The 57,671-nt window shown below is 67.4% G+C and carries 47 protein-coding genes (1 of these 47 running past the window's edge); 22 read left to right on the plus strand and 25 right to left on the minus strand.

The window, feature by feature from the left end; genetic code table 11:
• Positions 1-9: 9 nt before the first annotated feature.
• From thpR to MVF76_RS03455, 3 genes are read right to left on the minus strand one after another with little or no spacing between them, the layout of a single operon-like run.
• Positions 10-555 carry an RNA 2',3'-cyclic phosphodiesterase gene (gene thpR, locus MVF76_RS03445; protein ID WP_297527393.1) on the minus strand — a complete coding sequence of 182 codons (546 nt, stop codon included), beginning with the start codon at positions 553-555 and terminating at the stop codon, positions 10-12.
• Complete coding sequence (locus tag MVF76_RS03450) at positions 539-1,042, minus strand: CinA family protein (protein ID WP_297527394.1); 504 nt, start codon at positions 1,040-1,042, stop codon at positions 539-541. The genes thpR and MVF76_RS03450 overlap by 17 nt, the downstream gene beginning before the upstream one ends.
• A 30-nt stretch (positions 1,043-1,072) precedes the next feature.
• Positions 1,073-1,372, minus strand: a complete 300-nt coding sequence (locus MVF76_RS03455) for a PilZ domain-containing protein (protein WP_297527395.1) — start codon at positions 1,370-1,372, stop codon at positions 1,073-1,075.
• 117 nt (positions 1,373-1,489) lie between these two features.
• Here MVF76_RS03455 and mutS point away from each other — a divergent pair, with 117 nt between their 5' ends.
• The 13 genes from mutS to trxA (MVF76_RS03520) all read left to right on the plus strand — a co-directional run bounded on the left by mutS (position 1,490) and on the right by trxA (MVF76_RS03520) (position 21,526).
• Positions 1,490-4,066 carry a DNA mismatch repair protein MutS gene (gene mutS / locus MVF76_RS03460; RefSeq protein WP_297527396.1) on the plus strand — a complete coding sequence of 859 codons (2,577 nt, stop codon included), beginning with the start codon at positions 1,490-1,492 and terminating at the stop codon, positions 4,064-4,066.
• A 216-nt stretch (positions 4,067-4,282) separates the two neighbouring features.
• Complete coding sequence (locus tag MVF76_RS03465) at positions 4,283-6,331, plus strand: methyl-accepting chemotaxis protein (RefSeq protein WP_297527397.1); 2,049 nt, start codon at positions 4,283-4,285, stop codon at positions 6,329-6,331.
• Between the two features lie 5 nt (positions 6,332-6,336).
• The gene (locus tag MVF76_RS03470; protein ID WP_297527398.1) at positions 6,337-6,795 is read left to right on the plus strand and encodes a chemotaxis protein CheW; all 459 of its coding nucleotides are present in this window, start codon (positions 6,337-6,339) and stop codon (positions 6,793-6,795) included.
• Positions 6,792-8,045, plus strand: a complete 1,254-nt coding sequence (locus tag MVF76_RS03475) for a CheR family methyltransferase (protein WP_297527399.1) — start codon at positions 6,792-6,794, stop codon at positions 8,043-8,045. The genes MVF76_RS03470 and MVF76_RS03475 overlap by 4 nt, the downstream gene beginning before the upstream one ends.
• Positions 8,042-8,731, plus strand: coding sequence for a chemotaxis protein CheW (locus tag MVF76_RS03480; protein ID WP_297527400.1), 690 nt, complete (start codon positions 8,042-8,044; stop codon positions 8,729-8,731). The genes MVF76_RS03475 and MVF76_RS03480 overlap by 4 nt, the downstream gene beginning before the upstream one ends.
• On the plus strand, positions 8,728-11,469 hold the full coding sequence (locus MVF76_RS03485) for a hybrid sensor histidine kinase/response regulator (RefSeq protein WP_297527401.1): 2,742 nt from the start codon (positions 8,728-8,730) through the stop codon (positions 11,467-11,469). The genes MVF76_RS03480 and MVF76_RS03485 overlap by 4 nt, the downstream gene beginning before the upstream one ends.
• Before the next feature lies 1 nt (position 11,470).
• Positions 11,471-12,550: a chemotaxis response regulator protein-glutamate methylesterase gene (locus MVF76_RS03490; RefSeq protein WP_297527402.1), complete on the plus strand. Its 1,080-nt coding sequence runs from the start codon at positions 11,471-11,473 to the stop codon at positions 12,548-12,550.
• Positions 12,547-13,614, plus strand: a complete 1,068-nt coding sequence (locus MVF76_RS03495; RefSeq protein WP_297527403.1) for a GGDEF domain-containing response regulator — start codon at positions 12,547-12,549, stop codon at positions 13,612-13,614. The genes MVF76_RS03490 and MVF76_RS03495 overlap by 4 nt, the downstream gene beginning before the upstream one ends.
• A 91-nt stretch (positions 13,615-13,705) precedes the next feature.
• On the plus strand, positions 13,706-14,029 hold the full coding sequence (gene fdxA / locus MVF76_RS03500; protein WP_297527404.1) for a ferredoxin FdxA: 324 nt from the start codon (positions 13,706-13,708) through the stop codon (positions 14,027-14,029).
• A 13-nt stretch (positions 14,030-14,042) separates the two neighbouring features.
• Positions 14,043-16,937: a PD-(D/E)XK nuclease family protein gene (locus MVF76_RS03505; protein WP_297527405.1), complete on the plus strand. Its 2,895-nt coding sequence runs from the start codon at positions 14,043-14,045 to the stop codon at positions 16,935-16,937.
• Complete coding sequence (locus MVF76_RS03510; protein WP_297527406.1) at positions 16,924-17,193, plus strand: hypothetical protein; 270 nt, start codon at positions 16,924-16,926, stop codon at positions 17,191-17,193. The genes MVF76_RS03505 and MVF76_RS03510 overlap by 14 nt, the downstream gene beginning before the upstream one ends.
• Complete coding sequence (locus MVF76_RS03515; protein ID WP_297527407.1) at positions 17,190-20,555, plus strand: UvrD-helicase domain-containing protein; 3,366 nt, start codon at positions 17,190-17,192, stop codon at positions 20,553-20,555. Before MVF76_RS03510 ends, MVF76_RS03515 begins: the two co-directional genes overlap by 4 nt.
• A 107-nt stretch (positions 20,556-20,662) precedes the next feature.
• A complete protein-coding gene (gene trxA / locus MVF76_RS03520) occupies positions 20,663-21,526 on the plus strand; it encodes a thioredoxin (RefSeq protein WP_297527408.1) in 864 nt (287 codons plus the stop codon).
• On the opposite strand, the gene MVF76_RS03525 is transcribed toward trxA (MVF76_RS03520), so the two are convergent.
• On the minus strand, positions 21,520-22,242 hold the full coding sequence (locus tag MVF76_RS03525) for a DsbC family protein (protein WP_297527409.1): 723 nt from the start codon (positions 22,240-22,242) through the stop codon (positions 21,520-21,522). The genes trxA (MVF76_RS03520) and MVF76_RS03525 overlap by 7 nt on opposite strands.
• A 118-nt stretch (positions 22,243-22,360) precedes the next feature.
• Positions 22,361-23,257 carry a site-specific tyrosine recombinase XerD gene (xerD, locus tag MVF76_RS03530; RefSeq protein ID WP_297527440.1) on the minus strand — a complete coding sequence of 299 codons (897 nt, stop codon included), beginning with the start codon at positions 23,255-23,257 and terminating at the stop codon, positions 22,361-22,363.
• A 147-nt stretch (positions 23,258-23,404) separates the two neighbouring features.
• Between xerD and MVF76_RS03535 the strand changes: the two genes are divergently transcribed.
• Entirely contained in the window at positions 23,405-26,227 is a 2,823-nt protein-coding gene (locus tag MVF76_RS03535) for an AMP-binding protein (protein WP_297527410.1), read from the plus strand.
• 193 nt (positions 26,228-26,420) lie between these two features.
• Here MVF76_RS03535 and MVF76_RS03540 read toward each other — a convergent pair whose 3' ends face one another.
• Positions 26,421-27,098, minus strand: a complete 678-nt coding sequence (locus MVF76_RS03540; RefSeq protein ID WP_297527411.1) for an SIMPL domain-containing protein — start codon at positions 27,096-27,098, stop codon at positions 26,421-26,423.
• A gap of 152 nt (positions 27,099-27,250) precedes the next feature.
• Here MVF76_RS03540 and mobA point away from each other — a divergent pair, with 152 nt between their 5' ends.
• From mobA to lon, 4 genes are all read left to right on the plus strand, one after another.
• Positions 27,251-27,856, plus strand: coding sequence for a molybdenum cofactor guanylyltransferase MobA (gene mobA / locus MVF76_RS03545; protein ID WP_297527412.1), 606 nt, complete (start codon positions 27,251-27,253; stop codon positions 27,854-27,856).
• A gap of 2 nt (positions 27,857-27,858) precedes the next feature.
• A complete protein-coding gene (gene mobB, locus MVF76_RS03550; RefSeq protein ID WP_297527413.1) occupies positions 27,859-28,389 on the plus strand; it encodes a molybdopterin-guanine dinucleotide biosynthesis protein B in 531 nt (176 codons plus the stop codon).
• Positions 28,386-29,642, plus strand: a complete 1,257-nt coding sequence (gene moeA, locus MVF76_RS03555; protein ID WP_297527414.1) for a molybdopterin molybdotransferase MoeA — start codon at positions 28,386-28,388, stop codon at positions 29,640-29,642. The genes mobB and moeA overlap by 4 nt, the downstream gene beginning before the upstream one ends.
• A 91-nt stretch (positions 29,643-29,733) precedes the next feature.
• The gene (gene lon / locus MVF76_RS03560; RefSeq protein ID WP_297527415.1) at positions 29,734-32,145 is read left to right on the plus strand and encodes an endopeptidase La; all 2,412 of its coding nucleotides are present in this window, start codon (positions 29,734-29,736) and stop codon (positions 32,143-32,145) included.
• A gap of 214 nt (positions 32,146-32,359) precedes the next feature.
• Here the strand turns inward: lon and trxA (MVF76_RS03565) are convergent, their stop codons facing one another.
• The 5 genes from trxA (MVF76_RS03565) to MVF76_RS03585 form a co-directional block, all read right to left on the minus strand.
• Complete coding sequence (trxA, locus tag MVF76_RS03565; protein WP_297527441.1) at positions 32,360-32,809, minus strand: thioredoxin; 450 nt, start codon at positions 32,807-32,809, stop codon at positions 32,360-32,362.
• Positions 32,810-34,333 carry a GGDEF domain-containing protein gene (locus MVF76_RS03570; RefSeq protein WP_297527416.1) on the minus strand — a complete coding sequence of 508 codons (1,524 nt, stop codon included), beginning with the start codon at positions 34,331-34,333 and terminating at the stop codon, positions 32,810-32,812.
• A gap of 584 nt (positions 34,334-34,917) precedes the next feature.
• Complete coding sequence (locus MVF76_RS03575) at positions 34,918-35,835, minus strand: HDOD domain-containing protein (protein ID WP_297527417.1); 918 nt, start codon at positions 35,833-35,835, stop codon at positions 34,918-34,920.
• Between the two features lie 233 nt (positions 35,836-36,068).
• Complete coding sequence (locus MVF76_RS03580; protein WP_297527418.1) at positions 36,069-37,286, minus strand: vWA domain-containing protein; 1,218 nt, start codon at positions 37,284-37,286, stop codon at positions 36,069-36,071.
• 18 nt (positions 37,287-37,304) lie between these two features.
• The gene (locus MVF76_RS03585) at positions 37,305-38,351 is read right to left on the minus strand and encodes an AAA family ATPase (RefSeq protein WP_297527419.1); all 1,047 of its coding nucleotides are present in this window, start codon (positions 38,349-38,351) and stop codon (positions 37,305-37,307) included.
• Positions 38,352-38,653: 302 nt separating this feature from the next.
• Between MVF76_RS03585 and MVF76_RS03590 the strand changes: the two genes are divergently transcribed.
• Positions 38,654-39,454, plus strand: coding sequence for a response regulator (locus MVF76_RS03590; protein WP_297527420.1), 801 nt, complete (start codon positions 38,654-38,656; stop codon positions 39,452-39,454).
• Between the two features lie 280 nt (positions 39,455-39,734).
• Here the strand turns inward: MVF76_RS03590 and MVF76_RS03595 are convergent, their stop codons facing one another.
• The 13 genes from MVF76_RS03595 to MVF76_RS03655 form a co-directional block, all read right to left on the minus strand.
• A complete protein-coding gene (locus tag MVF76_RS03595; RefSeq protein ID WP_297527421.1) occupies positions 39,735-41,318 on the minus strand; it encodes a hypothetical protein in 1,584 nt (527 codons plus the stop codon).
• Between the two features lie 556 nt (positions 41,319-41,874).
• Positions 41,875-42,312 carry an NUDIX hydrolase gene (locus MVF76_RS03600; RefSeq protein ID WP_297527422.1) on the minus strand — a complete coding sequence of 146 codons (438 nt, stop codon included), beginning with the start codon at positions 42,310-42,312 and terminating at the stop codon, positions 41,875-41,877.
• 3 nt (positions 42,313-42,315) lie between these two features.
• On the minus strand, positions 42,316-42,705 hold the full coding sequence (locus tag MVF76_RS03605) for an RNA-binding S4 domain-containing protein (protein WP_297527423.1): 390 nt from the start codon (positions 42,703-42,705) through the stop codon (positions 42,316-42,318).
• Positions 42,698-43,333, minus strand: coding sequence for a DsbA family oxidoreductase (locus MVF76_RS03610; RefSeq protein WP_297527424.1), 636 nt, complete (start codon positions 43,331-43,333; stop codon positions 42,698-42,700). Before MVF76_RS03610 ends, MVF76_RS03605 begins: the two co-directional genes overlap by 8 nt.
• On the minus strand, positions 43,326-45,224 hold the full coding sequence (gene htpG, locus MVF76_RS03615) for a molecular chaperone HtpG (RefSeq protein ID WP_297527425.1): 1,899 nt from the start codon (positions 45,222-45,224) through the stop codon (positions 43,326-43,328). The genes MVF76_RS03610 and htpG overlap by 8 nt, the downstream gene beginning before the upstream one ends.
• A gap of 67 nt (positions 45,225-45,291) precedes the next feature.
• On the minus strand, positions 45,292-45,762 hold the full coding sequence (locus tag MVF76_RS03620; RefSeq protein ID WP_297527426.1) for a methylated-DNA--[protein]-cysteine S-methyltransferase: 471 nt from the start codon (positions 45,760-45,762) through the stop codon (positions 45,292-45,294).
• The gene (locus tag MVF76_RS03625; RefSeq protein ID WP_297527427.1) at positions 45,759-47,636 is read right to left on the minus strand and encodes a tetratricopeptide repeat protein; all 1,878 of its coding nucleotides are present in this window, start codon (positions 47,634-47,636) and stop codon (positions 45,759-45,761) included. The genes MVF76_RS03620 and MVF76_RS03625 overlap by 4 nt, the downstream gene beginning before the upstream one ends.
• Positions 47,637-47,659: 23 nt before the next feature.
• Positions 47,660-48,004 carry a 50S ribosomal protein L19 gene (gene rplS, locus MVF76_RS03630; protein WP_297527428.1) on the minus strand — a complete coding sequence of 115 codons (345 nt, stop codon included), beginning with the start codon at positions 48,002-48,004 and terminating at the stop codon, positions 47,660-47,662.
• A gap of 16 nt (positions 48,005-48,020) precedes the next feature.
• Positions 48,021-48,782 (minus strand): tRNA (guanosine(37)-N1)-methyltransferase TrmD, encoded by a 762-nt coding sequence (trmD, locus tag MVF76_RS03635; protein ID WP_297527429.1) that lies wholly within the window; start codon positions 48,780-48,782, stop codon positions 48,021-48,023.
• Between the two features lie 46 nt (positions 48,783-48,828).
• Positions 48,829-49,371: a ribosome maturation factor RimM gene (gene rimM / locus MVF76_RS03640; protein ID WP_297527430.1), complete on the minus strand. Its 543-nt coding sequence runs from the start codon at positions 49,369-49,371 to the stop codon at positions 48,829-48,831.
• A gap of 7 nt (positions 49,372-49,378) precedes the next feature.
• Positions 49,379-49,630, minus strand: a complete 252-nt coding sequence (gene rpsP / locus MVF76_RS03645; RefSeq protein ID WP_297527431.1) for a 30S ribosomal protein S16 — start codon at positions 49,628-49,630, stop codon at positions 49,379-49,381.
• A 629-nt stretch (positions 49,631-50,259) separates the two neighbouring features.
• On the minus strand, positions 50,260-51,618 hold the full coding sequence (gene ffh / locus MVF76_RS03650) for a signal recognition particle protein (RefSeq protein WP_297527432.1): 1,359 nt from the start codon (positions 51,616-51,618) through the stop codon (positions 50,260-50,262).
• A gap of 77 nt (positions 51,619-51,695) precedes the next feature.
• Positions 51,696-52,460: an MBL fold metallo-hydrolase gene (locus MVF76_RS03655; protein ID WP_297527433.1), complete on the minus strand. Its 765-nt coding sequence runs from the start codon at positions 52,458-52,460 to the stop codon at positions 51,696-51,698.
• Between the two features lie 215 nt (positions 52,461-52,675).
• Between MVF76_RS03655 and MVF76_RS03660 the strand changes: the two genes are divergently transcribed.
• The 3 genes from MVF76_RS03660 (at position 52,676) to MVF76_RS03670 (ending at position 56,133) form a co-directional block, all read left to right on the plus strand.
• Positions 52,676-53,494, plus strand: coding sequence for a cytochrome C assembly family protein (locus MVF76_RS03660; protein WP_297527434.1), 819 nt, complete (start codon positions 52,676-52,678; stop codon positions 53,492-53,494).
• A gap of 48 nt (positions 53,495-53,542) precedes the next feature.
• Positions 53,543-54,829, plus strand: a complete 1,287-nt coding sequence (locus MVF76_RS03665) for an HlyC/CorC family transporter (RefSeq protein WP_297527435.1) — start codon at positions 53,543-53,545, stop codon at positions 54,827-54,829.
• Positions 54,830-55,146: 317 nt separating this feature from the next.
• Positions 55,147-56,133: a PilZ domain-containing protein gene (locus MVF76_RS03670; RefSeq protein ID WP_297527436.1), complete on the plus strand. Its 987-nt coding sequence runs from the start codon at positions 55,147-55,149 to the stop codon at positions 56,131-56,133.
• A gap of 217 nt (positions 56,134-56,350) precedes the next feature.
• Here the strand turns inward: MVF76_RS03670 and radA are convergent, their stop codons facing one another.
• Positions 56,351-57,671, minus strand: partial view of a DNA repair protein RadA gene (gene radA, locus MVF76_RS03675; protein WP_297527437.1) — the 3' portion only. It continues 35 nt past the right edge of the window; the window shows 1,321 of its 1,356 coding nt (coding positions 36-1,356); its start codon lies beyond the right edge, outside the window; it ends in the stop codon at positions 56,351-56,353.

The following is a 57,671-nucleotide window of genomic DNA, read 5'->3' on the forward strand; positions in this document are numbered from 1 at the left end:
GCCCCTGCCTCACGCCTCACGCCTTACGCCCCAACCCCACCGCTCCAGCACCCGATACTGCACGCCATCGGGCATCGACACCGACTCGCACAGGCAGAAGTCGCGCACCGGCCAGACCACCGGCCTGACCGGCTGCAGGGCGGGCAGCCGCCGGGCCTTGCGGCGCAGCGTGACGTGGGGTGCGAAGGGACGCGAGTCGGGGGTGAAGCCGCAGGGCAGCAGGGCCGCGCCCAGCGCCTCGACCAGCCGCCCGAGCGCTGCCGGCGGCCGGCTGCTGCCCAGCCAGAGCACGCGCGGGCGCGGAAAGAAGCCGAAGCGGTCCAGCACCAGCTCGAAGGGCTCGCCCTGCACCCCGGCCGCGGCCCGGGTGAAACAGGCCTGGCGGTCGGCCGGCGTGGCCCCGAGGAAGACCAGGGTCAGGTGCAGGTTGTCCGCGGCCACCCGCCGGCCCTCGCGGCCCAGCCGGCGGTCCGCCGCCACCAGGGCACGGCGGACGTCCTCGTCGGGCCAGAGGGCGAAGAACAGGCGTCGGGCCGGTTCAGGGGTCGAAGGCATCCAGCAGCCCACGCAGGGCATGGCCGACCGCCTGCAGCCGGACGGCATTGCGGTCGCCGATGAAGTACTCGGTTTCGCTGTGCAGCCAGCCGCCCTCGCGGGCCCAGCCGAAGCAGACCATGCCCACCGGCTTGCCCGGCGTCGCTCCGCCCGGCCCGGCGATGCCGGTCACCGCCGCCGCCAGCCGGGCACGGCTGTGCGCCAGGGCCCCGGCCGCCATCTCCCGGGCCGTGGCCTCGCTCACCGCACCCGCGGCCAGCAGGGTGTCCCCGGACACGCCCAGCAGTTCCTGCTTGGACTCGTTGCTGTAGGTGACGAAGCCGCGGTCGAACCAGCGCGAGCTGCCGGGGATGTCGGTGATGACCTTGGCGATCCAGCCCCCGGTGCAGGACTCGGCCACCGCCACCCGCAAGCCGGCGGCCTCGGCTGCCTCGCCCAGCCTGCGGCTGAGCGCCTCGATGTCGCGTTCACGTGCCGAGAGATCCATGTCTGTTGCCCTCGCACCGTCGATCCGCTGCTAGAGGTATTCGAGAATGCGCGCGCCGATGCGGAAGCTGCGTCCGCTGACGTCGGGCTCGACCCGCACCACCTCGACCCGGGCATGCAGCGGCGGCACGACCGATTTCTCGGGCCGGATGCGGACCTCGAGCCTCTTGCCGGGCTCGTAGGCCCGGTCCAGCACGAAGGCCACGCCCTTGCTGCTGAGATCATGAGCCTGACCGGTGAGGGTCTCGCCCGTGCCCGGATCCTTGCAGTGCAGCGGCACGTCCAGCAGCATGCGGATGAAGTCGCGCTTTTCGTCGAAGTCCCGGCTCATCGAATCCCGTCCCCCTCGGTCTGTTGTGCCCGGCTGCGGCCCTTGCCCGTGGTACCAGAGCCCTGCCGCCGGCGCAAGTGCTCGCGCCCGCTGCCGCCCATCAGTAGACTTGCGCCGATGTCCACCCGGCGCAGCCAGACAGAACACACGCCCATGATGCAGCAGTACCTGCGCATCAAGGCAGAGCACCCGGACATCCTGGTGTTCTATCGCATGGGCGACTTCTACGAGCTCTTCTACGAAGATGCGCGGAAGGCTGCGCGCCTGCTCGAAATCACCCTCACCACCCGTGGCCAGTCGGCCGGCGAACCCATCCCCATGGCCGGGGTGCCGGTCCATGCCGTGGACCAGTATCTGGCCCGGCTGGTGCGGCTCGGGGAGCCGGTCGCCATCGCCGAGCAGATCGGCGACCCGGCAAAGTCGAAAGGGCCGGTGGAACGGCAGGTGGTGCGCATCGTCACCCCCGGCACCGTCACCGAGGACAGCCTGCTCGAGGCGCGCCGTGACACCCTGCTCGCAGCCGTGATCGGCGACGGCCAGGGCCATTTCGGTCTGGCCGCACTGGACCTGGCCGGCGGCCGCTTCGCGGTGCAGGAACTCGAGGGCAACGAGGCGCTGGCCGGCGAGCTGGAGCGCCTGGACCCCGCCGAGCTGCTGCTGCCCGAGGACCGGCCGCTGCCGGCCGCCATCCCCGAGCGCCCCGGCCAGCGCCGGCGACCGCCCTGGCATTTCGAGACCGACACCGCGCGCCGCCTGCTCTGCGAGCAGTTCGGTACCCGCGACCTGGCCGGCTTCGGCTGCGAAGAGCTGACGCTCGGCATCGCCGCCGCCGGGGCGCTGCTGCAGTACGTGCAGGAGACACAGCGCGCCGCCCTGCCCCACCTGCGCGGGCTCGCCCACGAGCGTCGCGACGATGCCCTCATTCTCGACGCCGCCAGCCGCCGCAACCTGGAGATCGACCGCGCGGTCTCCGGGCGCAGCGAGCACACCCTGGCCGGGGTTCTGGACAGCACCGTCTCCGCCATGGGCAGCCGGCTGCTGCGGCGCTGGCTGAACCGCCCCCTGCGCAATCATGACCTGCTTCGGGCGCGCCACCAGGCCGTCGAGACCCTGCTGGAGAACCTGAATTTCGAGCCCCTGCGCGAGCAGCTCGCCGGTATCTGCGACCTGGAACGGGTACTGGCCCGGGTCGCCCTGCGCTCGGCCCGTCCGCGCGACCTGGCCGGCCTGCGCGAGACCCTGGGGCGGCTGCCCGCGCTGCGACAGGCGCTTGCGGCCCTCGACGATCCGCTGTTGGGCCGGCTGGCGAGCGATCTGGGGGAACACCCGGCCCTGCATCAGCGCCTGCTGGCGGCGCTGGAAGACAACCCGCCGCAGCTGATCCGCGACGGCGGAGTGATCCGCAGCGGCTACGACGCCGAGCTGGATGAACTTCGGCGGCTGTCGCAGGACGCCGACCAGTACCTCGCCGACCTGGAGACCCGGGAACGCGAGCGCACCGGCATCACCACCCTCAAGGTGCGCTACAACCGGGTGCACGGCTACTACATCGAGGTCAGCAAGGCACAGTCGGCGCAGGTGCCCGAGGACTACCAGCGCCGGCAGACCCTGAAGGCGGCCGAGCGCTACGTGACGCCGGAGCTGAAGGACTTCGAAGACCGGGTGCTGAGCGCGCGGGAACGCGCCCTGGCGCGGGAGAAGCTGCTCTACGAGGGGCTGATCGATGCCGTGCTGGCGGAGCTGGCGCCGCTGCAGGCCTGTGCCGCGGCCCTGGCCGAGGCCGACGTCCTGGCCGCCTTCGCCGAGCGCGCCGACCGGCTCGACCTGCGCCGCCCGGAACTGGATGACATCCCCGGCATCGACATCCGCGGCGGCCGCCATCCGGTGGTGGAACAGGTCAGCGACGCCCCCTTCGTGCCCAACGACGTGCGCCTCGACGAGCTGCACCGGATGCTGATGATCACCGGCCCCAACATGGGCGGCAAGTCCACCTACATGCGCCAGGCCGCGCTCATCGTGCTGATGGCCCATGCCGGCTGCTTCGTCCCTGCCGAGTCGGCGCGGATCGGGCCGGTGGACCGCATCTTCACCCGCATCGGCGCCTCCGACGATCTCGCCTCCGGCCGCTCGACCTTCATGGTGGAAATGACCGAGACCGCCAACATCCTCCACAACGCCACCGACCGCAGCCTGGTGCTCATGGACGAGATCGGACGAGGCACCAGCACCTACGACGGCCTGGCGCTGGCCTGGGCGGTGGCGGTGGACCTGGCCACCCGCATCCGCGCCTTCACCCTGTTCGCCACCCACTACTTCGAGCTGACCCGGCTGCCCGAGCAACACCCGGACATCGGCAACGTCCATCTCGATGCCATCGAGCACGGCGACCGCATCGTGTTCCTGCATGCCGTACGCGAAGGCCCGGCCGACCGCAGCTACGGCCTGCAGGTGGCGGCGCTCGCCGGCATCCCCGGCGAGGTGCTGGCCCGCGCCCGGGCCCGGCTGGCTGAGCTGGAAAGCCAGGCCCTGACCGCGCCCGCGCCGCCGCCGGAAGACGGCCAGCTCGCCCTGTTCGGCCGCGACGAGCACCCGGTTCTGGAGGCCCTGGAAGGCATCGACCCGGATGCCCTCTCCCCCCGCCAGGCCCTGGACATCCTGTTCAAGCTCAAGGACCTGCTGAACGACGCGGGCTGACGACGGAAAACCGTCGGCGTAACCCCCTGGCGGCAGCCCCATCTCTGCCGCCTCTTTACGAACATCCCATAACACACTGATCCAAAAGAACGATCCCGAATCTCCAGTGGACCCTCCACGACTGGCACCCTTCTTGCCTCACCCCTCGGGCAATGCGTCCGTCGTCCGGAAGGCGACGCCGGCGGTCCTGTGCCAACCGAGAAAGCGGAATCGTCCATGAAATCGGAAAAGCTCTCCCTCAAGTCGCTGACCCTCGGCATCCTGCTGCTGCTCAGCCTGTCGGCCATCGGCCTGTCACTGTTCTCCAGCCAGCGTTACCAGCAGGCCGCGCTCAGCGGCCAGAGCCGGACGCTGGAACGGCTGCTGGAGGTGGGCGCCCGCCAGGCCGAGGCCCGCATGCACGAGGCCACGGTGGAACTCGGCCAGCGGCTGGAAAAGGAAGCGGTACGGCCGCATGTCACCGCGGCGCTGGCCGGTGATCCCGATGCCGGCCACCGGCTGGTGGCGGCCCTGGACCGGCCCTTTCACGGCAGCTTCGTGACCTCGGGCCTGCTGGAACCGGTCAAGCTGCGCCTGTTCGACACCGACCTGCAGCCGCTGGCGGCCAGCAGCGAGGGCACCGCCCTGCCGCCGGCACTGGAAATCAGCCTGCAGGAGCGCGCCCGCGCACGCCAGGGCGCGGACCGGGCCAAGCCACTGAACGCCTGGTGGGTGCATGACGACCGCCCCCTGTACTCTGTGCTGGTGCCGGTCGGCGGCCTCCGGCCCATGGCCTATCTGGAGGTGATCGTCGATCCGGTGAACAACCTGCGCCGCATCGAGACCAGCCTCGACCTGCCCCTGCGCCTGGGCAGCCCCGGTGGCAGACCCCTGTACCGCAGCGAAGGCTGGCAGGACGACAATCCCGAACTGCTGGCCGTCAGCCACGGTATCGCCAATGCCGCCGGCCAGCCGGTGATGTCTCTGTCCATTCTCGAATCGGTCGGCGGGCTGCTGGCCGACATCAACCAGGTCCGCACCTGGACGGCGCTGGCCTTCCTGCTGCTGGCCGTTGCGGCCCTGCTCGCGGCCCTGTGGCTGTTCAACCGCCTGGTATTCCGGCCCGTGGACCGGCTGGCCTCGGACATGGCGCGCGCCGCCGAAGGGGATCTGGACGTGCACGCCGAGCCTGGCGGCGTGCGCGAACTGGGGGTGCTGGCGCAGGGCTTCAACGTCATGGCCGAGCGGGTCAAGGAAATGGTCGAGCGCGAGCGCCAGCAGGCCGAAGACGTGACCGGCAAGGTGGAGTTGATCGAGGAGGTGGTGGAAATGGCCGCCCGCGGCGACCTCACCGGCCAGCTCATGATCTACCGCGACAATGACATCATCTCCGAACTGGCCAACGGCATCCAGGGCATGCTGGACAGCCTCAACGCTCTGGTCGCGCGCATCCAGCAGTCCGGCATCCAGGTCACCTCCAGCGCTACCGAGATCGCTGCCACTGCCAAGCAGCAGGAGGCCACCGTCTCCGAGCAGGCCGCCACCACCAACCAGATCCGTGCGACCGTGACCGAGATCTCGGCCACCGCCAAGGAGCTGGTGAACACCATGCACGAGGTCACCGATGTCGCCCTGCGCACCTCCGAACAGGCCAACGCGGGGCGCAGCTCGCTGTCGCGCATGGAACAGACCATGCAGAACATGCAGGAGGCGACCGCCAACATCAATTCCAAGCTGGCGGTGCTGAGCGAAAAGGCGGCCAACATCAACAGCGTGGTCACCACCATCAACAAGGTCTCCGACCAGACCAACCTGCTGTCGCTGAATGCCGCCATCGAGGCCGAGAAGGCCGGCGAGTACGGTGTCGGCTTTGCCGTGGTCGCCACCGAGATCCGCCGTCTGGCCGACCAGACCGCAGTCGCTACCTGGGACATCGAGCAGATGGTCAAGGAAATGCAGTCGGCGGTATCGGCCGGCGTCATGGGCATGGAGAAGTTCTCCACCGAGGTACGCCAGGGCGTCGAGGACGTGCGCCAGGTCGGTCAGCAACTGGCCCAGATCATCGAGCAGGTGCAGGCGCTGATTCCGCGCTTCGAGGAGGTGCACGAGGGCATGCAATCGCAGGCCCAGGGCGCGCACCAGATCTCGGATGCCATGGTGCAGCTGGCCGAGTCCGCCCAGCAGACCGCGGAGTCGTTGCGCCAGTCCAATGGTGCCATCGCCCAGCTCAACGACGCCGCCCGGCAGCTGCAGGAAGGCGTCTCCCACTTCAAGGTCAATACCTGACCCCGATGCTGTTCCTGGTGCTCCAGTTGGGTGAAGAGCGCTACGCGATCGAGGCGGGGGACATCGTGGAAATCGTCCCTTTCCTGCGCCTGCGCGCCCTGCCCCAGGCGCCACCCTATGTCGCCGGCGTGTTCGACTACCGCGGCGAACTGGTGCCAGTGATCGACATGCAGGCGCTGGTACGCGGCGAACCAAGCCGGCCACTGATGACCACCCGCATCGTGGTGGTCCGGTATGTCGACGAACAGGTCGGGGAACGCCGCCTGGGCCTGCTCACCGAGGAGGTGGTCGAAACCCTGCGCCGCGACCCCGGTGAATTCCAGCCAGCCGGCATCGAGGTCGGCGAGGCACCCTACCTGGGCCCCATGACCCGCGATGCACAGGGTCTGGTGCAGCAGATCCGCATCGAGCAGCTGCTGCCGGCGCCGGTGCGGCGCCAGCTGTTCCCGGAGGCCGCTTCATGAGCCTGGAACGCATCACCCGGCTGCTGCAACGCACCATGGGCCTGAATGCCGCCTCGGTGGGCCGGCTGGCGATCGCCCGCCCTGCCGAAACGCGCATGCAGGCGCTGGGACTGCCGAACCTGAGCGCCTATGCCGACCGGCTCGAAAGCGACGGCGCGGAACTGGAGCGGCTGATCGAGGCGGTGGTGATCCCGGAGACCTGGTTCTTTCGCGACAGTGCCCCGTTCGAGGCGCTGGCCAGGCTGCTGCAAGAGCGCATTGCCGCCCACCCCGGACGCGCGCAGCGCATTCTCAGCCTGCCCTGTTCCACCGGCGAGGAACCCTACAGCATCGCCATGCTGGCCACGGACCTCGGCCTGCCTGCCAGCAAGGTGACCATCGACGCCGTGGACATCAGCGAACAGAATCTCTGCAACGCGCGTCGCGGCCGTTACCGGGACAATGCCTTCCGCGTCGATGACCTGTCGTTTCGCGACCGCCATTTCCGCGCGGTCGAAGACGGTTACGAACTCGACGCCGCAGTGCGCGCCCGGGTGCGGTTCCGGTGCGCCAACCTGTTCGACCCGGACTTTGCGCGCGACCGGGAGCGCTATGACATCATCTTCTGCCGCAACCTGCTCATCTATTTCGACCGTGAAACCCAGGCGCGCGCCATCACCATCCTGGAGTCGCTGCTACTCGAAGACGGGCTGCTGTTCATCGGCCATGCCGAATCGGGGGCGCTGGCGCGCCGGGCCTTCGTGCCCCTGAAACATCCCCGTTCCTTCGCCTTCCGGCGCGGCACGGCACCGACGAGGGACAGCTCGCCGCCGGTGCCGGCAAGGCCTCGTCCCTGGAAGCCCTGGAAACCACGACGGCAGCCGACACCGCCCGCGACCCTCGCACAGGCGGCACACCCTCAGGCGACACGAGCGGCCGCCCCGCCCGCGCCCGACGAGCGCCTGGCCGATGCGCGGGCACTGGCCGACGAAGGCCACCTGGCCGAGGCAGCGCAACTGTGCGAAGAAGTGTTGGCGGAACGGCATGACGCCGTGGACGCCTATCTGCTGCTGGCCGTGATCCGCAACACTGCCGGCGAGCCGGATGACGCCGAAGCGCTGTTGCGCAAGGCACTTTACCTCGATCCTGGCCACTGCGAGGCACTGGCCCTGCTGGCACTGCTGCTGGAACGCGGACAACGGCATGAAGAAGCGCTGGGCGTGCGTCGGCGCCTCGAACGCAGCCAGCGGCGCAGACCGGAGGCCTCATGAGCGAAGCGCCTCTCATCGCAATGCAGGTCGAGGACTGCTGGAACCGCATCGGCATCTGGCGCCGTGGCGACACCCGCTGCGAACGTCTCGACGAGGTGATCCACTGCCGCAACTGCGAGGTCTACGCCCGGGCCGGGCGCATCATCCTCAAGCGGCCTCTGCCCGAGACTGCCCGTGACGAGTGGACCCGGATCTATGCGGAAACCAAGCAGACCGAACAGGCCGCCGACGAAACCGCACTGGTATTCCGGCTCGGCGACGAATGGCTGGGGCTGCCCAATGCCGTAGTCAACGAGGTCACCTCCGCGCGCCCCATCCAGCGTCTGCCGCACACCACCTCCCGAGTATTGAAGGGTCTGGTAAACATGCGCGGCGAACTGCAGATCTGCGTATCCCTGGGCGGCGTGCTTGGTCTGGACAAGGGCGAGTCGCCGATCCGCTTCGGTTCGGTCGGCATCAGTGATCGCATGATCCACATCGAGCGTGACGGTCATCGATACGTGTTTCCGGTCACCGAGGTACAGGGCCTGGTTCGGTTTCGCGCCGAGCAGCTTGCCCAGCCCCCGACGACCGTTGTTCATGCCCGCAACAACTACATCCGCGGCGTACTCGGCCACGGCGAGCACAGTGTGGGCATGCTCGACGACGAACTGCTGTTCCACACCCTGGGCAGGAATCTCAAATGAGCAGCGGCGACTTCTCCATGGTCGATCTGTTCCGCAGTGAGGTGGAGACCCAGATCCGGGTCATCACCGAGCGGCTGATGGATCTCGAGGCCCTACCGGATGCCGAGGCCGTTACCGCCATGATGCGGGCAGCCCATACCATCAAGGGTGCGGCACGCATGGTCGATCTGGAACCGGTGGTGCAGCTCGCGCACGCCCTGGAGGACCGTCTGGTCACCCTGCAAAACGGCAGCCGGCCGCTGGATCCCGAGGCCGTGGATGCACTGCTGGCCGCCAGCGACCTGATACTCCAGCTCGCCACCGACGCCGAGGACGCTGCCCGCATCGAGGCTGCCGCCGACGAGGTGGCCGCGCGCATCGCCGATCTTTCCGCCCCTGCGGATCAGCCCAGCGAAGCGGCAACCGCCCCCGCACCGCCGGCCGGAACCTCGGTCAAAGCGGCCGAGACCGAGAGTGCGCCGAAGGCCGCAGAGCCGGAAGCGGCCCGGCCCGATGCCACCCTGCTCGAACTCTTCCGCAACGAAGCCGAAGCCCAGATCGCCATCATCAGCCAGGGTCTGCTGGGACTGGAGGCGAACCCCGGTGACCTGTCCGACGCCGAGGCCCTGATGCGCGCCGCCCATTCCCTGAAGGGCGCGGCGCGCATGCTCAAGCTGGATGCGCTGGTGGCCCTGACCCATGCCATGGAGGATGTGTTCGTCGCCGCGCAGGGCGGCAGCATCGTTATCGAGGGCGATGTGGTGGACCTGCTGCTGGCCGCCACCGATCTGGTCGGTGGTGTGACCCGGACGGCGGACATACCCGCCTGGTGCCGGCAGCACGCCGAGGCCATGCTGACACTCGGCAGGCAACTCGCCGATGTCGCCGCAGGCAAGGGTCCGGCTGCACCGCCGCCTCCACCTGCTCCGGCACCGGAAACGGCAGCGGACCACACCGGAACCGCAGAATCCGCCGCCGCGCCCACAGCCACGCCTCCGAGCGGCTCCGGCGCTGTCACCGAAAACGCCATCCGCATCTCCGCCGACAGCCTCAACCGGCTCATGGGTCTGGCGGGCGAGGTACAGGTCGAGGCGCGCTGGGTACGGCCCTTCACGGAGTCTCTGCTGAACGTCAAATACCGCCAGACCGAGCTGGTCACCCTGCTCGACCGGCTGCGTGACCGCCTGGAAGAGGAAACCTCCAGCGAATACCTGCTCGAACTGCTCAATGACGCCCGGCGACGGGCCGGCGACTGCCGCCAGCAACTGGCCGAACGGCTGGGCGAGCTCGACGAGTTCGACCGCCGCAGCCACAACCTGGCCAGCCGGCTCAACCGCGAGGTCATCGCCAGTCGCATGCGGCCCTTTGGCGACGGGGTCCACGGCTTCCGACGCATGGTGCGCGACCTCGCCCGGCAATTGGGCAAGCAGGTGCGCTTCGAGATCGAGGGACTGAATACCCGGGTCGACCGCGAAATCCTGGAAAAGATAGAGGCGCCGCTCAATCACATCCTGCGCAATGCGCTCGACCACGGCATCGAGACACCGGAGGAACGCCGCGCCGCCGGCAAGCCCGAACAGGCCACCCTGCGGCTGGAGGCCCTGCACAGCGCCGGCATGCTGTCGATCATGGTCAGCGACGACGGCCGCGGCATGGATCTCGAGGAACTGCGCGCGAGGATCGTGCGCAAGAAGCTGGTCAGCGAGGAAATGGCGCGTGACCTGACCGAGGCCGAGTTGATGGAGTTCATCTTCCTGCCCGGTTTCTCCACCCGCGATTCGGTGACCGAGATTTCCGGCCGCGGCGTCGGCCTGGATGTGGTGCACAGCGTGGTGCAGGAGATGCACGGCATCGTGCATGCCACCTCCCGTCCGGGCCAGGGCATGCGTTTCCATCTGCAACTGCCGCTGACCCTGTCGGTGATGCGCACCCTGATGGTGGAGATCGCCGGCGAGCCCTACGCCTTCCCGCTGGGCCAGATCAACCGTACCCTCAAGCTGGACCGGGGCCAGATAGAGACCATGGAGGGTCGCCAGTACTTTACCCTCGGCAACCAGCACGTCGGCCTGTTGCCGGCAAACCAGCTGCTCGGCCTGCCCGAGCCGCCACCGGAAAGCGACGAGGTCTGCGTGGTGGTACTGGGCGAGCGCCTCGAACGTTACGGCTTTGCCGTCGACCGCTTCCTGGGCGAACGCAGCCTGGTGGTGCATCCGCTGGATGCCCGCCTGGGCAAGGTCCAGGACATCGCCGCTGCCTCGATTCTGGAGAATGGCGACCCCTGCCTGATCCTGGACGTCGACGACATGCTGCGCTCCGCCGACATCCTCGCCGCGGGCGGCCGCATCGACAAGCTGGGTCAGACGCCCGCCAGGTTCTCCAGCCGCAAGGGCAAGCGCATCCTGGTGGTGGACGACTCCATCACCGTGCGCGAAGTGGAGCGCAACATGCTTGCCAACCGCGGCTACGAGGTCGAGGTCGCCGTGGACGGCATGGACGGCTGGAACGCCGTGCGCACCGGCGAGTACGACCTGGTGATCAGCGACATCGACATGCCGCGCATGAACGGCTTCGAGTTCGTCAGCCTGATCAAGCAGGATCCCCTGCTGAAGAAGCTCCCGGTGATGATCGTCTCCTACAAGGACCGGGAGGAGGACCGCCGGCGCGGCCTCGAGGTCGGCGCCGACTACTATCTGACCAAGGGCAGTTTCCATGATGAGACGCTGCTCGAGGCCGTGGCCGATCTGATAGGTGATGCCTGACATGCCCCCGAAGGACCAACCGATGCGCGTGGCGCTGGTAAACGACTCCCGCATGGCCCTGATGGCCCTGCGGCACGTGATCGAGCGCAGCGAGCGCTACTGCGTCGCCTGGGTGGCCGAGAACGGCGCACAGGCCGTGGTCCGCTGCACCGAGAGCCTGCCCGATATCCTGCTCATGGACCTGAACATGCCGGTGATGGACGGGGTGGAGGCCACGCGGCGGATCATGGCGGCAACCCCCTGCGCCATCGTGGTGGTCACGGAGAGTGTGGAGGACAAGGCCACCCAGGCCTTCGCGGCCATGGGTGCAGGCGCCCTGGATGCCCTGAACACGCCGGTACTGGGCATGGGCGGCGACACCGAGGGCCAGGACGTGCTGCTGGCCAAGCTGGACACGGTGGCACGGCTGGTCAGTGCCAATCGGCGCATGGTACCCGAGACTGCCCCCGCGGCGGCCGCCACGCCCCGGCCACCGCGGCGCAGCGAGGAGCGGCTGATCGCCATCGGCGCCTCCACCGGCGGGCCGGCCGCCCTGCGCACCCTGCTCTCCGGCCTGCCCGCGGAGCTGCCCGCGTCCATCGTCGTCGTCCAGCACGTGGACGAGCAGTTCGCCCGCAGTTTCGCCAACTGGTTGAATGAAGAGGTCTGTCTGCCGGTTCGCCTGGCCCGCACAGGGGACTTCCCTAAAGCCGGGGAGGTTTTGGTCGCTGGTAAGGAGGACCATCTGGTCCTGCAGCGGGACCAGAGGCTTGGCTATACCCCGGAGCCGGCGGACTATGCCTACCGGCCTTCGGTGAACGCCTTTTTCGACAGCGTGGCGGCCCACTGGGGCGGTCACGCCGTCGGGGTGCTGCTCACCGGCATGGGCCGCGACGGCGCGACCGGCCTAGCGGCACTGCGCCGGCGCGGCTGGACGACCATCGCCCAGGACCGCGACACCAGCGCCATCTACGGCATGCCCAGGGCGGCAGCCGAACTGGACGCGGCAAGCCGGATACTGCCGCTCGACGAGATCGCCCCGGCCCTGATCGAGGCGATGGAAACCACCACCATGGACAAGGCGGGACAGGAAACCGGATGACCGGCTCGGACACCAGGACCGACAGCATTCCGGAACGCTTCGTCGTTCTGCTGGTCGACGACCAGGCCATGGTCGCCGAGGGGGTGCGTCGTGAACTCGAATCGGAAAGCGACATCGAGTTCCACTACTGCCCCGACCCGCGCGAGGCACTGGACCGGGCAGCGGAAATCGAGGCCACGGTGATACTCCAGGACCTGGTCATGCCCGATGTCGACGGGCTGATGCTGCTGCGATTCTATCGTGCGAATCCCGCTACCCGTGACATTCCGGTCATCGTGCTGTCGTCCAAGGAAGACCCCGTGACCAAGAGCGAGGCCTTCAGCCAGGGCGCCAACGATTACCTGGTCAAGCTGCCGGATCGCATCGAACTCATCGCCCGCATTCGCGCCCACTCGCGCAGCTACATGGCCCAGAAGGAACGCGACGCGGCCTATCAGGCCCTGCGCGAGATGCAGGCGCAGCTCGAGCGCAGCAACGAACAGCTCGAAAAGAGCAACCGGGAGCTGCAACGCCTCAGTTCCCTCGATGGCCTCACCGGCATCGCCAACCGGCGCCAGTTCGACAAGGCCCTGGAGCGCGAATGGCAGCGCGCCCTGCGCAACTGCACCGAGGTCGCGCTGGTCATGGTCGACATCGACTATTTCAAGCGCTACAACGACACCTACGGCCACCAGGCAGGCGATGATTGCCTGCGCGCCGTGGCCCATGCACTGGATCACGTGGTCTATCGGCCGTCCGACCTGGTCGCCCGCTACGGCGGCGAGGAATTCGGCGTGATCCTGCCGGACACCGACCTCGCAGGCGCGCGCCAGGTCGCCGAGAAAATGGCCGAGGCAGTAAAACGTCTCGAACTGGAGCACCGCAACTCCAGGGTCGCCGACCGCGTGACCCTGTCCATCGGCATTGCCTGCGCTGCACCGCGCGGCCAGGGCGAAGCCGAACTGCTCCTCTCCGCCGCCGACCAGGCCCTGTACGCGGCCAAGCACAACGGCCGCAACCGCATCGAGGCCGTGCACCTGGCCGAGCCCGCCCCGATGCCCGCCGCCGAAACCTCGACCTCCTGACCCCTCGCCAAAGCCGGTTGGAGACCCTATCATGGTGCCCGTTGCGCACGGGCGCGGCCGATCATGCGTTGCCATCGTTCAGGAGTCGATCATGACCTTTGTCGTCACGGAAAACTGCATCAAGTGCAAGTACACGGATTGCGTGGAAGTCTGCCCTGTCGACTGCTTCCACGAAGGACCGAACTTCCTGGTCATAGATCCCGAGGAGTGCATCGACTGCACCCTGTGCGAGCCCGAGTGCCCGGCCGAGGCCATCTTCCCCGAGGACGACCTGCCGCCCGGTCAGGAGAAGTTTCTGGAACTGAACGCCGAGCTGTCCCAGGAATGGCCGGTGATCACCCAGAAGAAGGACGCGCCGCCCGATGCCGACGAATGGAACGGCGTAGCCGACAAGCTCAAGTACCTGGAGCGCTGAGCCTGCCTGCCAGGTGATCGACGCCAGCCCGCCCCGACTGATCCGGCTGCCCTGCGCGGCCGATCCCTGCGCCGAAGCCGCCCGGCTGCTGATCGACACCCCCACGCTGCCGGACCTGGGTGCTTGCCTGGTCTGGGTACCCGACCCGCGACTGCGCGCACCCCTGCTTGCGGCCCTGGAAGCGACGGCCCGGGCGGCAGGCCACAGCGCGCTGCTCGCCCCGGAAATCACCACCCTTGGCGACTGGGTGTCCCGCCAGCCGCTGGAAGTCGACGCGCCGCTGCCGCTGCCAGCCTGCGAACTGCTGCTGGTCGAGGCCCTGCGCGGCTTCGAGCGCCTGTTCGGCGATGCCGATCCCTGGTTCGCCGCCGACAGCCTGCTGGCCCTGTTCCAGGAACTGACCCGCGAGGGTGCACGGCTGGGGGACAGCGAGGATGGCTGGCAACAGCAACTCGCCCGCGCCTACGGCATTCTCGGCGAGGCACCGGTCCCCATGGGCCGCGAGGCGGCCATCGTCCACCGCCTGTGGCAGGCCTGGCACCAGCAGCTCGCCGACAGCGGCCGCATCGACCCGGCCACCGCCCACGTGCAGCGCATCGACCGGCTGGTGGCCGAGCCCCCCGCCATCGACCGGCTGCTGATCCTCGGGCAGGCCCGCTTCACGCGACCGGAACGGCGGCTGATCGAGGCCCTGGCGGAGCACACGCCGGTCACCTGGCTGGTGCAGGACACCGGCGTCGCGCTGCCCTGGCTGCCCGACTGGACTGCGGCCGCCCTGCCGGCGGACATCGCCCCGACCGGGGAGAGCCTGTTCGACCGGCTGTTCCCGGACGACGACCCTCTGCTCGCCCGGGCGGAAACGCTGCGCAGTCAGACCCCGGCACCGCCACCGGACACGGCATTCGCGATATACGCGGCGGCCGACGCCGAACAGGAGGCCCGGGCGGTCGATCTCGCCGTGCGCCGCTGGCTGCTTGCCGGCTGCCGCAACGTTGCCGTGGTCACCGAGGACCGACGGCTGGCGCGCCGGGTGCGCGCGCTGCTGGAACGCGCCGGCATCGAGCTGGTGGACAGTGCCGGCTGGGCCCTGTCCACTACCAGCGCCGCGACCGCCGTGGAGTGCTGGCTCCAGTGCGTGGAGGAGGATTTCCCGCACCAGGCACTGTTCGATCTGCTCAAGTCGCCCTTCTTTCCCGCCGCCGACCGCGAGGCGCACCTGGCCACCGTGTACCGGCTGGAGGAAGACCTGGTGCACCGCGAGGGCGTCGGCCGCGGGCTGGATCGCTACCGTCGCCACCTCGGCTACCGCAGCCGACGGCTGGGCACTGGCGCCGAGCGCAGCCATGGCGCACAGCTGCGCCTGCTCGACCGGCTGGACAGCGCTGCAACGCCCCTGCGCCCGCTGATCAGGGGCGCGCATCCGCCGCACACCCATCTGGCGGCCCTGCTGGCCTCTCTGGATACCCTCGGCCTCACCGACATCCTTGCCGCCGACGCTGCCGGCGAGTGCCTGTTGCACTGCGTGCAGGGACTCATGGGAAGCGACGAGGCCGGCGGTATCCGGCTCGCCTGGCCGGAGTTTCGCGCCTGGCTGGGACGTCGCTTCGAACAGACCTACTTCCGTCCCGGCAGCAGCAGCGGGCCGGTGCAATTGCTGAGTCTGGAGCAGAGTGCCGGCCTGCGTTGCGATGCGCTGGTACTGGCGGGCTGCGACCAGGAGTCGCTGCCGGGGCCGCTGCCGCGCAACCCCTTCTTCAACGATGCCGTACGCGCCGACCTGGGCCTGCCCACCGGGCACGACCATCGCCTCGCCCGGCGCGCCGCATTCCGCACCCTGCTTTCGGCAGCGCCCCGGCGGCTGCTGACCTGGCACCGCGAGGCCGACGGCGAGCCACGCCTGCCCAGTCCCTGGCTCGCAGGCCTGCTGGCACTGTACCGGCAGGCCTGGGGCAGGGAACCGGGTGACGATGGTCTGGACGGCCTGCTGACCCATCCCGGCAGCCGCGTCGCCGCGCCGGAACCGGCTCCCCTGCCCGAACCGCCCCGGCGTCCGGACCCTCCGCTGTCGCCGGCCCTGTGGCCCGAGCGCCTGTCACCCACCGGGCACCAGACCCTGATCGACTGCCCCTATCGCTTCCGGGCCGCGGTCGGCCTGCGGCTGACCGCCCCCGAACCCATCCGCGAGGCGCTGACCAAGGCCGAGTATGGCGAGCGGGTGCACCGCTGCCTGGAGGCCTTTCACATTGATCTGCCCGGCCTGCCCGGCCCCTTCCGCGAACCTCTGGACGAAAATCACCGCGAGGCGGCCATCGCCCTGCACCGAGCCATTGCCGAGACCGTGTTCGCCCGCGATCTGGAGGACAACTTCGAACACCGCGGCTGGCTGCATCGCTGGCTGGAGCGCATCCCCTCGCTGGTCGAGTGGGAAATCGAGCGCCACGCGGCGTGGCGAGTGAAGGCGGTCGAACAGAAACTGGCATCCACGCTTGCGCCCGGCCTGGTGCTGGCCGGGCGACTGGACCGGCTGGACACCTCGGATGCGGGAACCGCCATCATCGACTACAAGACCGGCCGCACACCGGACCAGGCCGACGTTGAGTCGGGCGAGGCGGTGCAGCTGCCGAGCTATGCCCTGCTGGCACCGGATGTGACCGGGGTGGCCTACCTGCTGCTCGACGGCGAGCGGGTAAAGACCGGGGCACTGCTGGAAGGGGACGCGCTGGCGGAACTCACCACCGACGTCCGCGAGCGGCTGGTCCAGCTTGCCGAGGACATTCGCGCAGGGGCGGGACTGCCCGCCTGGGGGGATGCCGCGACCTGCCGCTACTGCGAGATGGATGGCCTGTGCCGGCGGCCGGTCTGGGAACAGGCCGGCGCGGAGGGAGCGGCGATCGATGGCAAAAAATGAAAATGAAGAAAAGGGCGGCCCGAAGGCCGCCCAGGTCCTCGCGGGCAGTCCCGCCCGACCCGGCATCCCTGCGGGTGAGCCTTCCCTGCGCCAGTCCCGACGCTTCCTCACGCCAATCGTTTGCCGAACCGGAAATACGGCCGTCACGCTACCAGCTTTTTCCATGGAAATCGTGACGCATTCAGCACCTGGGCGTGAAACTGACACCGGTTTCAGAAAATGCTTACACAGCGGACGGGAGGCGCTGAACCAGTGAGCCATCCCCTCGACGCCACCCGCCCGGAGGTCAACGCCACTGTCCATGCCGCCGCCGGCACGGGCAAGACCTACCTGCTGGTGAGCCGGCTGATCCGGCTGCTGCTGGCCGGCGCCGAACCGGCGCGCATCCTCGCGGTGACCTTCACCCGCAAGGCCGCTACCGAAATGCTGGACCGCCTCGCCGAACGGCTGGCCGAGCTCGCAAGCCTGCCGGATGCGGCACTCGACGACGCCCTGCGCGCGCTGGGTGAAACACCGGACCCCGCCCTGCGCGCGCGGGCACGGCGGCTCCACGACCGACTGCTGTTCAGCGACCAGCCACTGCGGGTGACCACCTTCCACGCCTTCTGCCAGGAGATCCTGCAGCGCTTTCCGTTCGAGGCCGGGGTGCCGCCCGGTTTCGAACTGGCCGAGGCCGAGACCGAGCTGCGCCGTGCCGCCTGGGACGCACTCCAGGCCGAGGCCACGGCCGCACCCGACGGACCGCTTGGCCGCTGCCTGGACGCACTGCTGACCGCCTGCGGCAGCCTGCACAACCTGAAGGACGCCCTGGGTGCCTTCGTCGACCACCGCATCGACTGGTGGGCCTTCACCGCCGGGGCCGACGACGTGCTGGCACAGGCAAGCGAGCGCGCGACGGCCTTCTTCGGCATCGGCCCGGAAGAGGAACCCCTGGCGGCGCTGGCCGACCCCGAGCTGACCGTGATGCTGCGCGAGTTCGTCGAGCTGCTGGGCCGCCACCCCACCGACACCTTCAAGCAGCGTGCTGCAGACATCGACCGGGCCCTGCGCCCCGGCGTCGATCTCGCGGGCCGGATGGAACTGCTGTGCCCGGTGTTTCTCAAGACCGATGGCAAGCCACGGCTCTACAAGACCAGCAAGCGCCTGCTCAGCAAGCTGGGCAGCGAGGGCGCCGAACGCCTGCTGGAACTGGCCGATCTGCTGGCCGAACGTTGCCTCGAAATGCGCGACCGCCAGGCGCGCCAGCGCAATCTCGCCACCACACTCGCCTGGTACCGGGCCGGCCAGCGCCTGCTCGACCACTACCAGCGCATCAAGCGCGAACAGCGTCTGCTCGACTTCGCCGACCTCGAGTGGCACGCCTACCGGCTGCTCAACCTGGACGAACATGCCCACTGGGTACAGTACAAGCTGGACGCCCGCATCGACCACCTGCTGGTGGACGAATTCCAGGACACCAGCCCCACCCAGTGGCGCCTGATCCGGCCGCTGATGGAGGAACTGATGGCCGGCAACGAGGAACGCCGGCGCTCGGTATTCCTGGTCGGTGACGCCAAGCAGTCGATCTACGGCTTCCGCCGTGCCGATGCGCGCCTGTTCGCGGCCGCCGCCGACTGGCTGGCGCGGTTCCCCGGCACCGAGGCCCACGGCCTGAGCCGCTCGCGGCGTTCGGCGCGCGCCATCATCGACTGCGTGAACCGGGTATTCGAACATCCGGAGCAGACCGGCCTGCTGGCCGACTTCGAGCACCACGACACCTTCCATGGCGATCTGTTCGGCCGGGTGGAACTGCTGCCGCTGGTCGAACCCGCCGAGGCCGAAACGGAGTCCGCCGCAGCACTGCGCGATCCCCTGCGCCGCCCCCGCCCCGAACGGGCGGACGACCCCCACTACCGCGAAGGGCAGCTCATTGCGCATCGCATTCGCGTACTGCTCGACTCGGGCATGGTGATCGGCAGCGGCGAGGCGGCCCGCACTCTCGATGCCGGCGACATCTGGATCCTGCTGCGCAATCGCACCCACGCCGAGAGCTACGAGCGCGCCCTGCGGGATGCCGGCATCCCCTACCTGGGCACCGCGCGCGGGGCCCTGCTCGACAGCCTGGAGGTGCGCGATCTGGAGGCCCTGCTCACCACCCTGGCGACCCCGTTCGACGACCTTGCCCTGGCCCAAGTACTGCGCTCGCCCCTGTTCGCCGTGACCGATGCCGATCTCGAGGCCCTGGCCGTCGGCGAGGGCCGCTGGTTCGACCGCCTGCTGCGGCATGACTGGCCGGCGGATTCGGCGCTGGCGCGAGCCGCCCGCCTGCTCGGGCGCTGGCATCCCCTGGCGGGTGCCCTGCCGGTCCACGATCTGCTCGACCGCATCTACCACGAGGGCGAGGTACTGGCCCGCTACGATGCCGCGTCCCCGGACAGCCTGCGGCCACGCGTGCTGGCCAATCTGGAGCGGCTGATGGACCTGGCACTGGAAGTGGACAGCGGTCGTTACCCCAGCCTGCCCCGCTTTCTGCTGCGCCTGGGTGAGCTGCGCGAACGCGCCGGGGAGGGGCCGGACGATGCCGTTGCCCAGGCCGGCGCCCGGGTGCAATTTCTTACCGTGCACGGGGCCAAGGGGCTGGAGGCGCCGGTGGTGTTCCTGGCCGATGCCGCCGGGACGGCGAACAGTCGCCGCGCCTGGCAGGCACTGGTCGACTGGCCACCCGATGCCGAGCGGCCGCGATGGCTGCTGCCCGACCCGGGCGGCAAAGGGCGCGACTCGGCCCTGTCCGGGCTGCTCGACCGGCAGCGCGAAACCGAACGGCGCGAGGACGCCAACCTGCTCTATGTCGCCCTCACCCGCCCGCGGCAGATGCTGGTGGTCAGCGGCTGCCGGCCGCGTCGGGGCGACGGGCTCGGCTGGTATGGCATGCTGGCCCGCGCACTGGACGCCACCGACACCCTCGACGCGGGCGAGGCATGGCACTGCGAAACGGGCATCCCGGCTCATCCGGCTGCCCGCCAGGCCCCGCCCGAGCCCGAAGCCATCGCGCCGGACCCGGCGCTGTCACGCCCGGTAGCGGCGCCGCCGACCCTGGTGCGGCTCGCGCCCAGCCGACAACTCGACGAATGGGCGGCCGAGGCGGGCGACGCCGACGGGCGGGTGCGCGGCCTGGCACTGCACCGGCTGCTGGAACTGCGGACACCGCCCGCACCGGTGGAACCGGGTCCCGCGCGTCGCCAGCTGGCCGCGGAACTCGGGCTGGCACCCGGGCATCCGTTGCTGGACGAATGGTCGCAGGAGGCAGGTGCGGTCCTGGCGGATCCCGCGCTCGCCTTTCTGTTCGATCCGGCGGCCAGCCGCCGGGCATGGAATGAGTGCCCGTTGACCTGCCGCACCGACGACGGCCGGCTGGTGGACGGCGTGGTGGATCGCATGCTGCTGTTCGACGACCGGCTGCTGATCGTCGACTACAAGACCCATCGGGTGGACGCCGCCGGCGCGGAGGCGCTTGTCACCAGATTTCTGCCCCAGATGCGGCTGTATCTCGAGGCCGGCCGGCGCCTCTGGCCGGAGACACCCGTGGAAGGCGCCCTGCTATTCACCCATTGCCGCCGGCTTGTCCCCTGCACGCCTTGAAAGGCCGCCGACCGGCCCCATGTCTACGGCCGGGTGCCCGCAGCCCTTGAACCGCTCGCGACATTGCCTTGAACACGACTATGCATGGACTGTACGAGAACAGAGTGATGAGCAATTCCCCCCACGTCATCGAAACGGGCCAGCACGACTTCGAACAGGCCGTGATCGCCCGCTCGCACGAGGTACCGGTGTTGGTGGACTTCTGGGCCGAATGGTGCGGCCCCTGCAAGATGCAGCTACCCATCCTGCTGCGGCTGGCGGACGCCTACCAGGGGCGTTTCGTCCTGGCCAAGGTCAACACCGATGTCGAGCAGGAACTGGCCGCACGTTTCGGGATCCGCAGCATTCCCACCATGAAACTGTTCGTGAACGGCGGGGTGGTGGAGGAGATCACCGGCGCGCAGACCGAGTCTGCGCTGCGCGAACTGCTGGATCGCCATATCGAACGCGAATCCGACATGCTGCGCCACCAGGCGCTGGAGAAGGCCGCCGCGGGCGACCGCCAGGAGGCGTTGCGCCTGTTGCGCGAGGCCGGCCGGCAGGACCCCGACAATCCGCGTATTGCCCCGGACTTCATCCGCGTGGCCATTGACGCCGGCGAGCTGGAGGCGGCCCAGCAGGCGCTGGCCGCCCTGCCCATAAGCCGGCGCGAGGACGATGACATCCGTGCCTTGCGCGCCTCGCTGGAACTGGCGCGCCAACTGGCGGACGCGCCGCCGCTGGAAGAGCTGGAACGCAGGGTTGCGGACCAGCCGGACGATCTGCAGACGCGCGAGGCGCTGGCGGCACGCCTCGCCGCAGACGGGCGGTACGAGGAAGCCCTCGACCAGTACCTGGAAATCCTCAAACGGGATCGCGACTACAACGAGGGCGCGGCGCGCAAGGGCATGCTGGCCATCTTCGAACTGCTCGGCAACCAGGGCGATCTGGTTAGCCGCTACCGGCGCCGCCTGGCCATGTATCTCTACTGAGGCGCGGCTGCGGTCTGATCGAGCATCTGCTCCAGCCGGGCCGCCGGCACATAGCCGGGAATGATCCGGCCGTTCTCGAGAACGATCGCAGGCGTGCCGCGCAGGCCCAGTTCCTGCACCAGGCGCAGGTGGCGATCGACGGGGTTGTCGCACTGTGCCGGTTCGGGGTCCTTGCCCTGCTTGGCGGCGGTCAGGGCCGCGCGACGATCCTTGGCACACCATACCGAGCGCGCCTTGTGGTAGGACGGGGTATCCGGCCCGCTGCGCGGGAAGAACAGGTAGCGCACGGTGATGCCGCGGCGGTTCAGTTCCGGCACCTCGGCATGCAGCTTGCGGCAGTAGCCGCAGTCGATATCGGTGAATACCGTGATGACATGCTTCTGCTTCGGTGCCGGGAACAGGATCATGTTGTCCTCGCCCAGCTCGCGCAGCTCGGCCAGCAAGAGCTGCGACCGCCGCTCGGCGGTCAGGTTGCGCTGCGAACCCAGTTCCATGATGGCCCCCTGGATCAGGTAGCGGCCGTCGCTGCTGACGTAGACCACCTGCGGCCCGAAGGTCACCTCGTAGACCCCGGGCACGACCGATTCGGCAATGCTGTCGGGGCTCATCCCGGGCAGGGCCCGGGAAAGTGCCTGACGCACCTGGTCAGGTTGGGCGTGGGCAAGAGTGAGCGCGGAGAGCAGCAGGAGAAAAAACAGTTTCTTGACGAGATGCATCACAAGGTTTCCCGGAGTCGGTGGCGTCAGGGACGGCGGCCATTGTGCGCCATGAACGGCGGTCCGGCAAACAGTGCCGGCGGCAGGACAACAGACCACGGAAAGGCGGGAAAGTTGCTCAGCCGCGCGGATGATGGCTGGCATGCAGTTCGCGCAACCGCTCGCGGGCAATGTGGGTGTAGATCTGGGTGGTGGACAGGTCGCTGTGGCCCAGCAGCATCTGCACCACGCGCAGGTCGGCGCCGTGATTGAGCAGGTGGGTGGCAAAGGCATGGCGCAGGGTGTGCGGCGACAGGGTGCTGCCGATACCCGCAACACGCGCGTAATGCTTGATGCGATGCCAGAAGGCCTGCCGGGTCAGCGGCGCGCCGCCGCGTCCGGGAAACAGGTACTCGCTGTCGCGACCGTTCAGCAACGTGGCGCGGGTATCCTCGAGGTAGCGCACCACCCAGGCCAGCGCCTCCTCGCCCAGCGGCACCAGTCGTTCCTTGCTGCCCTTGCCGGTGATACGCAACACACCCTGGCGCAGGTTCACCTGATCGAGCCGCAAGCCCACCAGCTCGGATACCCGCAGGCCGGCAGCATAAAGCACCTCGAGCAGGGTACGGTCGCGCACACCCACCGGGGTCGAGGTGTCCGGCGCCGCCAGCAGGGCATCCACCTCGGCCTCGCTCAGCGATTTCGGCAGCGGACGACCCAGCTTGGGGGATTCTATGTTGAGGGTCGGGTCGACCTCGACGCCCCCCTCGCGCAGGCGATGGCGATAGTAGCGCCGCAGGGTGGACAGCAACCGTGCCACGCTGCGTGCGCTGCGCTTGCGCTCGCCACACAGCTTGAGATAGTCCAGTACGTGGACGCGTGACACCTCGTCCAGGGAAAGATCGCCGGCGGCCAGCCAGCGCGCGAAACCGTTGAGGTCGGACCGATAGGCGGAGAGTGTATGAGGGCTGAGTCCTTCCTCGATCCATAGTGCATCGAGAAAGGATTCGATTCGGGACAGGTTCGTCCCGGTCAGGCTGGCGAGCTCGGAAGCCGCTGCTGCTGGTTCCTGCAAGACGGATTCGGACTCCGATTGCATCAGGGAATGGTGCTACCTTACTCACATGCACTGGGGCAACGCAAGTCTTTCCTGGCCCGCGCAAACCGGAACGGAAGCGACCCGATGAACGAAACCGCCTCACACCAGGCCGTACTCGACATCCTGCGCGATCTGCTCGCCGAACTGCACGGCGACCGCATACCGCCCGATGTGACTCTTGCCAGCCATCTGGAACAGGACCTGGGCATCGACAGCCTCGGCCGCGTGGAACTGCTGATGCGGATTCGCACGCAACTCGGCCTCGATGTTGCCGAGGATGAAATCTTCGAAGTGGTGACCGTCGGCGACCTACTGTCGCGCCTTGGCGTTGCAGCGGACACGCGCGCAGAAACACCGCTGCCGACGCCAACGGCTGCACCCGACGGGCAAGTGCGGTGGCCGGCTCAGGCGGAAAGCCTCAATGCGGTGCTGGCGTTTCATGCCGAGCGACTCGGCGACCGACCCTATCTCACCTTCCTTGCGGGCAGCGGGGTGCAGACGCTGACCCATGCACAGCTCTTCGAACGTGCCGGCCGGGCGGCCGCAGCGCTGCGCGCCCACGGCGTGGAACCGGGCGACCGGGTGGCACTGATGCTGCCCTCGGGCTTCGAGTTCTTCGACGCCTTCTACGGCACGCTGTGTGCGGGCGCCGTGCCGGTCCCCCTGTACCCGCCCGCCAGCAAGGCCCGGATCGAGGCCTTCCTGCTGCGCCAGGCGGGCATCCTCGACAACGCCGGCACACGGGTATTCGTGACCAGCGAGCAGATACGGCCCTTTGCCCACGCCCTGCGCCAGCAGGTGGCCGCGCTGGAGCACATCCTGCCGGCCTCGGTGCTGACCCGGGAACGCGGTCACGTCTGCCTGCCGCGCAAGGCCGACGACCTTGCCTTCCTGCAGTACACCTCGGGCAGTACCGGCCAGCCCAAGGGGGTGATGCTCACGCATGGCAATCTGCTGGCCAACGTGCGCGCCATGGGCCAGGCTGCGCGGGTGGATCCGGGCGAAGACCTGTTCGTGAGCTGGCTGCCCCTGTATCACGACATGGGCCTGATCGGCGCCTGCCTGGGCTCGCTCTACCATGCCCTGCCGCTGGTACTGATGTCTCCGCTCAGCTTCATCAGCCGGCCGCAGCGCTGGCTGCAGGCGCTGCACGACTATCGCGGCACGCTGTCGGCAGCGCCCAACTTCGCCTACCAGCTCTGCGCCAGCCGGCTCGAGGACAGCGACATCGAGGGCCTGGACCTGTCCCGCTGGCGACTCGCGTTCAATGGCGCCGAACCGGTGCATGCGCAGACCATCGAACGCTTCTGCAGCCGCATGCAGCGCGCAGGTTTCCGGCGCGAGGCCATGACCCCGGTGTACGGCCTGGCCGAGAACGCCGTTGGCCTGTGCTTCCCACCGCCGGGACGCGGACCACGTTACGACACCGTCGACCGGCAAAGGCTGGTGTCGGAAGGCATCGCCGAACCGGTGGAGGCCCGCGCGGAGGATGCCACCGAGATCGTGGGCTGCGGTCTCGCCCTGCCCGATCACGAGATTCGGGTCGTGGATGCGCAGCGACGGCCCTTGCCCGACCGGCGGGTGGGCGAGATCCAGTTCCGCGGGCCTTCAGCCACGCAGGGCTATTTCCGCAATCCCGAGGCGACTGCTGCCCTGGTCGACGGTGAATGGCGCAACACCGGCGACCGCGGCTACCTGGTCGAGGGTGAGATCTTTCTCACCGGCCGCATCAAGGAAATCATCTTTCGTGCCGGTCGCAACCTGTACCCCTACGAACTGGAACAGGCCATCGGTGATCTCGAGGGCATTCGCAAGGGCGGAGTGGCCGTGTTCGCCGCCATGCCGCCGCAGGGCGGCGAGGAAAGGCTGGTGGTGGTGGCGGAAACCCGGGAACGCAGTACCGAACGGCGCAAGGCACTGGTCGAGCACATTCGCGAGCTGTCGATGACGCTGCTCGACACGGCGCCCGACGACATCCTGCTGACCCCGCCACGCACGGTACCCAAGACCTCCAGCGGCAAGATCCAGCGCGCCGAGTGTGCGCGCCGCTACCGGGAAGGCAGGCTGCTGCCGGACGGCCGCGGCGGCGGTTCGCTCCGCGTGCGGCTGGCGCTCGGGGTTCTGCTGGCGGCGGGCCGGCGCGGACTACGCCGCGGCGGCCGGCTGCTCTATGCCGGCTGGGCCTGGCTGGCGGCGATCGCGGTCGCGCTGCCGAGCCTGCTGCTGGTCCTGCTCGCGCCCGGACGGCGCACAGCGCAACGCGTGGCTCACGTCGGAGCGCGCGCCCTGCTGTGGCTCGCCGGCCTGCCGCTGCGCGTCGAGGGGGAAAACCGGCTGCCGGCAGGACGGCCCTTGGTCCTGGTCGCCAACCACGCCAGCTATCTGGACGCGCTGGTGCTGATCGCGGCACTCGACCACCCGCTGCACTTCGTGGCCAAACGCGAGCTGGCGAATCACCCGCTGCTGCGCGCCTTCCTGCGCCGACTGGGCACCGAATTCGTGACCCGCAGCGACGTGCGCGCGAGTGTTGCCGAGACCGAGGCACTGGTCGCTCGGGTGGCGGCCGGCGACGCGGTGGTGTTCTTTCCCGAGGGCACCTTCACCGAGGCCAGCGGCCTGCGCCCCTTTCGTCTCGGCGCCTTCCGCATCGCCGCCGATACCGGGACGCCGGTCGTTGCGGTGGCCCTGCGCGGCACCCGAGAGGTGCTGCGCGGCGACCGCTGGCTGCCCCGCCATGGCCGGCTGGAGGTCATCGTCGGCAAGCCGCTGGAGCCCGCCGGCAACGACTGGGCCGCGGCAATCGCCCTGCGTGATGCCGCCCGCCGCTTCATCCTCGAACACACCGGCGAACCCGATCTGGCCGGCTCGGCCAGCATTGCCCTGCCCGCGGGTACGTCGGACCCGTAGCTATTAACCCGGCAACCAAAATATATCGTGTTCAGGATGCAGAGAAAGCCGCTGAACAAGGCGTGGCTCGCCGGCAATGGCCCAGCCCTTGGCAAGCGCCACAACGCAGTGCAGGGGCTTTCTCTGCATCCCTGACAGGTTCAAGATCAAGGGAAAGGCCGGGCTGTGCCGTCCCGCGCTGCGTACCTCCGGATCAGGGTTCGAGGACGATGCTGCCCGACACCGTGACCTGCACCCTCGATTCGCCTGCCTCCAGACCGGGGGCGGCGACATCGGCTTCCATGGCCAAGGCCCGTGCCCGCACCATGGGCACTGCCGCTTGCGGCGCCGTGATCACCTGCGCCTCGTACAGCCGGTGGCCGGCTGCGCCGAAGGCGCGGGCGAGCTGTGCGGCACGGGCGCGGAACGCGGCCACGGCGCGATCGATCAGCCGGGACTCGACCTCGGCCCGCGTGGCATCCGACAGCAGAAAGCGGGTGGAACGCACCTGCAGGCGACCCTGCAGCGTCGCCATCAGGCCCGCGATCGCCGCGACATCGCCGCCTTCCAGCCAGAGTTGCTGGCTACCGCGCCAGCGCAGCGGGCGATCCTTGTAGCGCATCGGGACGATGCTGTACTCGCCGGTCTGCACCGTCACCCCGCTCACCGCCCGCGCACGCTCCAGCGCCCAGGTCATGGTGCGGTTGATGGCGTCGGCCACTTCGTCCGGCGTGCCCTGTTCGGCCTCGGCCTGGAGCATCACGCGCAGGCGGTCATTGGCAACCGCCTCTGTCTCGGTCACCTGGAACTGAATGCGCCCGTCCGCAGGCGCTTCCTCGCCGGCCACCAGCGGAGCGGCCCATAGGCCCAGTAGAAGCAACAGTATCCTCATCTCTATCCCCTGCCTTGCGATCCAATGCCTCCACCGTGGGCCACCGCTTCTCCCCCTGTCAAGCGTCATGGCCCTGCCGGCCCGCTTCCGCCTTGGCGCAACATGCGGGTGGGCGGGTAGAATGCACCTCCTCCGACGCAACGAATTCACCCATGGGCACAGAGGCAATACAAGGCGCCGAACGACCGCTGGGCCTGATCCTGGCCGGTGGCCGGGGCCGGCGCATGGGCGGCCGGGACAAGGGCCTGATCGAATACCGGGGCCGCGCCCTGGTGACCTGGCCGCTGGCCGCCCTGGCCGCGGTTACACCCGATGTCGTCATCAGCGCCAATCGCAACAGCGAAGACTACGCCCGCCTCGGTCATCCGGTGATCGCGGACCGGCTGACCGACTTCCAGGGACCGCTCGCCGGCATCGCCGCGGCACAGGCAGCATGCCCTGGCCGCAGCCTGCTGGTGGCACCCTGCGATGCACCCGCCGCGACGCCCGAGCTGTTCGAGCGACTGCTGGCAGCGCTGGCAGGGGGCGCGACGGCCGCGGTCGCCCATGACGGAGAGCGCCTGCAACCGACCTTCGCCGCACTGGCCGCGGACAGCGCAACGGCCCTGCAGGACTGGCTGGCGCGCGGCGAACGCGGACTGGGCGCCTTTTTCGAACACATCGGCGCGGCGCACTGCGACTGCAGCGACCATCCCGAATGGTTCGACAACCTCAACCGCCCGCAGGACCTGCATGCCGGGACCGGAGTCTCCTCGTGAACATGGACACGCCCCTGCCCCTGCTCGGCTTCGCCGCCTTCAGCGGCACCGGCAAGACCACGCTGCTCGAGCGGCTGATCCCGTTGCTGCGCGAACAGGGCCTGCGCATCGCGCTGGTCAAGCACACCCACCATGACTTCGACATCGACCGCCCCGGCAAGGACAGCTACCGGTTGCGCGAGGCCGGGGCGGAGCAGGTGCTGCTGGCCTCGAACCGGCGCTGGGCACTGCTGGTGGAAACACCCGGCCAGGACGAGGCCGATCTCGGCGAACTGCTGCGGCACATCGACGCCGGCCGTGCCGATCTCGTTCTGGTGGAAGGCTTCCGCCACCTCGCCATCCCCAAGATCGAACTGCACCGCGAGGCCACTGGCAGGCCCTGGCTCCATCCCGACGACCCGAACATCATTGCCGTGGTCAGCGACCGGCCGCCGCAGGCCGCGCTGCCCTGGTTTTCCTTCGATGACCTGCCCGCCATCCGTGACTTCGTGATGGCACAGGTCGCCCGACCCACGGAGAACGACCGCTCATGACTTCACCCAGCCCCAGCGATCCCTGTGCCGCGCCCGGCGGCCTGCTCACCGTCGACGAGGCCCGGGCCCGCCTGCTCGACCTTGCCCGGCCCGTCGGCGGCGTGGAACAACTGGCCATTCGCAGCGCCCTGGGCCGGGTGCTGGCCGAGCCGGTGATCTCCACCCTGGATGTCCCGCCCTACGTCAATTCCGCCATGGACGGCTATGCGGTTCGCGGTGCCGATCTGCCGGTCGAGGGCGAGGTGCGCCTGCGCCTGGTCGGCAAGGCCATGGCCGGGGCGCCCAGCGATCGCGCCGTGGGCGAAGGCGAGTGCATCCGCATCATGACCGGCGCCATGATGCCCGAGGGGGCCGATACCGTGCTCATGCAGGAAGCGGTGAAGGTCGAGGAGGAGACGGTCGTCGTCGGTCCCGGTCACCAACCCGGCGAGAACGTGCGCCACAAGGGCGAGGACATGGCCATCGGCGATTGCGTGCTGGAACCGGGCCGCCGCCTGCTGCCGGCCGACATCGGCCTGCTGGCCTCGCTGGGCATCCCCGAGGTACGGGTCCATCGCCGCCTGCGGGTCGCCTTCTTCTCTACCGGCGACGAGCTGGTACCGCTGGGCCGCCCGCTGGCACCCGGCCAGATCTACGACAGCAACCGCTATACCCTGCACGCCATGCTCACCCGGCTGGGCGTGGTGCTGCTGGACATGGGCATCATCCCCGACGATCGAGAGGCCGTGCGTGCAGCCTTCCACGATGCCATGACCCAGGCCGACGTGGTGATGACCTCCGGCGGCGTGTCCGTGGGCGAGGCCGACTATGTCAAGCAGACGCTGGACGAGCTGGGCAAGGTGGACTTCTGGCGCATGAAGATGAAGCCCGGCAAGCCGCTCGCCGCCGGCCGCCTCGGTGATGCCCTGTTCTTCGGCCTGCCGGGCAACCCGGTCTCGGTAATGGCCACCTTTTACCAGTTCGTGCAGCCGGCGCTGCTGCGCATGGCGGGCGCGCTGCCCGAGGAACCACTGATCCTGAAGGTACGCGCCGCCGAACGCCTGAAAAAAAGCCCCGGGCGGCTGGAATACCAGCGCGGCCGCCTGCGGCGCGGCGCCGACGGCGAATGGGAAGTGGTGTCTACCGGCCGTCAGGGTTCGCACGTGCTCACCTCCATGAGCCGCGCCGACTGCTTCATCATCCTGCCCGCCGAGTCCGGCGACGTGGCCGCGGGTGAAACGGTCGAGGTCCAGCCCTTCGCAGGCCTGGTCTGAGCATGCTGGAGTGGCCGGCGTGGCGGGATCCTGAATCCCTGCCCGTCCGCAGCCATATGCGAACATTGGATTAGCGGAAGGAAAGGTCTTCATGGACATCGAAAACGACAACAATGGCGTGGACGCCGAACGCATCGACGACCCGGACGCGGCCCATGGCGAGCTGGCGCGCGCCGAGGACGTGCTGCCGACCACGCTGCACCTGCTGCCACTGACCGAACGCCCCTTCTTTCCCGCCCAGGGCGTACCCATCCTGATGAACGACACGCCCTGGATCGAAACGGTGGAGGCCATCGGCGAGACACCGCACCATCTGGTGGGTCTGGTGCTGGCCGATGCCGCGGAGGCCGATCACGCCAAACCCATCGATTTCCATGGTGTCGGTACCGTTGTGCGCATGCATCACCCGGTACGCAATTCGGGCAAGATCCAGTTCATCGCCGAGGGGCTGAAGCGCTTCCGGATCCTGGAATGGCTGTCGGAACGACCGCCGTTCGTGGCCCGGGTCGAGTATCTGGAAGACATCCTCGGCAACGAGGACGAGCTCAAGGCCTACGCGATTGCCATCATCAACACCCTCAAGGAGCTGGTTCCCATGAACCCGCTCTACAGCGAGGAACTCAAGTTCTTCCTCAACCGCTTCAATCCCAACGAGCCCTCGGCGCTGACCGACTTCGCCGCCAGCCTGACCACTGCGGCGCGGGACGAACTGCAGGAAATCCTGGAGACGGTACCGGTACTGGACCGCATGAAGAAGGTGCTGATCCTCATCAGGAAGGAAGTCGAGGTCGCCAGGCTTCAGACCAAGATCCGCGAACAGGTCGAGGAACGCATGAGCGAGCAGCAGCGCAAGTTCTTCCTGCGCGAGCAGCTCAAGGAGATCCAGAAGGAACTGGGCATCGCCAAGGATGATCGCACCGCCGACCTGGAGCGGTTCCGCGAACGCATCGAGGGACTGGAGGTGCCGGAAGCGGCCATGGCGCGCATCGAGGAGGAGATGGACAAGCTCTCGGTGCTGGAGTCGGGCTCACCCGAGTATGCGGTCACCCGCAACTACCTTGACTGGATGACAGCCCTGCCCTGGGGCCGGCTGTCCGAAGACAATCTGGACCTGGACCATGCACGCAAGGTGCTCGACCGCGATCACGACGGCCTTGAGGACGTCAAGCAGCGCATTCTGGAATTTCTGGCCGTAGGTCACCTCAAGGGCGAGGTCGCGGGTTCGATCCTGCTGCTGGTGGGCCCACCCGGTGTCGGCAAGACCTCCATCGGCCGCTCGGTGGCCGAGGCCCTGGACCGCAGGTTCTACCGCTTCAGCCTGGGCGGCATGCGTGACGAGGCCGAGATCAAGGGCCATCGCCGCACCTACATCGGCGCCATGCCCGGCAAGTTCATCCAGGCCATCAAGGAGGCCGGCGTCGCCAATCCGGTGATCATGCTCGACGAAATCGACAAGATCGGCGCATCCTACCAGGGCGACCCGGCCTCTGCGCTGCTGGAGGTTCTGGATCCGGAACAGAACAGCGAGTTCCTCGATCACTACCTGGACGTGCGCTTCGACCTGTCGAAGGTGCTGTTCATCTGCACCGCCAACCAGCTCGACAGCATTCCCGGACCCCTGCTGGATCGCATGGAAGTGATCCGCCTTTCCGGCTACATCACCGAAGAAAAGCTGGCCATCGCCAAACACCATCTGGTGCCGAAGCTGCTCGGCCAGGCAGGCGTGCCGCGCGGCGCCATCCAGTTCACGGATGCCGCGCTGCGCCGCATCATCGAGGGCTATGCGCGCGAGGCCGGCGTGCGGAATCTCGAGAAACAGATCCGCCGGATCATCCGCAAGCTGGCCATCGGCATCGTACGCGCCGGCGGCAAACCGGGCCGGCAGCGGGTGTCCGCATCCGAGGTCGAACGGCATCTGGGCAAACCGCTGTTCAGCCGCGAGAAGCCCTTCAGTGGCGTGGGCATCGTCACCGGCCTGGCCTGGACGCCCATGGGCGGCGCCACCCTCAACATCGAGGCGACGCTGGTGCACACCAAGAACCGGGGCTTCAAGCTGACCGGCCAGCTCGGCGACGTGATGCGGGAGTCGGCGGAAATCGCCTACAGCTATGTCGCCAGTCACCTCGAGGACTATCAGGGCGACCCGGCCTTCTTCGACGAGGCCTTCGTGCACCTGCATGTCCCCGAGGGCGCCACACCCAAGGACGGCCCCTCGGCGGGCATCACCATGGCCACCGCCCTGCTGTCACTGGCGCGCCGGCGGCGGGTACTGCGCAATCTGGCCATGACCGGGGAGCTGACACTGACCGGGCAGGTGCTGCCGGTGGGCGGCATCAAGGAGAAGGTGATCGCCGCACGCCGCTCGGGCGTGAAGACACTGATCCTGCCCGAGGCCAACCGCGGCGACTACGAGGAAGTGCCCGAGCACATTCGCAAGGGTCTGACGGTGCACTTCGCGAAGCACTATCGCGACGTCGCGGCTATCGCCTTCGACAAGAACTGATTCCGGTCGTCCGGCGACCTCTGCGTTACAGCCGCGCGGGCCGGTAGGATGGGTAAAGCGAAGCGTGCCCATCAATCGGCCCGCTTTACGCTCGTGTTGTGCCGCGGCCGGAACCCTGAAGGGCAATGGGCACGGTCCTGCGGGCCTTTGCCCGCCCTACGGCACTGCGTCACTGCTCGGCGTTACACCTTCATGGCCGGGATGACAGGGTCCCTCAGCCCTGCTGTTGCTGCTGTGCCTCGATGTCCTTGCGCACCTGATCCATGTCCAGCTCCTTCGCCTTGCCGATCAGTTCCTCGAAGGCATTGGCGGGCAGCATGCCGGGCTGGGCGAAGATGATGATGCGATCGCGGAAGATCATCAGGGTGGGGATGGAACGGATCTGGAAATGGGCCGCCAGCTCCTGTTCCTTTTCGGTGTTGATCTTTCCGAAGACGATGTCGGGGTGCTTCTCCGAGACCTCCTCGAAGATGGGCGCGAAGTTCTTGCAGGGTCCGCACCAGTCGGCCCAGAAATCGATGATCACGAAATCGTTGTTGGTGATGACGTCTTCAAAGTTTTCCTTGGTCAGTTCGACAGTGGCCACAAATCTTCTCCAGTCGGCCTGAAGGGCCTTGCATGAGAGGGTTGGGGAAACGTCGCCGGAGGGCGATGGCGAAGGGATTCAGCCCTTCTCGCCACCGTTGTCGGCGGCAGGCGGCTTTTCGGGCGCCAGATAGGTGGTGTCCAGCTCGATGCGGTCACGGCCCATCCGCTTGGCACGATACAGGGCTTTGTCGACGCGTTCAACGAAGGCACTGCTGGTTTCGCCGGGCTTGTACAGCGCCAGCCCGGCGGAGAAAGTGGGCATGGAATAGACCTGGCCGTTGAGGTGCCAACGGATCTCGGCGCAGCGCTGGCGCACCTTCTTCAGCGCCCGCATGGCACCCTCGGCATCGGTGTTCGGCAGCAACACGGCGAATTCCTCCCCGCCGTAGCGGGCCACCAGGTCATGGTGGCGGAAGATGGAGAGGATGCTCTTGGCATATACCCGCAACACCTCGTCGCCGGCGGCGTGACCGAACTTGTCATTGATCTCCTTGAACTTGTCGAGGTCGATCAGGGCCAGAGACAGCGGGAAACCGTAGCGCTGCACACGCGCCACCTCGTCTTCCAGGCGACGCAGGAAGGCGCGGCGGTTGGACAGGCCGGTGAGTTCGTCGGTCAGACTGAGCAGGCGGACCCGGGTCAGCTCGTCGGTGAGCTGGCGGCTGTCCGACTCCACCATCTGCAGGTACTGGTAGGTCTTGTCGAGCTTGTCGGCCAGTTCGTGGTGGCCTTCCATCAGGCGCTCGATCTCGTGGACCAGGGTTGAGCGCAAGGTCTCCAGATCGGTGACGTCCGAGGCCTGGCGGACCTCGTTGAGCACCACCTCGAGCAGAACGCCGAATTCCTGGTTCTGGCTGATGGTGTCCAGCACCCGGTGCGCCAGCCCGGCCTGGATCTCCTCGATGTCCCGACGGCGGGCATCGATCTCGTGCTGTACCACCGAGGAGGACACCAGTTCCTCGCCCAATTCCTCGGGACTGAGCGGCTCGTAGTCCAACACCGTCTCGCGACGCAGGGTGGCCGGCTCGCGGCCTTCCTCGACTTCCATGGTCGGCGATTCGAGCCGGTCGGCAGTCGTGTCCCTGATCGCGGCGGATGGGTCCACCTTTTCTTCCGGCTCCGCCGGCTGCTGGGCCGAGGATCCGACGGCCGGCTCCGCAGCCGGCGCCGTACCGGTTTCCAGGGGTGCCTCGACGATACCGAAGGCGGCCAGCAGGGGGCGCACCGCGTCACGCAGAGTGGATTCCTGCACCCGGTCGAGGCGGGAGATCTGGTCGGCGTAGACGTCGATGTAGTCGCGCAGGGCGTGCAGGTCCGGTAGGCTCAGCGGCGGCTGCAGACGCCCGGCCAGCAGCTTGACCTGCACCTGGAGCGGCGAACCGGGATGGAGGTGCTGGGCATAGACATCGAGCAGGCTGTTGGCGATACCGGCGTAGGCCTGCTGCACGCCGAGATGGGTCTCGGTCATCTCGCGCAGCATGCGTTCCACCTGGCGATAGATCACGGCGCCCGCTGGCGACTGGCGCAGGGCATCCAGAAGCCGCAGGAGCTTGCGCGCCGAAACGGCCTCGAACGAATCTGTATCTCCTGAACCAGCCATCAGAGAAATGGTTCTCCCGCACACCACATCCCTGTGCACAGAACGCGGACCCGGGGCCCGTTCCTTGTTTGAATGGCGTTGCGCTGTCGGTTGCTGCCGCGGGATGGGCCGTCGAACGGCACCTGTCCCCCCACTCGCCTCTCTCGCCTGCGAGCCGCCCGCTTGTTATCGGGATCGTCCGGGCTCGTCGCAAAACCTGTGGTGTTGTTGCTTGTCATGACCGCACCCCGCGATATGCGCGGAGACAGGTACCGTTAAGGTACCCCGAAGCGGCGCGCCACCACAAACCGGGAACGCCACTGTAAACAATCCCGACACATCTGCCGACCGGAAGCGGACAAGGGCCGCAACCGCCGCGGCCGACCGCCCCCCTTACCCGATGAACGTGAATTTTTTAATATATTTCAAATATTTATTCATTTTCCATTACTACGCTCGAGCGGTTGGAAAAGACGGGCAAAGCAGCATCTTGTAAGCCTATTCTTACAGAAGATGACTGAAATTCAGGAGGGTTGATATGTGAAAAACGATGGGAAGGTCGGCAAAAAGTGCCGGTTTTTTGGCGACGAAATGTCGGCGGCAGATCAGTCGGCAGCGAGTTGACGGGCCATGAAGTCGAGCGCGGCCACGTCCTCGAGCAGGGCATCGAGCTGACCCTCGACCGCGCCGGCATCCAGGCCGAGTACCTTGAGACTCTCGGACGGCAGCTCGCCAGACGGGGCATCGCCAATCTCCTGCCGCTTGAGCAGGTGGTCGGCCAGCAGCACCAGATGGGGGTAGACCTCGTGTTCGCCCCGGTAACCGGGATTGTGGTGCTCGCGCAGGGTCACAATGATCTCGTCAGGCATCTTCCAGGCCGCCATCAGCCAGGCACCGATCTGGCTATGGCCCATCTCCATCAGGTTCTGCGCCTGCCCCATGCCCAGCACACAGCGCTCCAACGCGGTTACCGGCGTACCCGGCTGGGCGGCAACCAGCTTGTTGAGCAGCTTGAACTCGGGCGGAAACAGATGGCCGAGCAACAGGAAACCGAAGTTGTGCAGCAGGCCAGCGAGATAGGCCATGCCGGGTTCGGGCGCCCGGCCAGGATCCATGCGCCTGGCCAGCGTCTGGACCAGCGCCGCACTGTAGACGGCATGACGCCAGAAGGCATGCAGGCCCAGCGGACCGTCCGCGGGGTTGCGAAAGGACTTGCCCGTGGCCAGGCCCAGGGCCATGTTCATCACCAGGTCGAAGCCCAGCACCCGGGTGATGGCGTCATGGATGGAGCTGATCTTGCCCCGGTACCCGTAGAGCGGGGATGAGGCGTAACGGATGACCTGCGCCGCAAGGCTGGGATCGAGTTCCACGACGGCTGCCAGGTCGGCGATGTCGGCATCCGGATCGCTGCGGAGTTCCAGCACCCGCCGCGCCATCTCCGGCATGGGCGGCAGCTCGTAGACTTCCTCGATGCGGCGCCGGATCTCGTCAGCCAGCGTCGGCTGGTTCCTGGCTTCTGCCATTGCTCCCGCCATGCGTCTTGCCTCCCGTCAGGGGGCGACGCCTCATGGCCACGCCCCATTCTGGAAAGGCCCTACAGGATTTTGATCCTATTACGGATTTCCCTGTGCCGCAATCATCCTGAAGAACCGTGCCCCGATACGCCGGGATGGTCGTATCCAAACCGGTTAGCGGCCCGGCGCCCGGCGTCTTGAGTCCCGCACCGGCGAAACGCAAAACCGGTCGCGCCACGCGCTCAGTTGAGCTGCACCCGTTGTCCCCAGGGCACGGGCGCCTTGCCCTTGACCAGCCAGATCACCGGGAAGGTCGGCGCCTGCTTCGGGAACTCGCCCTCGGCGTCGGTGAAATACACCAGGAGATCCGGCGCACGGTCCCGGCGCGCCGCCCACTCGAACACGGGCGTGAAGCGGGTACCGCCCCCGCCACGGAAATCCTGGGGCAGCCGGAACTCGTCCCAGGGCTCGAACTCCCAGGGTCCTTCCGGCGCGAGCTGGGCATCGCAGGCAAGCAGGGTGATGCGGGCACGCACCTGGCCCTTGATGGCATCGATCTCGGACACGAATTCGGCCATCTCCTCCGGCGACACCGAACCCGAGGTGTCGAGTGCCACGATCACATCCACCTGCGCGCTGCGCAGGCTGGGGAGGATGGCACTGCCCTCCCGCCGCGACGGCCGCGAGTAGTTGTAGTCATCACGCGCCACCGTGGTCATGTACTTGGCCAACAGCATGCGCCAGGGCAGCCTGGGGGCGAGCAGATGGTCCACCAGCCGGGCCATGCCACCGCCCAGCTTGCCCGCCTGCTGGGCCTGCTGGGCCGCGCCAGCCAGTCGCTGCTGCCACTGGATCTGCAGCTGTTCCTTCTCGGCCTCGGTCAGCGGCTTTGGCTGGGGCGCGCCGCCCAGATTGGGGTCGATCTCGGCCTCCGAGTTGTCGCCGCCCTGCCCGCCTTCGCCACCGCTGCTGTCGCCGCCACCGCCGCCGCTGCCTGCATCGGCATCGTCATTGTCGTACATGTGCTGGTCGAGGGTCTCGGGTTCCTCGTCCAGATCGTCGATCGCGGGATAGATTTCCTCGGCGGTCATGCCATCGAACTCGGCCATGTACAGCGCGCCCGGGGGTGGCTTGAGGCCGTCCTTGATCAGCAGCGGATTGATGGCCAGGTCACAGGCCACGTCCCAGCGGTGCTTGACCCGGTGCTGCCGACGCACGAAGTGCGACAGCGCGCAATGCAGCGCCTCGTGGGCAAGCATGAACTGGGTCTGGTCCAGGCTCAGACTTTCTATGTAGCGGGGGTTGTAGTAGAACTTGCGGGCATCGGTAGCGGTCGTCTTGCACCACTTGGGGTCGGCCGCCACCATCGGCAACCGCAGTACCAGCGCCCCCAGAAAGGGCTTGTCCAGGATCAGCCGGGTGCGTGCCGCGCTCAGCTTGGTTTCGACATCGGTGCTCAAGTCCGGGCAAGCCTCCGCTCAGACGTCGAACAGCATCACGTCGGCGACCGCCTTCGCCCAGTTCGCGAACTGCGGCACCTGGAACAGCTCCTGGCCCACCGCGCGGTGCATGTCGGAAATCAGCATCACGCCCATCTCGCGATCCGGGAAGTTGCCGGCATAGTCGATGATGCGGCCGAACACCGCCTGCGCCTCCGGCTGCTCGCGGTAGCGGATCGCACGCCCGACCAGGGCACTGGCAACGGCGTACTGCAGGTCGGTCTCCGAAGGCACGGGCACATCCTCGCCGCGCACGATGGCATCGACGTCGGGCAGCTTGTCCAGGTTGTCGACGAAGGCGGCCAGCTCGATACCCGCTGCAGGTCCCACGCAGGCCTGCAGCGTCTCCACCAGCAGCTTGGGCTGGTCGTGGAACTTCTGCAGTGCCCGGTGCGCGAACTCCCAGGAACGCGGCGAGGGAAAGGCCACCGGATTGTGCGCGGGATCGAAATCGAACAGCAGCTCGGGCCGGAAACGCAGGAAGGCGATCAGCCGGTCATCAATGCCGTGCTCGTAGGCCCAGGCCACCCAGTCGTCGAGATGGGTTTCCAGCTCGAAGTGCGAGAAGCGATTCGCCAGCGGCGCGGGCATGGTGTAGGTCACGCCACGGTCGCCCTGGCGGTTGCCTGCCGCGAAAATGGCCCAGCCCTCCGGCACCTTGTACTCCCCCAGACGACGGTCGAGGATGAGCTGGTAGGCGGCCGCGGACACGCTGGGCGGCGCCGAAGTGATTTCATCCAGGAACAGGATACCCCGGGGACCATGGCGCTCGGCATCGGGCAGGATGGCCGGAACCGACCATTCCACGAATTCCCCGCTGCGGAAGGGAATGCCGCGCAGGTCGCTCGGTTCCATCTGCGACAGCCGGATATCGATGACCGGCGCATCATGGCGTTCGGCGATCTGGGCGATCATCTGCGATTTGCCCACGCCGGGCGGTCCCCAGACCATGACCGGGGTGTGCTGCCCCGCCTCGGTGCTCAGGAACTCCCGGTCCAGGACAGCCATCAAGTGTGCTGGGCGCATTCTGCCTCCGTGGATTCAAACCGTTTATGCGCCCGCCCGGGGCGCGGAACAGCCCGTCATCTTACGCAAGTTGCCCGCAAATTTCATGACGACAAGCGCTTGAAATCCATGACCTCTCCACGGAAATGCGCCGCAACCCCCAGGGCGACCCGCGTGACCCGGATCACAGGGCAAGACAGCCGTATCAGGATTCGCTAAAAAAAACGCCCGGGGAGTCGATACCTCGGGTAAGCCGGGCGGGAGGACTGCCGCACCAACGGCTGCGACAGGATCACCGGTCACCACACAAGAAGATGCACAACATGATGGGGTACACGATGGGGCACTGCCCGCGCATTCTGGTCTGCGAGCACGATCATTCCGTCCGTCAACAGCTCTACCGCAAGTTCCAGGCCACCGGCTTCTGGGTCGACACCGCCGCCACCGCCGGTGAGGCATTGGCCAGGCTCGAGCAGCGACGCTTCGACGCCATGACCATCAGCCTGGTGCTGTCCGACCAGGACAGCCTGACCTTCATCCAGGACCTGCGCACCCTCGCCATCGAGCTGCCGGTGCTGGTGACCTCCATCCGTGCCACCCGCGGCACCCTGCCACCGGCCATGGCCGCCGCGCTGGGCGAGGAACTGGGGCTGGACGACGGCCCCGAACCCGAGTGGGTACGCAAGGCCGCCGACCAGGCGCGCATCATCTTCGCCGTCAAGACCGCCTGCCAGCAGGCGCCCGAACGCCGACCGCGCATCCTGCACCTGGAACCCGACGGCTTCAGCGCCGGTCTGGTCAACGCCGCACTCGGCAAGCACACCGACCTGCGTCAGGTACGCGCCCCGCAGCACCTCGACGACGCCCTGTGCCAGGGACCCTACGACTTCGTGCTGTTCAATCCGCTGTTCGAGGACGACATGGGCGAGGCCCTGCTGCACCGCGTCGCCTCGGTGTACCCGCGCACGCCCATCGTGCTGCACACCCAGTACCAGCTCCGCCACGACGAGCCCGATCTGTGGCCTCTGGACCACGACATGAGCCCCGCCGGTTTCGGCCTGATCCAGGCCCTGCGCAACCTGGTCCTGCACGGCGCCGAACTGCCGCAGCGCGCGCACGCCTGATCAACCGCCGATCCCCCGCTGGTAGGGCGGCCCGTTCCTGATATCTCAGATAGCCTGGCGGAACAAATGCTGCGAAATGCCGCGGGCACGGCGCCACACCTCTGGACAACCACCTGATGCCCGGGGCTTCCCCGATCGCTTTCCGATCAGTGAAGTAGATCAGCTCCAAGTCCGACAGCTGCTCTCAATCCGGATAAAGTACGCCGGAAACCAGCCAGGAATGCGCCATTATCCATAACCTCTCGCGGTATCGACCACTCAGGCCCAGCCTTGCAACAACTCAGCGCCGCTCGTCCCGACGACGACCGACTCCCAGTATCCCGATCAGACCCGAGCCGAACAGCCATACTGCGGGCGGAAGCGGGACCGGAGAGGTCGTTGATACTCCGTCACTGAGTGCAAACACCGTAAAGCTGCTACTGTTGCTTCCCAACTGGTAAGCAAAGCCGGGTTCGAGACCCAGAATATTCACGGTGGCCAACTCCAGGCCGCTCACCGATGCAGCATTGATGAAACTGAACCCATCGTATTGTTGTGGCGCAAATCCATTGATGAAGCTGATATTGATCACGCTGTCCTGACCGAACACGACGTTCCCCCATACATCGAGCACGTCATACTCACCGTTAGCCGTGCCGGCGACCTCCAGATCCAGTATGCCCGAGGACAGATCGAGATCACCCGCCACAGTCATCTGCCCCGGGGAATTGCCAGGCGCAAGGGTGCCTCCCGCCAGGACCACATTCGCATTCACAATCCCATCGCCACCATTCAGGATTCCCCCTTCCTGCACGATCACCGAGTTCGCCTGTACCACGCCGCCAGCACGCACGGTGAGCGTCCCGGAGGTACCCGTCTGCGAGACCACCAGATCCCCGATCACCGTCAGTTCACCGTCGTTCTCCACCACCAGGGTGCCATGCGCCGGCACATCGGCGAACTGAGAACCTCCGTTGGGATCCTGGACAACGATACTTTCTGTGCCTCCGATCCGGGCATTGTATGCAACGAATGCCTGGGAGCCCGGACCCGACACCGTCAGGCTGGCCGCCCCATCCGCGCTCGCGATCACAAGGCCGTCGAAGGTCCCCGGGCTGGAAACGGGGTAGGGATTGTCCTGGATCAGAAGCCCCCCATTGGACACGTCGATACTTCCCCGATTATACACCTGGAGGTCGAAACGCAGCTGACCACCATCGGTCACAGTCACCGTATCACCCTGTTCCAGCCGAACGTCGCCACCGACATAGCCATCCGAATAATCGTTGTCCCATGCGGCTGCGATTCCTCCATTCCGAATGGTCAGCGAACGGCTCAGGCCGGTACCATCACCGGAAAAGAACAGCGAGCCACCCGCCGCTTCCAGGTAGGCGTTGAAGCCATCGACAAGAATGTCAGCATCATAATTCGTTGAGCCGAGCTGGATATCCCGTGCAGTGGCGTAACCGCCATCGTACAACTCCATCACGCCATCGCCCCCGATGCCTACCGCGATGCTGTCGGCTGCCTCAGCCGTAGCGGACTGCCAACTACCATCCCCGACAATGCGCAGATAACCAGGATTGTTGTCTGGATACGTGGTGGTGCTTCCACCCACCTGAATCTGACCGTCCGACCACATGCGAGTGTACTGGTTCGGATAGAAGGGACTGCTGTTCACCTCGACGGCGCCGGATCCCCCGTAGCCGATAAGGATCAGCGGCCGGCTGGTCACGAGCGGGGGATTGGTAGCAATGTCATTGGGCCAGACGTTGGTCCACCCCCAGTTGTCCGGATCGAGCACAACGGACGCGGCAACCTGACCCGGCAACGACGCTGTGCCCAGTACGCAGGCCGATAATGCAAGGTTCTTGAAGTTGTACACCGTGGAACATCCTCCGTTCACAAGCGCCGTGGCAGCTCCGACCGGAGCGGCCCAGTCTGGCTACGTTTGTACTCGGGACCCGAGATCTCGGGACCAGGCAACCCATACACCTCCCGGCGCCTGCCGCAATCGGCCAAACGCCGTGCTCCGGTTATGCCTCGCCGATACCAAGCCGGATCCTACCCCGGGCCTTGATGCATCCCTTGACTGCCGAGCTCCCGATATTCCTTATCGACCCGTCAGCGATGGAACCATGCAAACCCTGGACCAATGCATGTAAATTACGCATTCACATGAGAATTAAGACTCTTTATGTCACTCCCCTGTCGAACACATGTAAAATATATTGACACCTTCCGTGTCAGTTCGACGCACAGAGGTCACGACTGACGCGGCAGCACACAATCTGGCCAATCCACCCTGCATGTTGCAGAAGACGGAAGGAGGGTAGTCACAAACCGTACTCGGGAAGATGGCGCCAGTGTTCGGTTTGTTCTCTACGGCGCTAGGAATTGCCTGCGGCCTGTGTCCGCCCTGGTGCAGTGCAATATGCGGGTTAATGAGGCGGGAGCGGACCCCGCGCCCCGGTTTCCAGATAACGGCGATAGTCCGCCAGAATCAGATCGTGATCGAAGGCCAGCGGGGGCAATGCCTCGGGCAGGAACAGGCCGATGTTGCGGGCATCGTCCGCCGCCCGGGGTTCGCCCTCGGCATCGGCGATGTAGACAATGCTCACAGTGTGGCCGCGGGGATCGCGGTCCGGGTCTGAATAGACACCCAGCAGATCGACCAGCCGAACATCGAGGCAGGTTTCCTCGCGTGCCTCGCGGATCGCCGCTGCTTCCACCCGCTCGCCGACATCGACGAAGCCGCCGGGCAGGGCCCAGCCGGGCGGGGGATGCGCGCGCTCGATGAGTACCAGGGGTGCGGGATCGCGGTCGCGCAGGCGGATGATGACATCGACAGTCAGCAGCGGCGTGACCAGGCGCGGCATGACTCAGCGACCGGTGAGGCGCCGCCATTGCCGGCGTGCCCGCTTGTCGGGGCGGCCTGCACTTTCGGGATTGGCCACGGCAGCCAGCCGGCGCTGCTCGGCCGCGGCGGTGCGGGCGGCGAGACTTTCGGGCGTTTCGCGATAGAGCGTCCGGGCGATGCTGGCCGGTCCCCGGCGTTCGGACAGGGCCAGCACCTCCACTTCCCAGCGCTCGTGACCGCGGCGGATCTCCAGCCTCTCGCCACCGCGCAGGGCACGCGAGGGCTTGATCCGGGCACCGTCCACATGCACCTTGCCGCCCTCCACGGCCTCCGCGGCGAGCCTGCGGGTCTTGAAGAAGCGCGCGGCCCACAGCCACTTGTCGATGCGCACGCGCTCGGGCAGCTCAGCCATGCGCCCCCCCCGCGCGCAGGGCCGCCTCGGCCGCGCTGCGCAGCAGGTCCTCGGGCACGACGCCATTGATGCGCCGCTCGCCGATGAAACAGGTCGGCGTGGCCTGCACCCCCAGCTCGGCTGCCGCAGCCCGGTACCGGGCCAGGCGCTGTTCGTAGACCGGTTCATTCCAGGCCGCCTCGATTCGCGCCTCGGGCACACCGGCCTTCAGTGCCAGCTCGCGCAACACCTCCGGATCGCCAATGTTGCGGTTCTCCTCGAAAAAGGCGCGAAACAGTGCACGGTGCAGGGGATAGAAGACCTCCGCGCCCTCCAGCTTGGCGGCCTCGGCCAGCAGCAGGGCGCGGTGGGAGTTGGTGGTCCAGTCATGTTCGGCCATCTGCAGGCCATCGCTGGCACTCATTTCCGCCAGCGACTGCATCAGTGCCTGCCAGCGTTCCGGCGCGTAGCCCAGCGATTCGATGGGCGCGCCCTCGGCCGGCGTCTCCGGGTGGATCTCCAGCCAGCACCAGTTGATGCGCAGGTCGAAACTGTCACGCAACCGCAGCAGACGCTGGTCGGCCACGTGGCAGAAGGGACAGATGTAGTCCGAGAAGACAGTGATCCTGAGCTGCGGGCGCTCAGGCATGCCCGCCCTTCCCGGCCAGGCCCACCAGCAGACCGTTGAGCCTCGCCACGTAGCTGGCCGGATCCTCGAGCTGGCCGCCCGAGGCGAGCAGCGCCTGATCGAACAGCACCTGGGTGAGATCGGCGAAGCGCTGCTCATCGTCCATGTCGCGGGCCATGGCCACCAGCGGGTTGTCCGGGTTGATCTCGAGCACCGGCTGCGACTGCGGCAGCTCGTGGCCGGCCTGGCGCAGCATCTTCTGCAGGTGCACCGCCATGTCATGCTCGTCCAGTACCAGGCAGGCCGGCGAGTCGGTCAGGCGATGGCTGACACGAACCTCGCGCACCCGCTCGCCGAGCACCTGCTGCATGCGCTCCAGCAGCGGCTTGAACTCGCTTTCCACCTGCTCCCGCTTCTTCTTCTCTTCCGCGTCCTCCAGCTTGCCGAGATCCAGATCGCCCTTGGCGACGGAGACCAGCGGCTTGCCGTCGAACTCGGTCAGGTGCGAGACCATCCACTCGTCCACGCGATCGGACAGCAGCAGCACCTCAATGCCCTGCTTGCGGAATACCTCGAGGTGGGGGCTGTGCCGGGCCGCGGCCGGCGTCTCGGCGGTGATGTAGTAGATCTTGTCCTGGCCTTCCTTCATGCGCGCCACGTAATCGGCCAGTGACACCGTCTGTTCGTCACTTTCGTTGCGGGTGGAGGCAAAGCGCAGCAGGCCGGCGATGCGTTCGCGGTTGCCGAAGTCCTCGGCCACGCCCTCCTTGAGCACATTGCCGAAGGCCTTCCAGAAGGTGGCATACTTCTCCGGCTCCTTCCCTGCGAGCTTCTCCAGCAGAGCCAGTACCTTCTTGACCGAAGCAGAACGAATCCTGTCGATCAGCTGGTTGTGCTGGAGGATCTCGCGGGAAACATTGAGCGGCAGATCGTCCGAATCCACCACGCCACGCACGAAGCGCAGATAGTGCGGCATCAGGTGCTCGGCATCGTCCATGATGAATACCCGGCGCACATACAGCTTGATGCCATAGCGGCGGTCACGATCCCAGAGGTCGAAGGGCGCGTGACTCGGAATGTAGAACAGGGTGGTATAGGACTGTTTGCCCTCGACCTGGTTGTGGGTCCAGGCCAGGGGCGGCTCGAAGTCGTGGGCGATGTGCTTGTAGAACTCCCTGTACTCGTCGTCACTGATTTCCTTGCGCGGGCGCGTCCACAGTGCCTGGGCATCGTTGACGCGCTCGAACTCGCCATCGGGCTTGCCCTCCTTGCGCATCTCGATGGGCAGCGGGATGTGGTCGGAGTACTTGCGGATGATGGCACGCAGGCGGAAATCGTCGAGGAACTCGTCCTCGCCCTTGCGCAGGTGCAGGGTCACCGAGGTACCGCGCTCGGCGCGCTCTATGGTCTCCAGGGTGTACTCGCCTTCACCCTTCGACTGCCAACGCACGCCATGTTCCGCACCCAGGCCGGCACGGCGGGTCTCGACGGTCACCTTGTCGGCAACGATGAAGGCCGAGTAGAAGCCGACACCGAACTGCCCGATCAGGCGCGCGTCCTTTGCCTGGTCGCCGGTGAGGGACTCGAAGAACTGGCGGGTACCGGAGCGGGCGATGGTGCCGATATTGTCCACCACCTCCTGGCGGCTCATGCCGATGCCGTTGTCGCTGACGGTGAGGGTGCGCTTCTTGCGGTCGAAGGTGACACGAATGCGCAGCTCGTTGTCACCCTCGTAGAGGGCGTCGTCGGCCAGCGCCTCGAAGCGGAGCTTGTCGCAGGCATCGGCGGCATTGGAAATCAGCTCGCGCAGGAAGATTTCCTTGTTGGAATACAGTGAGTGGATCATCAGCTGCAGCAGCTGACGGACCTCGGTCTGGAATTCCAGGGTCTCCTTGTGCGCATCGACGCTCATGACGATTCTGTCCTCCGGAAGTTGGATCCAGTGCTCCGGGGAAGGATGGGGACTGGCGTGCCGGCATTCAAGCCCGGGTCCGCTCGTGCTCGAGCAGACGGCGCTTGAGGGCCGCCACCGGACCGTCGCGATGGCCGCCGAAGCCGCCGGCGCCGTCGGCGGCCACCACCCGGTGACAGGGCACGAACAGCGGCAGCGGGTTGCGCCGGCAGGCCTGGCCCACGGCCCGCGGGGCACTGCCCAGCACGGCGGCCAGCTCGCCATAGGTCCGGGTCTGGCCCGGGGGTATGGCCAGCAGCGCCGCCCGCACCCGTGCCTGAAAGGCGGTCGGGGCCGCGGCCAGTTCGACCCCCTCTGGCTGCCGGGCCGACTCGAAATAGGCCGCCAGCGCCTGTGTCACGGGATGTCCGGACGGCAGGTCGGGCCAGGGCGGTGGCCGGCCATGGAGAAAGTCCACCGCGGACAGCCGATCCCCGGCATCCAGCCCGATACCCAGCCAGCCGATGGGCGAGTCGATGCGATAGCGGCGCGCGGTCACGGCGCCGCCTCCGTCGCTGCCAGCCGCGCCTGCTGCCGATAGCGCTGCAGCTCCTGCATCAGCACCCGCCGGCGGCCCGGGTCGCGGGTCGCCCGCAGCAGGATCTCCAGCACCCCGGCGGCATCGCCGGGCAGACCGGCCTCGGCCAGTGCCCGGGCCGCATGGTAACGCGCGGTCTGCGACCAGGGATCCAGGGCATGGGGATCGAGGGCCATGGCCGACTCGAGATACAGCCGCGCCGCCTCGCGCGGATTCCCGAGCCGCTGCTCGGACTCGGCCATCCAGAACAAAAGCTCGCGCCGCCGCGTCGCCTCTGTCTCCCGCGCCAGCAGGCCCCGCAGCAGCGCCACGGCGGACGCGTCGGCGCGCAGCTGCTGGAGATCGAAGATCACCTGCACCAGCCGGTCACGCCGATCGGCATCATCCAGGGCTGCGGGTCCCTCGACCAGCCCACGCAGCAGGGTCACGCCGTCCTGCTGCCGTCCGCCGAGGATGAACACCCGCGCGCGGCGCAGCTGCCAGTCGACCAGGGCCGCACCGGGCGGCGGCTCGGGAATGCGCGCGAGGCGCGACGCGGCCTCGCGCAACCGGCCGCGGGCAATGAGCCGGTCGACGATGCGATAGTCGACACTCGCCGGGACGGCACGGCCATGATCGAACCGGTCGCTCTCCAGGTACAGTGCCAGCAGCAGGTTGCCGGCGTTGGGATGGCCCTCCAGCGAGGCAGTCAGGTAATCGTGCGCCAGCGCCCGGCGGCGCGGCTCGCTGGCGGTCTCGGCCAGCACGGCGAAGAAGGCACGGGCCCGTACGGGATGGCGGTCCAGTGCTTCGGTGGCAGCGAAATACCACCGGTCGTCCTCGCCCATCAGCAACTGCTGGCTGTTGCCCAGCCTCCGCCCCAGATCCAGCCACGCCTGCCACAGCCGGTCGCCATCCACCCGGGCGAAGGGCGAGCGCCGCGCCCGGGGCACCAGGGCGCGTTCCATGGCATCGACCAGGGCCTCGTCCGGCTCGCCCGCGTGCGCCTGAACCAGGATGTCCCAGTACAAGGAGACCATTGCCGGATCGGCCTTGTCATGTATCGCCAGCCTGCGGGCACTGCGGGCAACCTCCCTCGCGGGCAGGCGGCCGCTGCGCAGACCGGCGAGCAGCCGCAACGCGGCCGATTCGCTGTCCGTGGCCTCGCCAATCAGTTCGAAGGCCTCGGCGGCACCGTCGGCGCGCAGCAACACCTCTGCGGCCAGCCGCCGGCTGTCGGCGCCGCCGTCTCCGTAGTCCTGGTGATAGCGCTGCAGTGCCATACGCGCATCCCTGACCTCGCCCAGATCGAGATAGAGCCGTATCAGCAGCGCCCGCCAGCGCTGGCGGGCCAGCGCATCCGCAGCCCCGGCTGGCGCCTGCCACAGCAGCCGCCGCAGCGCATCCACCGCCTCGTCCCTGCGCCCCAGCGCACGCAGGGCCAGTACCCGCTGTTCCTGCAGCCAGACCCGGAAGGCCTCGGGCACGCCATCCGGTGCACCGTCAATGCGCTCGAGCAGCGCCTGCCAGCGCCGCGCCTCCGTCAGCAGCCGGATACGCCGGCGTTCCCAGCGCAGCCAGTCGACCGGGTTGTCGGCAAACGCGGGTTGCCGGGCATCGGTCAGCGCCAGCGCCAGCCCGTTGGCACCGGCCTGGGCCAGGCGCTCGACCTCGACCAGCGCCGCCGCCACGGCATCCGCCGCTGCGGGCGCGCCGTGGCTCACCTGCACGCCGGCCTCTTCGGCCCCGTCGACGACGGGCGAAAGCAGCAGCACCGCCGGCAGCAGCAGGCCAAAAAAAACGCCATGCCGGGCGGCATGGCGCTTGACGATCGAGACCGGCGAAGCGGCGGACACGGAGTCGGGCGCCTCGCGGGATGTCAGATCTTTTCCTTGATGCGTGCAGACTTGCCGGAACGCTCACGCAGGTAGTAGAGCTTGGCCCGGCGCACGTCGCCGCGACGCTTGACCTTGATGCTCTCGATCTGGGGGCTGTAGGTCTGGAACACGCGCTCCACGCCCTCGCCATGCGAGACCTTGCGCACCGTGAAGGCGGAGTTCAGACCGCGGTTGCGGCGCGCAATGACCACACCCTCGAAGGCCTGGGTACGCTCGCGGTTCCCTTCCTTCACCTTGACGTTGACCACCACGGTGTCACCCGGACCGAAGTCGGGAACCTCGCGGTTCATCTGTTCCTTCTCGATTTCCTGAATGATGTTGCTCATGATCTTGCGCCTCAGTTCAATCCGGTGATTCCGAATCCAGTTGTAAATCCCGTTCCCGCCGATACTCGTCCAGCAGTTCCGCCTCTTCCGCCGTCAGCGTCCGTCCGGCCAGCAGATCCGGCCGCCGCTCCCAGGTCCGGCCCAGCGCCTGCTTCAGCCGCCAGCGCCGGATGGCCTCGTGGTTGCCGCCCAGCAGCACCTGGGGCACCGCCCGGCCCTCGAACACCTCGGGCCGGGTGTAGTGCGGGCAATCCAGCAGGCCGTCCATGAAGGAGTCCTGCTCGGCCGAGTCCGCATCGCCCAGCACCCCGGGCAGCAGTCTCGCCACCACGTCGACCACCACCATGGCCGCCAGTTCGCCGCCGCTGAGCACGTAGTCGCCGATCGAGAGTTCCTCGTCGACGGCCAGATCGACGAAGCGCTCGTCGATGCCCTCGTAGCGGCCGGCCACCAGGATCAGTCCCGGCTCGGCCGCCAGCTCCCGGGCCACCGCCTGGTCCAGGCGTCGTCCCTGCGGCGAGAGCTGGATCACCCGCCCGCTCGCGCCGGCGGCGCGGGCCGCGGCCAGGCTGTCCAGCAGCGGCTGGCACTGCATCACCATGCCGGGGCCGCCGCCGTAGGGCCGGTCGTCCACCGTGCGGTGGCGGTCCCGCGCCTGGTCGCGCGGGTTCCAGGTGTGCAGTTCCAGCAACCCGCGCTCGATCGCGCGCCCGGTCACGCCATGGGCGCCGACCTGGGCGACCAGTTCGGGAAACAGGGTGAGGACGTCGATTCTCATGTCCGCTGCCCTGCCTTCCCTGCCGCCGCCCCGCGCGCCGGCCGTTTCAGAATTCCGGATCCCAGTCCACCCGGATGCGCCCCGCATCCGTGTCCACGTCCTTCACCACCTGGCCGGTCACGAAGGGTATCAGTCGCCGCCGATCGCCCTTCACCACCATCACGTCGTTGGCCCCGGTGGCGAACAGGTGGTCCACCAGGCCCAGGGACTGGCCCTGTTCGGTGACCACCTCCATGCCCTCGAGGTCGGTCCAGTACCAGCTGCCGGCCTCCAGTGGCGGCAGCTGCGAGCGCCGTACCGCGATCTCGCGCCCGATCAGGGCCTGGGCGGCATCGCGATCATCGCAACCGGCGAGGCGCGCTATCACGCCCTTGCCGTGCCGCCTGCCTTCCAGTACCCGCATCGGCCCCCAGCCCGAGGGACCCGCCACCAGCCAGTCGCGGTAGCGGACGATGTTCTCGCGCGGCTCGGTGTGCGAGAACACCTTGACCCAGCCACGCACGCCGAACACGCCGTTGATCTGCCCCAGGACCACCAGCGGATCCTGCGACCTTTCACTGCTGGACACCGGCGTCGTCGCGGGCGTCACGTCGCGATCAGGCCGACTGCGCAGCGTCCTGCTTGATGAGCGCGGCAACGCGATCGGACAGCTTGGCGCCATGACCCTGCCAGTAGGCAACGCGCTCGCGGTTCACGCGCAGGCGTTCCTCTTCGCCACCGGCGACGGGGTTGAAGAAGCCGAGACGCTCGATGTAACGGCCGTCACGACGGTTGCGGCTGTCGGTGACGACAATGTGGTAGAAGGGCCGCTTCTTAGCGCCACCACGTGCCAGGCGGATGGTAACCATTTTCGTCCTGTACCTCGGAAAATTGCGTGTTCGTTGCCCAGTCGAAAAGCCGCCCGGCGAGGGGCGGCCATGGGAAAGGGGGCATTGTACGGAAATCGCGGGAAAAGTGAAGCGTCCCGCACGCTTGCGGGCGATGCCCCGGGGACGCAAGGGACGGGCCGCGGGTTAGGGAAATCCGACAAGGCCCGGCAATCCTGTCGGCGATTCTTACATTCCCGCAAAAACCCTGAACACTGTGGCAGACATTCATTAAAACAACGAGTTGAAGCCCCACCGGGGCGCTCGACGATCCTGACGGCAGGGTCCATCTCGTCGGGATTCATTACAGTTCTGTGGCCCACGTTCGGCGTCCATCATCCGACCTGTCAGCAACCCACTGATCAACAAGGGATTCGAAAAACTGGCACGCCCCTTGCTCCACCCTGTCGCAACGCACCGCGGCGGTGCCGACAAGAATAGCGCGTTGGAGGAGTCACCCGGCAACATCGAATAACAACCAAAGGGTCGAGCTGGCCGGATGCCGACAACAACAGCAACAGGCAATGTCCAGCATCTGAAATTGAACGGCGGTTCCGGTGGAGGAGTCCGCCGTTTTTGTTTTCAGGGAGTCGTCCGGCCCACGGGCCAGTTCAGAACGGCAGGCCGGTGGGCATCCGCCCCTTCAGGCCCTTGAGCATCTTGCCCATCCCGCCCTTGGAGAACTTCTTCATCATCTTCTGCATCTGGGTGAACTGCTTGAGCATGCGGTTCACCTCTTGCACCTGGGTGCCGGAACCCTGGGCGATACGGCGCTTGCGCGAGCCCTTGATGATCTCGGGCCGCCGGCGCTCCTCTGGGGTCATGGAGTTGATGATGGCCACCATGCGCACCAGCTCGCGATCATTGACCTGACTCTTGACGTCCTTCGGCAGCTCGGCCATGCCGGGCAGCTTGTCCATCATGGCCGACAGGCCGCCCATGCCCATCATCTGCTGGAGCTGATCGCGGAAGTCCTCCAGATCGAAGCGCTTGCCCTTCTTGAGCTTGGTGGCGAGCTTCTGCGCCTTTTCCTTGTCGACCTTGCGTTCGGCCTCCTCGACCAGCGTGAGCACATCGCCCATACCGAGGATACGCGAGGCCAGGCGGTCGGGATGAAAAGGCTCCAGCGCCGCGGTCTTCTCGCCGACGCCGAGAAACTTGATCGGCTTGCCGGTGATGGCACGAATCGACAAGGCCGCGCCACCACGGGCATCGCCATCGATCTTGGTCAGCACCACGCCGGTCAGCGGCAGGGCGTCGTTGAAGGCCCGGGCGGTATTGGCGGCATCCTGGCCGGTCATGCTGTCGACCACGAACAGGGTCTCGACGGGCTCGACCGCGGCATGCAGGCGCCGGATCTCGTCCATCATCTCATCGTCGATGTGCAGGCGACCGGCGGTATCCACGATGAGGACGTCGAAGCCACCCTTGCGCGCCGCCGCGCGCGCGGCCTCGGCGATGGCCACCGGATCCTGGTCCGCGGTCGAGGGAAACCACGCCACGCCCACCTCGCCGGCCAGCGTCTTCAGCTGCTCGATGGCTGCGGGACGATAGACGTCGGCACTGACCACCATGACCTTCTTGCCCCGCGATTCCTTCAGCCAGCGGGCCAGCTTGGCGGTGGTGGTGGTCTTGCCCGAACCCTGCAGGCCGGCCATCAGCACTACCGCCGGCGGGGCGGCGCGCAGGTCGAGATCCTCGTTCGCGGCGCCCATGGTGGCGACCAGCTCGTCGTGGACCACCTTGACCAGGGCCTGTCCCGGGGTGAGGCTCTTCAGCACCTCCTGGCCGACGGCCCGGCTGCGCACCCGGTCGATGAAGTCACGCACCACGGGCAGGGCGACATCGGCCTCCAGCAGCGCCATGCGCACCTCGCGCAAGGCGTCCTGGATGTTGTCCTCGGTCAGGCGGGCCTGGCCGCGCAGGCGCCGCACCGTACTGGTGAGGCGTTCACTGAGATTCTCGAACATGCGTATTGCCTGTATGCAGCGGACGGCTGCCCGCCCCGCGGGCCGGCAGCGTACTCGGGGGACCGAGTATAAATCGATTATAACTGGATGACGTCGCCGCCGGACAGGCGATGCAGGGAGCGGTCGGGCACCCGGGCCCGGATCTCGGCGAAGATCCGGTCTTCGGCACCGGGCTTGAGGTGGGTCACGTAGATCTCCGGCCGGTGCCGCAGCTTTTCGAGATCGGCCGCCAGCATGCTGGGGCAGTAGTGGTGGGCCTTGCGGCTCAGTTCCAGGTCCTGGTCGCCGAAGGCACATTCGACCACCAGCACGTCCAGCCGGTCGGCCGCGTTGAGTGCCTCCCACAGGCTGTCGTTGGTCATGGTATCGCCGGAAAAGGCGACGGCATGCCCATTGGCGGCGATCCGGTAGCCGACCCCGGGCACCACATGGTTGACCGGAATCATCTCGATGCGCCGGCCGTCGAGTTCCACCGCACGGCCGGGTTGCATTTCCTCGAACCGGATCACCGGGCGCTCGGCCAGCGGCAGCACGCTGAAGTCGGGCCAGATCACCCAGTTGAAAATGTGTTCGCGCAGTGCGGCCAGCGTCTCCGCCGAGGCATGCACCACGACGGGCTCGGCCAGGTCGCTGAACACCGAGTCGATCATCAGCGGCAGGCCGGCGACGTGGTCGAGATGGGAATGGGTGAGAAAGATGTGGCGAACGCCGCGCATCTGCTCCAGCGACAGGGCGGACAGGCCGGTGCCGGCGTCGATCAGTATGTCATCGTCGACCTGGAAACAGGTCGTGTCCAGCGGGCTTCCGATGCCCCCGCTACAGCCCAAGGTCCTTATGCGCATCAGTCCGGTTTCCCTGCCCCGTTCACGCTCGATGGTCACGTTTCGCTTTCGATCCTGCCAGCGCGCTCCGCTGTACCCAGCCGATCCCGTCACACTTTCGCCAGCCCGGCACTTTCGCCGAGTGACTGTTTTCCCGCAAGATTGCCGTTCCCCGAGCATGTGGGTATGCTCCCGGGAACGTCGCCACGGGCACGCCTGCCCCTTTCGCTCAGAGCATGCATACGCACTTCATCGGCATCCTGTCCCTGCTTCTTTACCTGACCGCCGGCGCGCTGCTGGCGGCCCGCATGTCCCGGCGCGGGGAGGCCGGCCGGCTGCCCCTGCGCGGGCTGGCACTGGCGAGCGGATTTGCGGCCGCGGCCCTCCATGCCTGGATCCTCTACCCCCGGATGGTCACGCCCGAGGGGCTGGACCTGGCCTTTTTCAACGCGGTGTCGCTGATCGGCGTCATCACCGCCCTGATTCTGCTGCTCGCGGCACTGCAGCGACCGCTGGAAAACCTGGGCGTGGCGGTATTCCCCTTTGCCGGCCTGACGCTGGCGCTGATGTACGCCTATGCCGGCGCCTCCCATCTGCGCACCCCCGGCAACTGGCAGCTGGACCTGCACATCCTCATGTCCATCCTGGCCTACAGCGTCCTCGCCATCGCCGCTGTGCAGGCGGTGCTGCTGGCGGTACAGGACCACCAGCTCCATGCCCGCCGTCCCGGCGGCCTGGTCCGGGCCCTGCCCCCGCTGGCGGTGATGGAAAGCCTGCTGTTCCAGCTCATCGGCATCGGCTTCGTGCTGCTCAGTATCGCGCTGCTCACCGGCGTCTTCTTCCTCGAGGACATCTTCGCCCAGCACCTGGTGCACAAGACCATTCTCTCCTTCCTGGCCTGGTTCGTGTTCGCGGTGCTGCTGTGGGGCCGCTGGCGCTTCGGCTGGCGCGGCCGCAAGGCCATTCGCTGGACGCTGACCGGCTACCTGTTTCTCATGCTCGCCTATCTGGGTACCAAGCTGGTACTCGAGCTGGTCCTGCGCACGGCCGCATGACCGTCGCCCCTGCAATGCCGCTGCCCTGAACACCCGACGGAGCCGATCGTGGACGAGATCCCCCTGAGCGTGCTGTTCGGTGCCCTGCTGGTACTGATCCTGCTGTCGGCCTTCTTCTCCGGGTCGGAGACGGGGCTGATGACGCTCAACCGCTACCGTCTCCGCCACCTGGCCCGCGACGGACACCGGGGGGCGCAGCGGGCACTGCGGCTCCTGGAGCGCCCCGACCGGCTGATCGGCCTGATCCTGCTGGGCAACAACTTCGTCAACATTCTTGCCTCGTCGCTGTCCACCATCATCGCGCTGCGCCTGCTGGGCGAGGCCGGCATCGCCATCGCCGCCGGTCTGCTCACCCTGGTGATCCTGATCTTCGCGGAAGTGGCGCCCAAGACCCTGGCTGCGCTGGCCCCGGAACGCATCGCCTTCCCGGCAGCCTTCGTCTACGGTCCGCTACTGAAACTGCTGTATCCGCTGGTCTGGGCGGTAAACATGGTGGCCAACGCCCTGCTGCGCCTGATTGGCCTGCGTCCCGAGGAAAGCACCAACGACTCGCTCTCGCGCGAGGAACTGCGCACCGTCGTACTGGAAGCCGGCGCCATGATTCCCAAGCAGCACAAGAGCATGCTGCTGAACCTCATCAACCTCGAGGAAATCGCGGTGGAGGACATCATGATCCCCCGCAACGAGATCGTCGGCGTGGACCTGTCCGATGACATGGAAACCATCGAGAACCTGCTTGCCCACACCCACTATGCGCGCATGCCGGTATACGAGGAATCCATCGATCAGGTGATCGGCATCCTGCACATGCGCAATGTACTGCCACTGCTGCGCCGCGGAGAACTGACACACGAGAATCTGCGCAAGGTACTGCGCGAACCCTACTTCGTGCCCGAGGGCACACCGCTCACCCGCCAGCTTCTGAACTTCCAGCACGAACAGCGCCGTACCGGGCTGGTGGTCGACGAGTATGGCGACATCCTCGGCATGATCACCCTGGAAGACATCCTCGAGGAAATCGTCGGCGAATTCACCACCGACCCCTCCGAGCTGACGCGTGGCGTGGTTTGCACCGATGATGGCGCCTTTCTGGTCGACGGCACCGCCAGCATCCGCGAACTCAACCGGAAGCTGAAGCTGACGCTGCCGACCGACGGCCCGAACACCCTCAACGGACTTATACTGGAGCACATGGAGACCATTCCCGAGCCGGGCACCAGCCTGCTGCTCGCCGGCCATCCGGTCGAGATCGTGCACATCAAGGACAATGTGGTCCGCACGGCCAAGATCTATCCCAAGCTGGAGGGACGGCAACCGTCCGAAACCGCGCACTGATACGGCGCAGCCGCCATGCGTCTCCGCAGACCGTGATTCGCTGACCGCCTTGCCGGACCCGCCGAACATGACCGGCATCACAAGTCGCGACCACCAACACGATGAACCCCCTCAATAAATCGCTGACCATGCCGATTTCGTCCTTAGCCCGCTTCCGCCCTGGTGCAATAGCGGGCCAGCGGCGGGCCTGCATTGGGTGCCTGCTCGCCTATACTCGGAGCAGACGGCCGTCCGTCTGTGTCCGGATGGGGACACCTTTTAAATTCAATCAGTTGCTGCAGAACAGCGGCAGCCGAGAACACGGAACCCAGGTATCCATGGCCAAGCTCACCCTGTCATTCCGGGACAAGAAGCTGAAGATCTACCCCCTCACCGGGCGCGATCTGCATGTCGGCCGGGATCCCGCCTGCGGCATCCACATCGACAGTCTTGCGGTAGCACCCGAACAGCTCGTGCTGCGGCGCGACGAGCATGGCTACCGCGTCGAGCCGGCACCGGGCATCGAGGCGGTGATGGTCAACAACGAGCGCTTCGAATCGCGGCTGCTGCGTGATGGTGACCGCATTCAGGTCGGCAAGCACCAGCTCACCTATACCGAGGACGAGGCCACCTTTGCCGCGCTGTTCGACACCCGCCCGCGACGGGCCACGCCCGAGGGCTGGCTGCAGATCATGAGCGGTTCCCATCTCGGCCGCACCATCCGCCTGAACCGCGCCCTCACCCGCGTGGGCAAGACGGGGAAGCGCTCGGCCATGATCGCGCGGCGTGACCACGGCTACTTCATTTCCCACCTGGAAGGCGATGCCCCGCCCGAAGTCAACGGCGAATCCATCGGCAACCAGACGCGCAAGCTGGCCGACGGTGACGAGATCCGCCTGGGCAAGCTGGTCCTGAACTTCTTTTTGGAGAAGGACGAATCCGGGCAGGCCGCGCCCGAGCCCATACCGGCCGGCGAGCGCGAGCAGCGCCGCTTCAGCCGTATCCCCTTCGACACTCATGCCGTGCTGGCCGACGACAGTCATCGCTGGGAGTCGAGACTGCTCGACCTGTCACTCAAGGGTGCGCTGATCGCCCTGCCCGAGAACTGGCAGGAAAACGCCGACGGCTGCTACCAGTTGCAGGTGGCACTGGACGAGCAGACGGTGATCCGCATGGACGTGCGCGTGTCGCACATCGAGAACGAGCGTATGGGCCTCGAATGCATCGACATCGACCTCGACAGCATCACCCACCTGCGCCGTCTGGTCGAACTCAATCTCGCCGACGAACGGCTGCTGGAACGGGAACTGGCGGCGCTGGGATAGCGCCTGGCTGTATTCGGTACTCGGTGAGAAAGAGCGCCACGGAATCCACTGAATCCACGGAAAGGGGATTGGTCGGTTCGTGGGGCACCACGCTGTTCCGAGGCCCTGGATTCTCCGCCGCGACAAGGGTTCGAACCCGTAGGGTGCACCATGCGCACTTTTCGCCCCATCCCTTTTCCTTTCCGTGGATTCAGTGGATTCCGTGGCGCTCTACTTGTTAGACCCGCTCCATCACCTCGGCCAGGCGCTTGACGGGGGTAATGTCCATCCCGGGGATGCCCTTGCGGGGGACGTTGGCTGCCGGCACGATGGCCTGGCGAAAGCCGTGCTTGGCGGCCTCGCGCAGGCGCTCCTCGCCGTTGGGCACCGGGCGCACCTCGCCGGCCAGCCCAACCTCGCCGAAGGCAATGAGGTCGGTCGGCAGCGGCCGGTCGCGGAAGCTGGACAGCACCGCCAGCAGCACGGCGAGGTCGGCCGCCGTCTCGGCGACGCGCACGCCACCGACCACGTTCACGAACACGTCCTGATCCCCCACCATCACCCCGCCATGCCGGGCGAGCACGGCCAGCAGCATGGACAGCCGGTTCTGCTCCAGGCCCAGGGTCACTCGGCGTGGATTGGACAGATGGCTTTCCGCCACCAGTGCCTGGACTTCCACCAGCAGCGGCCGGGTACCCTCGCGAGTGACCATGATGACGCTGCCGGGCACCGGGCTGTCGTGGCGGGACAGAAAGATGGCCGAGGGATTGGCGACCTCGCGCAAGCCTGTCTCGGTCATGGCGAACACGCCCAGCTCGTTGACCGCACCGAAGCGGTTCTTGATGGCACGGATGACCCGGTAGCGTCCACCGGGATCGCCTTCGAAGTAGAGCACGGTGTCGACCATGTGCTCCAGCACCCGCGGACCGGCCAGGGTCCCCTCCTTGGTGACATGGCCGACCAGGAACAGGGCCGTCTGCGACTGCTTGGCGAAGCGCACCAGCCGGGCTGCGGCTTCGCGCACCTGGGCCACCGAACCCGGGGCCGACTGTAACTGTTCGGTGAACACCGTCTGGATGGAATCCACCACCAGCACCCGCGGCCGTTCGCGCGCGGCCAGCTCGAGCACGGCCTCGACCCGGGTTTCCGCCAGCAGCGACAGATCGTCAGCCGCCAGGCCGAGCCGCCGGGCACGCATCGCGACCTGCTCGGGCGATTCCTCGCCAGTGACATAGAGCACGCCCAGCCGGCCTGTGAGCGCCGCCAGGGTCTGCAGCAGCAGAGTGGACTTGCCGATGCCCGGATCGCCACCGAGCAAAACCGCTGATCCGGCCACCAGGCCGCCGCCCAGCACCCGGTCCAGTTCCCCGAGCCCCGTAGCCTCGCGCGTTTCCTCGCCCGGCGCCACCTCGCCCAGCGCTCGCACCGCGCTGCGGGCGCCGGCATAACCGGCGAAGCGCCCCTCGCCGCCCACTGCCGTCGCCACCGCCTCGACCAGCGTGTTCCAAGCCCCGCAATCCGGGCACTGCCCCGCCCACTTGGGCGACTGCGCCCCGCAG

The organism is Thiohalobacter sp. (assembly GCF_027000115.1).
Taxonomy (GTDB): domain Bacteria; phylum Pseudomonadota; class Gammaproteobacteria; order Thiohalobacterales; family Thiohalobacteraceae; genus JALTON01.

Coding starts and splice junctions, on each gene's coding strand:
- thpR (WP_297527393.1), bottom strand. CDS start 555: ATGCCTTCGACCCCTGAACCGGCCCGACGCCTGTTCTTCGCCCTCTGG.
- MVF76_RS03450 (WP_297527394.1), bottom strand. CDS start 1,042: ATGGATCTCTCGGCACGTGAACGCGACATCGAGGCGCTCAGCCGCAGG.
- MVF76_RS03455 (WP_297527395.1), bottom strand. CDS start 1,372: ATGAGCCGGGACTTCGACGAAAAGCGCGACTTCATCCGCATGCTGCTG.
- mutS (WP_297527396.1), top strand. CDS start 1,490: ATGTCCACCCGGCGCAGCCAGACAGAACACACGCCCATGATGCAGCAG.
- MVF76_RS03465 (WP_297527397.1), top strand. CDS start 4,283: ATGAAATCGGAAAAGCTCTCCCTCAAGTCGCTGACCCTCGGCATCCTG.
- MVF76_RS03470 (WP_297527398.1), top strand. CDS start 6,337: ATGCTGTTCCTGGTGCTCCAGTTGGGTGAAGAGCGCTACGCGATCGAG.
- MVF76_RS03475 (WP_297527399.1), top strand. CDS start 6,792: ATGAGCCTGGAACGCATCACCCGGCTGCTGCAACGCACCATGGGCCTG.
- MVF76_RS03480 (WP_297527400.1), top strand. CDS start 8,042: ATGAGCGAAGCGCCTCTCATCGCAATGCAGGTCGAGGACTGCTGGAAC.
- MVF76_RS03485 (WP_297527401.1), top strand. CDS start 8,728: ATGAGCAGCGGCGACTTCTCCATGGTCGATCTGTTCCGCAGTGAGGTG.
- MVF76_RS03490 (WP_297527402.1), top strand. CDS start 11,471: ATGCCCCCGAAGGACCAACCGATGCGCGTGGCGCTGGTAAACGACTCC.
- MVF76_RS03495 (WP_297527403.1), top strand. CDS start 12,547: ATGACCGGCTCGGACACCAGGACCGACAGCATTCCGGAACGCTTCGTC.
- fdxA (WP_297527404.1), top strand. CDS start 13,706: ATGACCTTTGTCGTCACGGAAAACTGCATCAAGTGCAAGTACACGGAT.
- MVF76_RS03510 (WP_297527406.1), top strand. CDS start 16,924: ATGGCAAAAAATGAAAATGAAGAAAAGGGCGGCCCGAAGGCCGCCCAG.
- trxA (WP_297527408.1), top strand. CDS start 20,663: ATGAGCAATTCCCCCCACGTCATCGAAACGGGCCAGCACGACTTCGAA.
- MVF76_RS03525 (WP_297527409.1), bottom strand. CDS start 22,242: ATGCATCTCGTCAAGAAACTGTTTTTTCTCCTGCTGCTCTCCGCGCTC.
- MVF76_RS03535 (WP_297527410.1), top strand. CDS start 23,405: ATGAACGAAACCGCCTCACACCAGGCCGTACTCGACATCCTGCGCGAT.
- MVF76_RS03540 (WP_297527411.1), bottom strand. CDS start 27,098: ATGAGGATACTGTTGCTTCTACTGGGCCTATGGGCCGCTCCGCTGGTG.
- mobA (WP_297527412.1), top strand. CDS start 27,251: ATGGGCACAGAGGCAATACAAGGCGCCGAACGACCGCTGGGCCTGATC.
- mobB (WP_297527413.1), top strand. CDS start 27,859: ATGGACACGCCCCTGCCCCTGCTCGGCTTCGCCGCCTTCAGCGGCACC.
- moeA (WP_297527414.1), top strand. CDS start 28,386: ATGACTTCACCCAGCCCCAGCGATCCCTGTGCCGCGCCCGGCGGCCTG.
- lon (WP_297527415.1), top strand. CDS start 29,734: ATGGACATCGAAAACGACAACAATGGCGTGGACGCCGAACGCATCGAC.
- MVF76_RS03570 (WP_297527416.1), bottom strand. CDS start 34,333: ATGGCTGGTTCAGGAGATACAGATTCGTTCGAGGCCGTTTCGGCGCGC.
- MVF76_RS03575 (WP_297527417.1), bottom strand. CDS start 35,835: ATGGCAGAAGCCAGGAACCAGCCGACGCTGGCTGACGAGATCCGGCGC.
- MVF76_RS03585 (WP_297527419.1), bottom strand. CDS start 38,351: ATGCGCCCAGCACACTTGATGGCTGTCCTGGACCGGGAGTTCCTGAGC.
- MVF76_RS03590 (WP_297527420.1), top strand. CDS start 38,654: ATGATGGGGTACACGATGGGGCACTGCCCGCGCATTCTGGTCTGCGAG.
- MVF76_RS03600 (WP_297527422.1), bottom strand. CDS start 42,312: ATGCCGCGCCTGGTCACGCCGCTGCTGACTGTCGATGTCATCATCCGC.
- MVF76_RS03605 (WP_297527423.1), bottom strand. CDS start 42,705: ATGGCTGAGCTGCCCGAGCGCGTGCGCATCGACAAGTGGCTGTGGGCC.
- MVF76_RS03610 (WP_297527424.1), bottom strand. CDS start 43,333: ATGCCTGAGCGCCCGCAGCTCAGGATCACTGTCTTCTCGGACTACATC.
- htpG (WP_297527425.1), bottom strand. CDS start 45,224: ATGAGCGTCGATGCGCACAAGGAGACCCTGGAATTCCAGACCGAGGTC.
- rplS (WP_297527428.1), bottom strand. CDS start 48,004: ATGAGCAACATCATTCAGGAAATCGAGAAGGAACAGATGAACCGCGAG.
- trmD (WP_297527429.1), bottom strand. CDS start 48,782: ATGAGAATCGACGTCCTCACCCTGTTTCCCGAACTGGTCGCCCAGGTC.
- rpsP (WP_297527431.1), bottom strand. CDS start 49,630: ATGGTTACCATCCGCCTGGCACGTGGTGGCGCTAAGAAGCGGCCCTTC.
- ffh (WP_297527432.1), bottom strand. CDS start 51,618: ATGTTCGAGAATCTCAGTGAACGCCTCACCAGTACGGTGCGGCGCCTG.
- MVF76_RS03655 (WP_297527433.1), bottom strand. CDS start 52,460: ATGCGCATAAGGACCTTGGGCTGTAGCGGGGGCATCGGAAGCCCGCTG.
- MVF76_RS03660 (WP_297527434.1), top strand. CDS start 52,676: ATGCATACGCACTTCATCGGCATCCTGTCCCTGCTTCTTTACCTGACC.
- MVF76_RS03670 (WP_297527436.1), top strand. CDS start 55,147: ATGGCCAAGCTCACCCTGTCATTCCGGGACAAGAAGCTGAAGATCTAC.